Here is a 57,252-nt window from a genome sequence, read left to right on the forward strand (position 1 = left end):
TTGCGCGCATAGCTGTACTCCGCCGTGCCCTCCTCCAGCACCGCCAGCTGATCGAAGAACAACCGCGACAACTCACGGGCATCCTTCGGCGCCACACGGGAGGGATCGCACACCTCCGGCAGCTCCGCCGTCTCCCTGTCCGCCGCGACCGTGCTCGCGAGCTTCATCATGCTTCCCTCCCATGGTTGAACCGGCCGGCCCCGCCGGCCGCCGAAACGACCGACGACCAGCCGACTACCCCCTCGTCCCGCATACATGCCCATGCTCTGAGCGAAGCTGCAGGGTGCGAGGGGGGCGGGAGCGGCGGGTCTCGTCCTCACTCCGCCCGGTGCGGTTTGTGGCGGGCCACTCGCAGGCGGGCCTCGGTGGGCAGGTCGGGGAGGCCGGTGGAGCGGTTGGCGGTGTGCAGCGGGCCTTCGCAGAGGGCACCCAGTGTGTCGCCGGGCGCGGCCTGAGGGGCGAGGGTGAGCATGACGTGGGTGCGGAAGCGGGCGGGCCGGCCGGTGAGACGTACGGCCGCACGCTCGACCCCGGGCAGGGCACCGGCTTCGGTCGCGATCGCGTCGCTGAGCGCGCGGTCGCGCAGTTCGACGCCTTCCTGCGGGGGCGTACCGCCGACGGGCAGCGCTCCGGGGCGGCGACGGCGCGGCTGGGCGAGCAGCCACCACAGGGCGAGCAGGGCGACGAGGGCGAGGGCGGCGATGACCGCGGGCCACCACCACCAGCCCTGGCTGCTCCAGCGGGCCCGGTCGGCGGCGCCGAGCAGGACGTCGCCCGGGGTGGTCAGGGGCCAGCCGGGGGGTGGGACCAGACCGTGTCGCCGGTAGAGGTCGAGCCCGGCGAAGAGGATCAGCAGTCCGCCGCCGAGCAGGACCAGCCCGGTGAGGGCCAGCAGAGTGCGGTTCAGTACGGTTCGCGACGTCATGGTGCGGGCTTCCGGTGCTGCGGGTGTGCGGTCAGTCGGTGCGTTGCCGCACCCGTACGGCGACGCGGGGAGGGTGCGCGAGGGCCAGCCGGTCGCGTTCCTCGTGGAGGGCGGCGGTGAGGTCCTCCTTCACCTCACGGGGATCGCGGAAGCGGACGTCCGCGCGGGCTCTGACGCGGTGGCGGCGCACCCGGACGCGCGCCGCACCGACTCCGGGGACCCGCAGGGCGGCGTCGCGCAGCAGGTCGGCGGCGCCGTCGCGGTCCAGGGAGGCCCGCAGTCCGGCGGCGGGTGAGCGCAGGGGCAGCCAGTGGCGTAGGCCGGGCGTGAGGGCCAGGACGATCAGCCAGACGCCGAAGACGACGGCGAGGGCGGCTCCCGTGAGCATCCAGACGTCGTCCACGGAGCGGGTGGCCAATTCGTCGGCCAGGTGCCGCCGCCAGGCCGCCGCTGGGCGTCCCGCCCGTACGGCGATGACGTCCACGAGCGCCGCGACCGCCGCCACGAGGACGACCGAGGCGACCACCGCGGCCGGGATGCGCCGCTGCGACCACGGCCGGTGGGTCCGGTGCCCTCCGCGGCACCCACCGGTCTCGTCGTCCGGGCCGACTGCGTCGCTGCCGTACGCACCGGGCGTGCCGTCGCCGCCGTACGCACCGGGCGTGCCGTCGCTGTCGTGCGCGTCGGCCACACCGTCCGGGGCGCGTGCGTCGCTGTCGTGCGCGTCGGCCACACCGTCCGGGGCGCGTGCGTCGCTGTCGTGCACGTCGGCCACACCGTCCGGGACGGGTGCGTCGCTGTCGTAGGCATCCGTCGTGCCGTCGGAGACGGGTGCGTCACGTCCGGGGGATCCTGGCTCCTTCGCCAGCGGCACTGTGGCGCGGCGGACGGACGGGGCGGAGCCGCCGGGCGCACCGGGGTCGGAGGTGCCATCGGCAAAACCGGAGTCGGAGCCACCGCCGGAAAACCCGGAGTCGAAGCCGCCGCCAGGAGGACCAGGCTGGGCGCCGCCGCCGGAAAACCCGGAGTCGGAGCCACCGCCGGAAAACCCGGAGTCGGAGCCACCGCCGGAAAACCCGGAGTCGAAGCCGCCGCCAGGAGGACCAGGATCGGCGCCGCCGCCGGAAAACCCGGAGTCGGAGCCACCGCCGGAAAACCCGGAGTCGAAGCCGCCGCCAGCAGGACCAGGCTCGGGACCGGGGTCGGGAGGGCCGGAGGCACGGGTCATCGCGGCCCTCCTCTCCGCACGGTGTCGAGGGCGGCCCGGGCCGCGCGGCCGCTCACCGGACCCGCCCCCGGCCCGCGGCGGCGGTCACCAGCCGCCGGACGGTCAGGGTCACCTCTCCCACCCGCAGGCCGGTCAGCTGAGCCACCCGTTCGGCGACGTCCTGCTGAATCCGCTCGCAGACACGGGGGATGTCGGTCGGGTAGGGCAGGTCCATGGTCAGATGCACACGCACCGCTCCGGTACGGACGGCGGCGGAGGCGCTCGGTGCCATCGGCGCGCTCCGGCCGGGCGGTACGGCCGCGCGCCGGGACTGGGCCGTGCGTGCGGCCTGGGCGGCGATCCGGGCGACGACCCGGTCCGGGATGACGGTGGCTCCCCGCTCGGCCGGGGGTGGCAGCCCGGCCACCGGAGGCGGTGGGCCCGACCCCGCGCCGGGGGAAGCGGGCCGGGTCTTCACCGCTGCCTCCGCATCCGGAGGTCGAGGTCGCCGTGCACGACGAGGCCGACGATCAGCCCCGCGGCACCGAGGACCAGAACCAGCAGGAAGGCCCAGAATCCGCCGAAGTAACCGGCGAAGCCCAGGGCCATGCCGGCCGCGAGGCCCGTCGTCGCTGTGTTCATCATGCACTCACCCGTCTCGCGAACACATGTGTCGGTTCGCGCGATCACCCACGTCCTTCACGTGGCGCGCCGGTGGATCACCTCACGCGGCCCTCGCCCGGTTCTTCCTCTTCCTCCTCGTCGGGAAGGTGGACGTCGCCGACGGCGACGTTGACCTCGACGACCTCGAGTCCCGTCATCCGCTCCACGGCGCCGATCACGTTGGTGCGTACGCTGCCGGCGACCTCGACGATGGACACGCCGTACTCGACGACGACGTCCAGGTCCACGGCGGCCTGCCGCTCACCGACCTCGACCTTCACTCCCCGCGTGACGGCTCCGCCCGCGCCGGGGACGCGTCCCCGCATGGCCCCCAGGGCACGGGCCATGCCCGCTCCCAGGCTGTAGATGCCCGGTACCTCTCGGGCGGCCATGCCCGCGATCTTGGCCACGACCCCGTCCGCGATCGTGGTCCTCCCCCGGGTCTCGGCCGGAGTCCCGGCCCCGGTACGGCCCTTCAGCGCGCTCACGCCCGTCTCGGACCTGCTGCCCCCGCCGACGCTGGTGATGTTCTCCGTCATGGCGCTCACCTCGCTCGATCGGCCGGACGCCGGTGCGGCGCCCGTCACAAGGTTGGACATGTCGGGCAGGGCATTCCTCACGCGCACCTCGTGTGACATGCATCACAGTCGACCTCTCGGGTACGCGGACGGTCCGAGCTCTGCGCGGGAGCACCATGACCGAACGCACGGCTTCCCCCACGCTGGGACGCGACCTGCTGGAACGCCACCTGCCGGACGGCCTGCTGTCCGTACGGGCGGCCGAGGGCGACGAGGACTCCTTCGCCGTTCTCGTCCGGCGGCACGGGCCGCCCCTGCTGGCCCTGGCCCGCTGCATGCTGGGCAACCCCCAGGACGCCGAGGAGGCAGTGCAGGACGCCTTCGTCAGCGCCTGGCGGCGCCTGCCGGAATACCGCCACAGCGCGGAATTCCGTACCTGGATGTACCGCATCACCGTCAACCGCTGTATGACCATGCGTCACCGGCCGCCGCCACCCCTCCCCCTGGACGCCGTCGCCGAACCCGCGGCGGTGAACGCCTGGAGCCAGCCCGCCCGGACCGCCGAGCAGGACGCGGCCACCGCCGCCCTCTACCGGGCGCTCGCCGAGCTGGACGCCGGGCAGCGGATCTGCTGGGTCCTGCGCGAGGTGCAGGGCCTGTCCTACCGGGAGATCGCCCACGTGACGCGGACCAGCGAGCAGACGGTGCGCGGCAGACTGTTCAGGGCACGCCGATTCCTGCAGGAGGCGATGGGCCCATGGCGCTAGACGACCCCCACGCACGGCCTTCCGAGCCACCCGGAACCGACGGGCCCCGCGGCGGACGGGTCGCGGACGACGTGTTCCCGTTCGCGGGTGACGAGGTGCTGCCCTGCGGCCGGCTGCTCAGCCGCGTCTGGGAGCAGGCGGGCGACGCGGCGCCGGACGGGGACCCGCACACCGTCTCCTGCCCCCACTGCCGCGAGGCCCTGGCGGGGCTGTCCACGGTGAACGCGGCCACCCGGGCGCTGCGCGCCGAGGGCGCTCCCGGCCTCCAGGCACTCGCCGACCGTGTCATGGACGTCGTCAGGGCGGAGGTGCGGCTCGGGCGGCTGCTGCCCCTGGCCGACCCGGACCGGGCCCTGCGGATCGCCGAGAGCGCCGCGGCGAAGGTGCTGCGGCGGGCGGCGGACTCGGTCCCCGGTGCCAGGGCCGCGAACTGCCGGCTCGTACCGGAAGGAGCGGGCAGCGACGTGCGGGTGACCATGACCCTGGCCGCCGCTCTCGACCGCCCGCTGCCCGACCGGGTCCGGCAGGTGCGCCAGTCGGTCCTGGACTCGGCCGGACAGGAGCTGGGTCTGGCCGTGACGGTCGTCGACATCACCGTGGTCGACGTCCTGGAACCGGAGCCGCCCGCCGCCTACGGCCTCCCGACCGGCGGTGGTGCGTGATGACCACCGCCCAGGCCACCCCCGCCTACGGCCTCCCGACCGACGATGGTGCGCGATGACCACCGCCCAGGCCACCCCCGCCTACGGCCTCCCGACCGACGATGGTGCGCGATGACCACCGCCCACCCGGCCACCCTCGCGGCCGTCGCGGCCGACGCGGCCCTCGCGGTTCCCGGTGTGGCCGGCCTGCAGCCCCGCCTCGCCCGACGCCTCGCGGAGGCCGCCGCACCCGGCCGGACGGGGACCGCCTCCCACCGCGCACCGCCCGAGGCAGGCGTCCGCGCCGACCGGGCGCCGGACGGTTCGGGATGGCACATCGAGGTGCGCTGCGTCCTCAGCGACGGCCGGCGGGCGCTCGACGTCGCCCGCAGCGTCCACGACCGGGTGGCGTCCGCCGCCGTCTCCCACCTGGCCGCCCTCGGTGACGCACAGCGGGTCACCGTCGAGGTCACCGTGACCCGTATCGACGCCGGGCATCCGGATCAGGCCGAGGTCTCCGGTTGAGGCTCCTCGTCCCCTGGGTGAGCGGTCGCTCGTCGATGTCCCCGCGGGCCGCCCGCCCAGATGCACGACCATGCCCACAGCGGAAGGATCGGGTGGGAGGGGGGCTCGCTCCGCGATCCGCGCGCGTCTCATGCTGACCGATGCTCGGCACTTGTCCGAGCTGGGGGCAACGCCCGCTCCAGCGTCTACGGGGCATCGCCATGTTCAACAAGCACATCCCGAACCGCCCGGCCTCCGCCACCGGGCCGGCCGGGTACTCCACCGCCACACCCACCGCCGCCGACGTGGGCCTGCTGCTCATCCGGCTGACCTTCGGGCTGCTGATGGCCGCACACGGGGCCCAGAAGGTCTTCGGGCTCTTCGGGGGCCCGGGCCTGACGGCGACCGGCAAAGGGTTCGCGGCACTGGGCTATCGCCCGGGGAAGCTCTTCGCCGTGATCGGCGGCCTGTCCGAGTTGCTCGGGGGCCTCGGCCTGGCCCTCGGGCTGCTGACACCGCTCGCGGCCGCCGCACTGATCGGCGTCATGATCAACGCGATGGTGACCGTCACCGGCGCCCATGGCCTGTGGGACACGGACGGGGGCGTGGAGTACAGCGTCTGCATCACCGTCGTCGCGCTGGCCGTCGCCGCCATCGGTCCCGGCCGGCTGGCGGTCGACCGCCTGTTCCCCTGGGGCGAGGGCGGCTGGAAGGAGGCCGCCTTCGCCCTCGGCCTGGGCGGCATCGGCGCCGCGATCACGCTCAGTCTCTAGGTGTACTCGGCCAAGAGGTTGGTGACTCGCGTCGGTAGTTGCCGGCGGCGGGACGGCCGGCTCCGCGGCGGCGGGAGCCGGCGGATCCGGGATGCCCCCGGGCCCCCGGCTCCCGTCCGGGTCGCGTAAGCCCGTCACCGCTTCGCCACGAAGTCCATGAGCGCGATGTTGAGCTCCAGGACGTTCACCCGGGGCTCGCCGATGAAGCCGAGGGTGCGGCCCTCGGTGTGGTCCCTGACCAGCTTCTCCACCTGGGCGGTGGGCAGTCCGTTCCTCGCGGCGACACGGTGCACCTGGAGTCCGGCGTAGGCCGGGGAGATTGCCGGGTCCAGACCGGAGCCGGAGGAGGTCACCGCGTCCGCCGGAACGTCCGACGGCTTGACGCGGTAGCCGGGCACGGAGTTGTCCTTCACGACCGCGGCCTTGGCGTCCTCCACCTGCTTGAGCAGCACCTTGCTGTCGGCGGACAGGTTGGTGGCGCCGGACAGGACCAGCTTGTACCGCGTGTTGACGCTGTTGCCGCCGAGCCCGTCGGCCGGGCGGCCCTGGAACCACCTCAGGTCCGCGTCCGGGGTCTCCTGGCCCTTCTTCAGCGGCAGGTTGTACGACTGCCCGATCAGGGAGGAGCCGACGACCCTGCCGTCCGCCTTGATCTCGGAGCCGTTCGCCTTGTCGCCGAACAGCCCCTGGGCGATGCCGGTGACGACCAGCGGGTAGATGACGCCGGTCACCAGGGTCAGCACGAGCAGGGCCCGCAGACCCGCCCCGAGCAACCGGGCGGTGTTGGTTACGGAGTTGTTCATGATGATCAGCACGCCTTCGGGGGATTACAGCCCGGGGATGAGTGAGAGGAGCAGGTCGATGATCTTGATGCCGACGAACGGGGCGATCAGGCCGCCGACGCCGTAGATCCCGAGGTTGCGGCGGAGCATCCGGTCGGCGCTCATCGGGCGGTACCGCACGCCCTTCAGGGAGAGCGGCACCAGCGCGACGATGATCAGCGCGTTGAAGACGACCGCCGACAGGATCGCGGAGTTCGGCGAGGACAGCTGCATGATGTTGAGCCTGTCCAGGCCCGGGTAGACCGCCGCGAACAGCGCCGGGATGATCGCGAAGTACTTGGCCACGTCGTTGGCGATGGAGAACGTCGTCAAGGCGCCCCGGGTGATGAGGAGTTGCTTGCCGATCTCGACGATCTCGATGAGCTTGGTCGGGTTGGAGTCGAGGTCGACCATGTTGCCGGCCTCCTTGGCGGCCGACGTGCCGGTGTTCATGGCCACGCCGACGTCCGCCTGCGCCAGCGCCGGGGCGTCGTTGGTGCCGTCACCGGTCATCGCGACCAGCTTGCCGCCCGCCTGCTCCCGTTTGATGAGGGCCATCTTGTCCTCCGGGGTGGCCTCCGCGAGGAAGTCGTCGACGCCCGCCTCCTCGGCGATGGCCCTGGCGGTCAGCGGGTTGTCGCCGGTGATCATGACCGTCCTGATGCCCATGCGGCGCAGTTCCCCGAACCGCTCCCGCATGCCGTCCTTGACGACGTCCTTCAGGTGGATGACGCCCAGGACGCGGGCGCCCCGCTCGTCGTGGACGGCGACCAGCAGCGGGGTGCCGCCGGCCTCGGAGATGCGGCTTGCGAGGGCGTCGGCGTCCGGGGCCGCGGTGCCGCCCTGCTCGGTCACCCAGGTGACGACCGAGGCCGTGGCGCCCTTGCGGACCTTGCGGCCGTCGACGTCGACACCGGACATGCGGGTCTGGGCGGTGAAGGCGATCCACTCGGCGCCGGTCAGTTCGCCCTGGTGGCGTTCGCGCAGCCCGTACCTCTCCTTCGCCAGGACGACGATCGAGCGGCCCTCGGGGGTCTCGTCGGCCAGCGAGGAGAGCTGGGCGGCGTCGGCGAGCTCGGCCTCGGTGGCGCCCTTCACCGTGAGGAACTCGGCGGCCTGACGGTTGCCGAGGGTGATGGTTCCGGTCTTGTCCAGCAGCAGGGTGGAGACGTCACCGGCGGCCTCGACCGCGCGCCCGGACATGGCCAGCACGTTGCGCTGGACGAGGCGGTCCATGCCCGCGATGCCGATCGCGGACAGCAGGGCGCCGATGGTGGTCGGGATCAGGCAGACCAGCAGGGCGACCAGCACGACCATGGTCAGGTGGGTGCCCGCGTAGTCCGCGAACGGCGGCAGGGTGGCCACCGCCAGCAGGAAGACGACGGTCAGCGAGGCGAGCAGGATGTTCAGCGCGATCTCGTTGGGCGTCTTCTGCCGGGCCGCGCCCTCGACCAGGCCGATCATGCGGTCGATGAAGGTCTCGCCGGGCTTCGTCGTGATCTTGATGACGATCCGGTCGGACAGGACCTTGGTGCCACCCGTGACGGCACTGCGGTCGCCGCCGGGCTCCCGGATGACCGGGGCGGACTCGCCGGTGATGGCCGACTCGTCGACCGAGGCGACGCCGTCGACGACGTCACCGTCGCCGGGGATGACGTCACCGGCCTCGCAGACCACCAGGTCACCGATCTTCAGCTCGGTACCCGGGACGCGCTCTTCCTCGGGGCCGACGAGCCGGCGGGCGACGGTGTCGGTCTTGGCCTTGCGCAGCGTGTCCGCCTGCGCCTTGCCGCGGCCCTCGGCGACCGCCTCCGCCAGGTTGGCGAAGACCACGGTCAGCCACAGCCAGACGCTGATCGTCCAGCCGAACCAGTCGCCCGGGTCCTTCAGGGAGAACACCGTGGTCAGCACGGAGCCGATCCACACCACGAACATCACGGGCGACTTGACCATCACCCGCGGGTCGAGCTTGCGGAAGGCGTCCGGCAGTGACTTGACCAGTGCCTTGGGGTCGAAGAGGCCCGCTCCGACACGGCCCTCGGCGCTCTTGTGCCCGGTGGGCGCGTCCTGATGGGGCGCAAGGGTGGGAGTGGACATGGAGTCCTCGTGCCTCTGGGTGTCGGTGGTCATGACGCCAGCCCCTCGGCCAGCGGGCCCAGCGCCAGGGCCGGGAAGTACGTCAGACCGGTGATGATCAGGATCGCGCCCACCAGCAGACCGGTGAACAGCGGCTTCTCGGTGCGCAGGGTGCCCGCGGTGACCGGCACCGGGTTCTGCCCGGCGAGCGAGCCGGCCAGCGCCAGCACGAACACCATCGGCAGGAAGCGGCCGAGCAGCATCGCGAGCCCGGTCGTGGTGTTGAACCAGTCGGTGTTCGCGTTCAGGCCGGCGAAGGCCGAGCCGTTGTTGTTCGACGCGGAGGTGAAGGCGTACAGGACCTCGGAGAAGCCGTGCGCGCCGGAGTTCAGCATCGAGTGCGGCGGGGTCGGCAGCGCCGTCGAGACCGCGGTGAAGACCAGCACCAGCGCCGGGGTGATCAGGAGGTAGCAGGCGGCGAGCTTCATCTCGCGGCCGCCGATCTTCTTGCCCAGGTACTCCGGCGTACGGCCGACCATCAGACCGGCGATGAACACCGCGATCACGGCCATGATCAGAATGCCGTACAGGCCCGAGCCGGTGCCTCCGGGCGCGATCTCGCCCAGCATCATGCCCAGCATGGTGATGCCGCCGCCGAGACCGGTGAAGGAGGAGTGGAAGGAGTCCACGGCGCCGGTCGAGGTGAGCGTGGTCGACACCGCGAAGATCGACGAGGCGCCGATCCCGAAGCGGGTCTCCTTGCCCTCCATCGCACCGCCCGCGGCCTGGAGCGCCGCGCCGTGGTGGGCGAACTCGGTCCACATCATCAGCGCGACGAAGCCCACCCAGATCGTGAACATCGTGGCGAGGATCGCGTAACCCTGCCTCACCGAGCCGACCATCACGCCGAAGGTGCGGGTCAGCGAGAAGGGGATCACCAGGATCAGGAAGATCTCGAAGAGGTTGGTGAAGGGCGTCGGGTTCTCGAAGGGGTGGGCGCTGTTGGCGTTGAAGTAGCCGCCGCCGTTGGTACCGATCTCCTTGATGGCCTCCTGCGAGGCCACCGCGCCGCCGTTCCACTGCTGCGAGCCGCCCATGAACTGGCCGACCTCGTGGATGCCGGAGAAGTTCTGGATCGCCCCGCACGCCACCAGCACGACGGCGGCGATCGCGGCGCCCGGCAGCAGGACGCGCAGCGTGCCGCGCACCAGGTCGGACCAGAAGTTGCCCAGTTCACCGGTGCGCGAGCGGGCGAAGCCGCGCACCAGGGCGACGGCGACGGCCATGCCGACGGCGGCGGAGACGAAGTTCTGCACGGCGAGGCCGGCGGTCTGCACGACGTGCCCCATGGTCTGCTCGCCGTAGTACGACTGCCAGTTGGTGTTGGTCACGAAGGACACGGCCGTGTTGAACGACTGCGCCGGGTTGACCGAGGCGAAGCCCATCGAGCCGGGCAGCACGCCCTGGAGCCGCTGGAGCAGGTAGAGGAAGAGGACGCCGGCCGCCGAGAAGGCGAGGACGCCGCGCAGATAGGCGGGCCAGGTCATCTCGGTGTCGGGGTCGGCACCGATGGCCTTGTAGATCCACTTCTCGGCCCGCAGATGCTTCCTCGAGGAGTAGACCCCGGCCATGTAGTTGCCGACGGGGGTGTAGACGAGCGCCAGCGCGCCTGTGAGGGCGAGCAGTTGGAGGATGCCGGCGAGGACGGGACTCATGTCACCGCCTGCGGAGGCAGCTGATGTCACGGTCAGAACCTCTCCGGGAAGATCAGGGCGAGGACGAGATAGCCCAGCAGGGCGACGGCCACGACCAGGCCGACGATGTTCTCGGCGGTCACAGCTTCGTCACCCCCTTGGCGACAAGGGCCACCAGCGCGAAAGCCGCGAGCACGGTGACGACGAAGGCCAGATCGGCCATCGTGAACTCCTGGAGTGAGGTTTCGATCGGAGCGGACGATTAGAGGAAACCGCCTGTCCGGCCGGATGTGGTCGCTCGTTGACGTCTCTCTTACGGCGGCCGCTACGGCTTTGACGGGATTCTTACGGCCTGGACCGGGTAATGACGTGCAGCGCGCGATGACGGCCGGCGACAGGCCTCACGGCAGCCGGAAGCGCGGCCGGCGGATCACCGCGTCCGTCTCGCGTCGTACGTGTGCGACGAGGGCTCCCCGCTGGTCTGCCGCGGCCCCCGCTCCGGGGCCCGGACCCACCGCATGAGCTTCTCTTCGTAAGGGGATGCGTTTTCACGTAGCGTGCCGCGACAGCCCCCTGCGGGGCCGGAGTTGTCACGAATATCGCTTCCGCGTCCGCCGGGGTCCGTGCCCTACGTAATGGCTGGTCATCCGACTTCCCTCGATGGCCTATGAGGGGGTAAAGGATCCCTTCGGCGACTGTCGGCCGCACGGGGATGAGGCTACTTTCCTTCTCGTCCCGTCATGCACAATCACCACTGTGTGTGTCATGTCCATGACTGCACTTGCCGCCGCTGTGCGCGTCACGGGCCTGCCGATCCAGTGCGAGTTCCCCACGTCCCGATGGAGGCAGTACCCCATGCGCCAGTCACGCCCGAGCGGGCGGAGACGGAGTCTGCGAAGACTCCTCGCCGTCGCCCTTCCCTCGCTCGCCCTCACCGTCGCAGGCCTCGCCGCGGCACCGGCGGCGGGCGCCCACGCCGCCACCCCCGCCCCCCACACGTCCAAGGTCGCCCAGAACACCAGGGCGCTGACCGCCCCCGAGCGGCAGACCTTCCACCCCACCGGCAAAGCCGGCCAGCAGGTCCCCACGACCCGGCTGTGCGCCACCGCGAAGCCGGGCCACGCCTCGTGCTTCGCCCAGCGCCGCACCGACATCGAGCAGCGCCTCGCCTCGGCGCTCGCCGCCGCGGCCCCCTCCGGTCTCTCCCCGGCCAACCTGCACAGCGCCTACAACCTGCCGACCACGGGCGGCAGCGGCCTGACCGTCGCCGTGGTCGACGCCTACAACGACCCCAACGCCGAAGCGGACCTGGGCACTTACCGTTCGCAGTTCGGCCTGTCCGCCTGCACCAAGGCCAACGGCTGCTTCAAGCAGGTCAGCCAGACCGGTTCCACCACCTCGCTGCCGACCAACGACAGCGGCTGGGCCGGTGAAGAGGCGCTCGACATCGACATGGTCAGCGCGGTCTGCCCGAACTGCAACATCGTCCTGGTCGAGGCCAACTCCGCGAACGACACCGACCTCGGCATCGCCGAGAACGAGGCCGTCACGCTCGGCGCCAAGGTCGTCTCCAACAGCTGGGGCGGCTCCGAGGCGTCCAACCAGACGACCCTCGACACCCAGTACTTCAAGCACCCCGGCGTCGCGATAACCGTCTCCTCCGGTGACTCCGCCTACGGCGCCGAGTACCCGGCGACCTCCCAGTACGTGACCGCCGTCGGTGGCACCGCGCTCACCACCGCGGCCAACTCCCGCGGCTGGAGCGAGTCGGTGTGGCACACCAACTCCACCGAGGGCACCGGCTCCGGCTGCTCCGCCTACGACCCGAAGCCGAGCTGGCAGACCGACACCGGCTGCGCCAAGCGCATGGAGGCCGACGTCTCCGCCGTCGCCGACCCGGCCACCGGCGTCGCGGTCTACGACACCTACGGCGGCTCCGGCTGGGCGGTCTACGGCGGCACCAGCGCCGCCGCCCCGATCGTCGCCGGCGTCTACGCGCTCGCGGGCACCCCGGGCTCGGCCGACTACCCGGCGAAGTACCCCTACTCCCACACCGGCAACCTGTACGACGTGACCAGCGGCAGCAACGGCAGCTGCAGCCCGTCGTACTTCTGCACCGCCGGCAGCGGCTACGACGGCCCCACCGGCTGGGGCACCCCGAACGGCACCGCCGCCTTCACCGCCGGCAGCTCCAGCGGCAACACGGTGACCGTCACCAACCCCGGCAGCCAGTCCACCACCACCGGCGGTGCCGTCAGCCTGCAGATCCACGCCACCGACAGCGCCGGCGCGGCCCTGACCTACAGCGCCACCGGCCTGCCCACCGGCCTGTCCGTCAACAGCTCCACCGGCCTGATCACCGGCACCGCCACCACCGCCGGCACCTACCAGGTCACCGTCACCGCGAAGGACTCCACCGGTGCCACCGGCGCCACCTCCTTCACCTGGACCGTCGGCTCCGGCGGTGGCGGCTGCTCCTCCTCCCAGCTGCTGGCCAACCCGGGCTTCGAGTCCGGCAGCACCGGCTGGACCGCCACCAGCGGCGTCATCAACACCGACACCGGTGAGGCCGCCCACAGCGGCTCCTACAAGGCCTGGCTGAACGGCTACGGCACCAGCCACACCGACACCCTGTCCCAGTCGGTGACGATCCCGGCCGGCTGCAAGGCGACGGTCACCTTCTACCTGCACATCGACACCGCCGAGACCGGCAGCACCGCCTACGACAAGCTGACCGTGACCGCCGGCTCCCAGACCCTGGCGACGTACTCGAACGCCAACGCCGCCTCCGGCTACGCGCAGAAGAGCTTCGACCTGTCCTCCCTCGCGGGCCAGACGGTCACCCTGAAGTTCAACGGCGTGGAGGACTCCTCCCTGCAGACCAGCTTCGTGGTGGACGACACCGCCCTGACGACCAGCTGACCCGCAGGCCCTGACCACCTCCCCACCTGACCGAGCGATCCCGCACGCGGAAGCCGTCCGCGTGCGGGATCCGTACGTCGGGCCTCCCCTCAAGTACCGGGGCGGGACGGGGAGCCGCTGGGGGTCTCCCCTCCGGTACCGGGGGCGGGACGGGGAGCCGCTGGGGACCTCCCCTCCGGTACCGGGGGTGGGACGGGGAGCCGTTGGGTGAGGTGACGTTCCGGGCGACGGCGCTGGTCAGGTCCTTGATCCGTGCCCGGTGAACAGGGGTGCCCGGGCCGAGTCCCCGACCTGGCCCCACGGCCAGGTGTCAGGCCGGCGAGGCGACTCGGGCTCTGCGACGAAGCGGGCGAGATCCTCGGCCGCACCGCCGGACAAGCCGGCGACCATCCCTCCGGCAGTGCCGTGGTCACCGCCCGCAGGCGCGCGGGTCCCGTTGGCCGTGGCAAGCGGCGCGGCGCTGTCAGTGGTGGGTGGCAGCATCGGACGTATGACGGACACCACGGCATTCGACTGGCGGTCGTTCCTGCTCAGGTGGAGCGGGGAGTGGGCCGATTCCCTGCCCGACGACGAGACGCGGGACGAGGACGACGAGGCCGCGCGGCGGGCACGGTGGCTGGGGTTCCCGCCCGCGCCCGAGGAGCGGATCGCGGCCATGGAGGAGCGCCTCGGCCGGCCCATGCCCCCGTCGTACCGGAAGTTCCTCGAGGTCAGCGACGGGTGGCGGCATGCGGGCGGGTTCGTGTGGCTGCTGGCTGGGACCGCGGACGCGCGCTGGCACGAGGACGAGTCGGGACTCGCGGAACTCTTCGAGGAGTACCTGGACGAGGACGCCGGGCCCGAGGAGCGGATAGAGGTGGACATCTGGCGGCGCGGGCTGCAGCTCGACGTGGAGTCCGACGTCACCCACGTGCTCATGGATCCCGAGGACGTGGACGAGGACGGCGAGTGGGCCGTCTACACGTGGGCGAGCTGGCGCGCCGCGCCACCCGAACGGCACGCGAACTTCCTCGCGTTCATGCAGGAGATGTACCGCGAGTTCCACACCCTGGAGGCACAACCCGGTGACGGGAAGCCGGAGTTCGCCAACGACACGACACGCGAGCTGGACGCCCTGGTGGAGGAGGCCCGGCTGGACGCGCTGCGCGGTGACTGGGAGCGGGCCGGGAAGGCACTGGACGAGGCCAAGGCGTACGGCAGACCGCGGGCCGCCGGGCTCGGCGACCAGATACGGCGCCTGCTCGGAGAGACCTACATGGTGAACTTCGACGGCCTGGTGACAGACCCGCGGTACGCGCCCGATCTGCTGCCACCACTGGTCGCCGAACACGCGGAGCACTCGTATCGGGGCGACTCCACGCTGACGTTCCATCTGAAAGGCGCCGACGACGACCTGGTGTCACTGGCCTACGCGACGCTGGACCGGGTGCGCGACGGCACGTACCGGTACACGGCGGCCGGCCCGTTCGGCGCAGCGGTCGAGCGGGCGCGCGAGCTGGCGCGGCGCGGAGACACCGACGGGGCATGGCGGGTACTGACACATGCGCTGCCCTTGTGGGAGCCGCTGGGACCGGACCACCTGGCGCCGCTGGGATGGGTGGCCGACCCGGTGCTGGGGCCGCTGCTGACCCCGGAGCGGGGCCGTGAGCTGCTTTCCACACCGCGGGGCGGGCAGCAGCGGGTGGAGAACGACAGCCGGTGAGGGATGCCGGGCCTCGTGCGAACGGGAGAGCGCGGCCAGGCACTGGCCGTACTCCCGCTCTGCCGTGCCGTGGATCGGCGAGTCCCGCGACGTGATCCTCCGTCGAGTACGGCCACCACTCGGGCCGGCTGTCCGGCCCGAGTGACAGATCCGGTCCGTGGGCGAGGTTGACCCTCGACCTTGTCGAGGGCCCAGAGTTCCGGCTGTGGAGAACGAGATGCGCAGCATCGGGGAGATGGCCCGGGACGGCGGACTGAGCGTGAGCGCGCTCCGGTTCTACGACCGTGCCGGTGTACTGGTCCCCGCCTGGGTGGACCCGGTCAGCGGCTACCGCTGGTACGAGCCCGGGCAGTCGGAGGAGGCCCGCTTGCTGGCCCGCCTGCGCCGGGCCGGCATGCCCCTGGCGGACATCCGGCTCGTCCTGGCCGGCTGGGCCGGCACGGACACGGACCTGGTGCGGGGGCTCCTGGCGGCCCACCTGCGCCGTCTGGAGCTGGGACTGTCCGAGGCCCGCGGCGAGTTCTCCACGATCCGAGCCCAACTCGACCACAGGGAGAACCCGATGACTTCGCTCCGCACCGCCACCGCCCGGCTGTCCGTCCCGGCTCCGCGGCTGGCCGCCGCGCTGGACGCGGTCCGTTTCGCCGCCGGTACCGACGCCGAGTTGCCGATGCTCGGCGGGATCCTGTTCGACATAGAGGGCGATGAGCTCAACGTCGTCACGACCGACCGCTACCGGCTGGCCGTCGCGCAGGCGCGCACGACCGGGCACGCCGGGCCTCGGACGCAGGTCGTCGTGCCTCTTCCGCTCGGTGACGCCATGCGGGCGCTGCTCACCGGCGACGAGTCCGTCCAGCTCGGGGTGGACGGCGACCGGGTCACTCTGGAGGCCGGGGATCGGCAGGCCGCCGGCCAGTGCCTCGGCCACGAGTTCCCGGACTACCGCCGCCTCGTCCGGCTGCCCGCCGGTCGCCGGATCCACGTCGACACGGCGGCCTTCAGGCAGGCGCTGGAAACCGGTCCCGTCCGCACGAGCGACACACGCGGACAGGACGGCGAGCCCTGTGACATCAGTGTCCTCAGGGGGACGGAGGACGGCACGGTGATCGTGTGCGACGACGGCGACGAGGACCCCGACAACGTGGCCGTCAACCGCCGGTTCCTGCTGCACGCGCTCACCGCCGGAGCCCGGGACGAACTCGTCCTGGAACTCGGCGCGCCCACCGCACCCCTCGCCGTCCGCCGGCCCGACGACGAGCGCGGCTTCTCACTCCTGATGCCGGTGCGCCTGGACAACTAGCGCCCGCTTGGACGCCGTTGACCCGAGTCGCCGACCGCCCGCCTCGGTCCGGCTCCGATGCCACGGGACCTCGTGCCGCACGAGTGCCCTCACGAACGGCTCGCCGCTGCGCCGGGCGTACGTCATCAATTCGCGGACCCCGCTCGGAACCGGGCCACCTCCTCCGATGAGTTTCGGTCACGGGAGTCGTCCTTCTTCCGAAACGACTCCGAGGAGCGATCCGAGTGGACCTGTACAGCGTCATGTGCGTGCGTGACCGGGCCAAGGCACTGGAGTGGTTCGAGGTGTTCTTCGGGCGCCCGGCAGACGAGATCATCGGCGAGGAGTACCTGTGGCGGGTCGGTGAGAACGCGTGGGTCGTCGTTGACGATCGAGACGTGCGCGCTGAGCGAGTAGGCGGAGCCATGATCACGCTCGGCGTGCACGACCTCGACGACATCCTGGCCCGACTCGCCGCACACGGGATCGACCACGAACCGGTCGAGACTTACAGCAACGGCGTGCGCCACGTCGTCGTGCTGGATCCCGACGGGAACAGCCTCTCGCTCGCCGAGGCACCCACCCAGTGAGCCTCTTTCAACCTGCGCGGTGCTGGATCACGCAGCATCCGACCTGGTCGAGTTGAGGTTGGCGGCCTGAGCCGTGGGCGCGGGAACTCGGGGCCGACCTGTTACATCTCGCCCACTGGGGGGTTGGCGGGCTGCGGCAGGGCCTGTTCACGGGTGGTGAGGATCTCCGCCCAGACCGTCTTGGTGTACGCGTCGCGGGTCGTGCATCCCCAGCGGTCCGCGTACGCCTGCACAAGGAGAAGCCCGCGGCCCGCGGTCTCATCGGCGCACTGTTGCGCAAGCGGCGTCGGCAGGCGCTCCGGGCGGGTGTCCGTCACCTCGATGCGGAAGCCGTGGGGCAGGAGGCCCAGTGCGAGCCGGAAGTCCCGGCCCGGGAGGCTGCCGTGCCGCACCGCGTTGGACGCCAGCTCGGCCGCGACGAGGGCGACGGTACGGGCACGGTCCGAGTCCTGCGGGAGGCCGGTCCACTCGGAGAACTGCTGGACGGTGAGCCGGCGGGCGAGACGGGCACCGCGCCTGGTGCTGCTGAAGCGCAGGGTCAGTCGGGGGGCGGGCGTGTGGGGCCGCTCCGCTTCGCCGGTCGTTCGGTGATGGGTCACGTCGTCAGCCTGGTGCGGGGAATGCCGTGCTGACCAGGTACGACGGCCGTACGTCGGCTTCGCCGTACGGCGCGGGCGGCCGGCGGTGGCCTGGGTGGTACGGGCCCTGTACGGGCGTTGTACGGGTCCCTCGGCGTGTCCCGGCTTCCACACGCCGCGTTGGACATGGACCGGTGGCGAGCGCGGCCGTGGGCGGGGTGTGGAGCGGGACGGAAGGGCGTGAAGCGGTGAAGACGGTACGGGACGCACGGGACACACCGACCGGGCGCACGGCGAAGGCGAAGGAGGAGGGCGCCGAACTGCCCGGCGTGTGGTCGGCGTACGGCGTGCTGCTCCGGCATCTGCGCAAGCGGGCCGGGTTGAACCAGCAGCAGCTCGGCGAGGCCATCGGCTACTCGCTGGAGCAGGTGGCGTCGGTCGAGCAGGGACGACGGCCGGCGAAGGCGGTGTTCACGGCGGCCGCGGAGCGGGTGCTGGAGGCGGGCGGGGTTCTGGCCGTGCTCCAGGACGAGGTGGACCGGGCCAAGTTGCCTCGGTTCTTCCGCGACTTCGCGCTGATCGAGGCGGACGTGGTGAGCCGGTTCTCCTACGATCCGCTGCTGGTCCCGGGGTTGTTGCAGACGGAGGGGTATGCGCGAGCCGTGTTTGCCGGGCACTGTCCGCCGCTGAGTGAGGAGATCATCGACCGCCATACGGAGGCGCGGCTGAGTCGGCAGAAATTGCTGGCACGGGTGCCGATGGCGGAGCTGTCGTTCATCGTCGGCGAGGAGGCGTTGCGGGATCCGGTGGGTGACCCCGAGGTCATGCGCGGGCAGTGGCAACGGCTACTCGAGGTAGGCGCGTTGCGTAACGTGCAGATCCAGGTCATGCCTGCCGCGTCCGGGTTCCACTCCGGCCTGGACGGACCGTTCGTCGTGCTGGAGACCATGGATCATCAGCACCTCGGATACATCGAGTCCCAGGAAGTCGGGTGCGTCGTCCGTGATCCCGCACAGATGAGCGCCTTCGGATTGCGGTATGGCAAGCTGCGATCACAGGCTCTGAACGGCGTGGAGTCTGCGCAGCTCATCGAACGGCTGGTGGGAGAGACATGAGCGTGGAGCAGGTATCCGAGAACGTGGACGGGCTGCGCTGGTTCAAGAGCAGCTACAGCGGATCCGGGGGCGGCGACTGCGTGGAGGTGGCTTCCGGCCCGGACGCCGTGTTCGTACGGGACTCCAAAGTGGCGGATGATGGGCCGGTGTTGCGCATCACCAGGGGCGAGTGGGCGGCGTTCGTGGCGCACGGGGTGAAGTAGAGTCGAGCGGACCTTCCCGGCGAACCGACGGGGTCGCTCAGTCGTCCGGGGCGCCGAGACCGGTGAGGGCGCCCACCGGGTCCAGGTCGGGGGTGCCACGCGGCCACCAGTCGTCCTTCTCCGGCTCGGACTCATAGGCGTACCACAGGCCGTCGCGGCCGAGGCGGAGCTGGGTGTGGCCGCGGGGGTGGGTGAGACGGTTGCGCCAGGGACGGAACGCCGGGAGGTCGGCGGCGAGCAGCAGCGGGCGGGCCCGGTCGAAGCGGCCGGCGGGCGGATCCCATGGCTCCTCCAGGACGGACAGCCCCTCCGGACCGCCCTGCCGCCAGGCCGCGACGGCGCGCGCCAGGTCGGCCGGGGTACGTCCGACGGCCGTCGCGAGCGTGGAGTAGAGCGTCCGCGTGGCCGCGGTCAGGCCGGAACCGGGACGGGCCGCGGCGAGCCGCACCGCGTCCTGCCAGAGCGTCAGGTCGCCGACCGGGTCGCGGCCGGTGGTGAGCAGCGCGTGCGCGCGGGCGGCGGCGTCGGTCGCCAGCTGGTCCAGCGCGAAGGGGTCGGGGCCGCCGGGCGCCGCCGGGTACACCGGCGGCTGCCCGGGGTGCGCGGGCACCGGCAACGGTGAGGGTAGCGGCGGGAGTTGGCGGGGGGCGAGGGCGTCGGTCGCGCGTACACCGGGCAAGGACCGCGGCTGCCGTTCCTGTGCGGCGCGGGCCGCGCGGGCGGCACTGCGGCGGGAGAGCGCGTCGAGCAGTTCCCTCTCGCCCCGGCCGCGCAGCAGGAGCAGTACGAACGGGTCGGCGTCGAGCAGGCGTGCCGTCTGGTAGCAGAGGGCGGCCGCGTGCTTGCAGGGGTGGCCGGAGTCCGGGCAGCTGCAGCGGGGGGCGAGGTCGCCGGGGCCGGGCAGCAGGGGGACGCCGCAGTCGGCGAGGGACTGGGGCAGCTCCTTGTCGAGCAGGGCGGCGATGTCGCCCGGCCGGTCGGCGGCCGTGTCCAGGAACCGCGCCCAGTCGTCGTCCGCCAGCGTGCGTACCCGCATCTGTACGCGGTACGGACGTGGCCGGCTCCCGCGCACGTACGCCAGCACCAGTCCCGGGGTCACGGTGATCGCGTCGACATGCCCCTGGTCCGCGTAACCGCGTCCGCGCGCCAGCCGCTTCGGATCCAGCGCACCCTCCTCCAACGCCTCGACCCATGCGTTTCCCCACCAGGTCCCGGCGAACGCCCCGCCGTCCCCGGCGACCTGGCGAGGCGCGAACGCCGCGAACGTACGGCGGAGTTCGGAGTCGCGGTGAGGGGCCGCCATGGTCGTCGGCATGCGCGGGGGTGCGGGGGTGGAGTGTGCGGGAGTCGTGGGCTCAGGGTCGGCGTGCACGGGGATCTTGGGTGCAGGGTTGGTGGGTGCAGGGTTGGTGGCTGCGGGGGTGGTGGGTGCGGGGGTCGTGGGGGCGGACGTGATGGGCGCGGGGGCTGGGTGCGCGAGGGTGGAGGGGGCGGAGTCGGTGGACACGGGGGCGGTGGGCACGGAGGGCGCGGACGCCGGAGACGACGACTCGGGCACCGGAGCCGGAGATGCGGGCGCATGAGCCGGTGAGTCGGGTGCGGGAGTCGGAGATACCGACCGCGAAGCCGGAGACCCGGAGTCCGGAGCCGGAGAACCCGAACGCGAGGCCGGAGAACCGGAGTCCGCAGCCGGAGAACCCGAACGCGAGGCCGGAGAACCGAAGTCCGCAGCCGACGAAGCGGAGTCCGGAGCGGGAGCCCCGGACCGGGGAGTCGAAGACGCGGAAGGCGGAGTCGGAGACCCCGACCGCGATGCCCGGGATCCGGAGTCCGAAGCCGGAGACCCGGAGGTCGAAGCCGGAGACCCGGAGGTCGGAACGGGAGGCTCGCAGGCCGCAGTTGAAGGACCGGAGACCGAAGCCGGCGTCTCGGAGGCCGGAGTCGGAGACCCGGTGCGCGACGGCGGGCGTGTCGTGGGCGATGGATGCGGGGCGGTAGGTGTGTGCGGGTCGGTGGGCGTGCCGGCGCCGGCGCTCGGCTCCTCGCTCGCGTCAGGCGTGTCGGCCCAGTCGGGCATGCGGAAGGCGTTCGCCAAGTAGTGCCGCATCTCCTGGGCGGCCTTGGCCCGGACCGGGCGGGCCTCCTGCCGAGCGGACGGGGGGTGCGGCGCGCCGGCTGCGGACCGCGCGGCAGCGCGCTGCTCGCTCCGGGGCTCTGCCTTCTCGGCACGCAGCGCCGCCTCCCTCCGGGCCGCGCGGAGCGCCTCCCGCGCGACGTCACCGGGGCGGCGACCACCCGTTGCCCCGCTTCCGGCCTCCGGTGCGGAAGGCGAAGCTGCCTGCTCCGGGGCGCGGTCGGGTGTCGAGACACCGGCACCGGACTCCGGTGGCGCAACCACCCCCGCACCAGCCGCCGTTGCCGAGGCGCCGGCGTCTGCGTCGGCGTCGGCCGTTGGTGTCGCAGCTCCCGCATGGGTGGCCGCTGTCGAAGCGCCGGAATCGCCCGTCGGCACCGAAACAACGGGCGCCGTCCGGTCCGCACCTTGGTCCGCCGCGTCCCGTGCAATCACATCAGCACCCGGCACCACCCGCTCCGCACCCGGCACGACCCGCTCCGAATCCGGCGCCGTCCCGTCCGCACCCGGCACCACCCGCTCCGCACCCGCGCCCGGGATCACCCGTCCCGAAGCCGGCCTCGGCCGATCCGCGCCCGGTGTCGCCCGGTCCGCGGCCTCGCGTTCGGTTTCTGTTCGTCTGCGGGCCGCTCGCAGGGCCTGGCGGGCGGCGTCGGCGGGGCGGGGGCGGTCCGGGTCCGTCATGGCGTCCTCCGCAGGGAGACCAGGTCGGACAGTTCGCGGTCGGTCAGCTCGGTGAGTGCCGCCTCGCCGGAGCCGAGGACGGCGTCGGCCAGCGCCCGCTTGGCGGTGAGCATCTCGGCGATGCGGTCCTCGACCGTGCCCTCGGTGACCAGGCGGTGGACCTGGACCGGCTGGGTCTGGCCGATGCGATAGGCGCGGTCGGTGGCCTGTTCCTCGACGGCCGGGTTCCACCAGCGGTCGAAGTGGACCACGTGGCCCGCGCGGGTGAGGTTCAGACCGGTGCCGGCCGCCTTCAGGGACAGCACCAGGACGGGAGTCTCGCCGCTCTGGAAGCGGTCGACCATGCGCTCGCGCTCCGCAACCGGGGTGCCGCCGTGCAGGAGGTCGACGGGAATCGCACGGGCGGACAGGTGCGCGGTGATGAGCCGGGCCATGCCGACGTACTGCGTGAAGACGAGCGCCGAACCGTCCTCGGCGAGCAGGGTGTCCAGCAGTTCGTCCAGGAGGGCCAGTTTGCCGGAACGGGTGGCCGCCCGGTCGGTGTGCGCGTCCTCCTTCAGGTACAGCGCCGGGTGGTCGCAGATCTGCTTGAGCGCGCCGAGGAGCTTCAGCACCAGGCCACGGCGCCCGATGCCCTCCGCGGTCTCGATGGCCAGCATCGACTCGCGCACCACCGCCTCGTACAGCGCGGCCTGCTCGCGGGTGAGCGGTACCGGGTGGTCCGTCTCGGTCTTGGGCGGCAGCTCGGGGACGATGCCCGGGTCGGACTTCTTGCGGCGCAGGAGGAACGGCCGCACCAGACGGGCCAGGCGCTCCACCGCCTCCTGGTCCTCGCCGTTCTCCACCGCGCGGGCGTGCCGGGCCCGGAAGGACTTCAGGGGGCCGAGGAGTCCGGGGGTGGTCCAGTCGAGCAGGGCCCACAGTTCGGAGAGGTTGTTCTCCACGGGGGTGCCGGTCAGGGCCACGCGCGCGGGGGCCGGGATGGTGCGCAGCGCCTTGGCGGTGGCCGAGTAGGGGTTCTTGACGTGCTGGGCCTCGTCGGCGACGACCATGCCCCAGGGCTGCTCGGCGAGGTGGGCGGCGGTCGAGCGCATGGTGCCGTAGGTGGTCAGGACGAAGCCGCCGTCGAGGCCGTCCAGGGTGCGGCTCTGGCCGTGGAAGCGGCGGACGGGGACCCCGGGCGCGAACCGGGAGATCTCCCGCTGCCAGTTGCCGAGGAGGGAGGCCGGGCAGACGACGAGGGTCGGTTCGGTGCGGGCCCGCTTCAGGTGCAGGGCGATGAGCGTGACCGTCTTGCCGAGGCCCATGTCGTCGGCCAGGCAGCCGCCGAGGCCGAGGGAGGTCATCAGGTCGAGCCAGGCGAGGCCCCGCAGCTGGTAGTCGCGGAGTGTGGCGTCGAGTCCGGGGGGCGGGTCGGCGGGGTGCAGGCCGGCCGTGAGGCGGGCGCGGAGGGTCGCCAGGGCGCCGACGGGGACGGCCTCGACGGTCTCGCCGTCGACCTCGGCCTCGCCGGTGAGCGCCGCGGACAGGGCGTCGACCGGGTCGAGCAGACCGAGTTCGCGCTTGCGGGCCTTGCGGACGAGTGCGGGGTCGACGAGGACCCAGCGGTCCCGTAGCCGTACGACCGGGCGGTGGGCCTCGGCGAGCGCGTCCATCTCGGCCTCGCTGAGCGGTTCCCCGCCGAGCGCCAGCTGCCAGCGGAACTGGAGGAGGTCCTCGCTCTCGAAGAAGCCGGTGCCGTCGGTCGCCGAGCCGGGCGCGGTACGGATCACCGCCGCGGCCGTCAGGTCGCGGGCGAGGTCCCGGGGCCAGTGCACGCCGACTCCGGCGGCCGCGAGCCGGCCGGCCGCGGCGCCGAGCAGGTCGCCCACCTCCTCCTCGGACAGGGCCAGGACGTCGGGCACGTCCTGTTCGGCGAGCCGCTCCAGGGGCGGCCACACGCGGGCCGCCCGGCGGACGGCGAGGGCCGCGTCGACGCGCGCGCGGGGCCCGAACGCCACGTCGGCCTCCCCCGCCCACAGGGCCGCCGCGTCGGCCATCAGGGTGGGGTCGGCGAGGCTGTGCACCTGCACGACGGCCGCTCCCGCGGCCCGCGCGCCGTCGCTCGCGCCCGCGTCGAAGACGTCGTAGGCGGACAGGTCGAGGCGGAGCGAGATCCGCACGCCCGCGTCCATGCCGGCGGCGACCTCGGCCGCCCACTCGTGGGCCTGCGGCAGGGCCTGGGGCTCGCGGGCGGCGAAGGGCCGGCCGGAGGTGCAGGGGGCCGCGGGGGTGCGGGGCAGGGTGTCGGCGACCGCGTCCAGGAACGAGCGGACCAGGGCCTCCGGCTCGGGCAGCCGCAGCGGGCCGGGATCGGGCAGGGGCACGGCGTGGCCCTCGGGGGGCAGGGCGGCGGCGATCGCGCGCAGGTGGGCGATGTCGTCGGGTTCGAGCGGTCCGGCCCGCCAGGCGTCGTGGCCGCTCGGGGTCAGACCCGGCAGCAGGCGGCCGCGGGCGACCAGGCGCAGCGCGTGCAGGGCGGCGGCACCCCAGCAGGCCGTGGCGGGGTGAGCGGCCGGGTCGTGCCGGGCGCGGACCAGCAGGGGCAGGGCTGCGGCGAGCGGCAGGGTCAGCGCGGGCACCTGCCGGCGGCGCACGCCGGCACCGTGGCGTCGTACGACCGTCAGCTCGGCGGGGTCGCTCTCGGTGCCGCCCCCGAGGGGCGGGGGGCCGCCGTCGGGATCCCAGAAGGCGATGCGGCCCTCGCGCGGGAGGGGCGCCGGCAGGTAGACGGACGCGAGGCGCGCCGGAACGGCGTCGCCGGTCCACCCGGGGTCCTGCGTGCGCTGTGTCACCGCAGCCGCGCCGCCGCTCATACGTCCTGCCACCTCCCGCCCGTGCTGTCGGATCAGACGTCTTCGACTCTACGGGCGGGGTCTGACAACCGGCTCCCAGGCCCGGCCGGACCCTCCCGGGACCCGGGCTCGGACGAGGAAGACCGTCGGAGGGGGGCTTACGGCACCGCGGGAGACCCCCGACACCATCGCCGGCGCACACGGCACCGCGGGAGACGGCGAACACCATGGCCGGGGCGTACGGCACCGCGCCGGACGAGCAACGCCAGCGGGGTCCATGGCACGGGTGGGGGACGACCTACGCCCTCGGCGGGCCCCGTCGACCGGGGCCTACGGCACCGTGCGGGAGACGACGAACACCATGGGGCGGTTCAGGTCGGACAGGTTCACGACCACGTCCTGGGTGGGCGCCGGGTTCTTCTGGTGGTGGGTGAGGCCCAGCCACGGACCGGGGCCGGTGAATTTCCAGCCGCTGACCTTCCGGTCGCGGTCGCCGATGGCGATGTCGTCCTTCTTCAGCTCGTCCCGGCGTGCGCCCATGGTCTCGAGGAAGCTGTCCAGACCGGCCGCGTTGGTACGGAACTGCACGTACAGGCGGCTGGTCTTCCAGTTGTTCGTCTCGTAGTAGGCGACGTCCTCGGCGGGGTGCGGGACGCTCACCTGGTAGAGGCGGCGCTGCACCTTGGACGGCCAGCCCTGGGTGAGGCCGGTCGCGGAGTACTTCGCCTCCTTGTCCTTGCCGCTGTTGCGGCTCTGGTTCGCGGAGATCACCAGGTATCCGGCCGGGACGCCGATGAGCAGGCCGATGATCAGCAGGGTGAGCGCCCGGCGCCTGGCCTTGTGTCTCGGGTCCTCGGCGGGCCGCCGCGGCTCGTCCGGTGGACCGCCCTGGTGGGGCAGCGACGGTGTCATGCGCTGTCCTGGTCGCGGCGGCCCTGGGTGTACCGCTCGTAGCGCTCGTACCGCTCCACCCGGCGCCGCTTGGCCCGGCGGAAGCGGCGGGCGACCAGCCGGGCCAGGTCGGCGGCGCCGACCATGCCGGCCTCGGGACCGAGCTGGGCGCGGGTGATACGGGCCTCGGGGCGGTAGCCGCGGCCGGTGAGGTGACGCTTGAAGGCGTCGCGGGCGGGGCCGATGAGCAGGTCGTCGGCGGCGCTGACGCCGCCGCCGATGACGAAGCAGGAGGGGTCGAGGGCGGCGGCGAGGTTGGCGATGCCGACGCCGAGCCACTGGCCGATGTCCTGGAGCAGCTCCACGCACATGGCGTCGCCCTCGCGGGCCAGCTCGGTGATCAGCGGGCCGGTGATGTCGCCGATGTTGCCGTTGACGCGCTCGATGATCCCGTAGGCCACCGGGGAGTCGGCGGCGGCCAGCTCCCGGGCCTCGCGGACGAGGGCGTTGCCGGAGCTGTACTGCTCCCAGCAGCCGCGGTTGCCGCACGGGCAGCGGTGGCCCCCCGGCACGACCTGCATGTGGCCGAATTCTCCGGCCACACCGAACTTGCCGCGCTTGACCTGGCCGTCCTCCAGGATGGCGCCGCCGATGCCGGTACCGAGGGTGATCATGACGAGGTGGTCCTCGCCGCGGCCGGCGCCGAAGCGCCACTCCGCCCAGGCGGCGGTGTTGGCGTCGTTGTCCACCAGGACCGGCACGGACAGGCGGCTGGCGAGGCGGTCCCGGAGGGGTTCGTTGCGCCAGGACAGGTGGGGGGCGAACAGGACGCGGTTGCGGTCGGCGTCGACCCAGCCGGCCGCGCCGATGCCGACCGCGTGCACGTCGTGCCGGTCGGAGAGGTCCAGGACCAGTTCGGCGATGGTGTCCTCGACGACCTTGGGGCTCTTGGACTTGTCCGGGGTCTCCGTGCGGAGCTTCTCCAGGATGTTGCCGTCGGCGTCCACGACGCCCGCCATGACCTTGGTGCCGCCGATGTCGATGCCCACCGTCGGCACCCGGGGTGCGGTCAGATGGGATCGGCGTTCCCTTGTCCCGACCGTACGGAGCACAGGGGTCCGGCGGGAGCCGATGGGGGCGGTGAGGTCGCGGTAGGTGCTCATCGGCGTCGATTCTGCCTCACCGGGGATACGGGTGCCGTACAGGGCGGGAGAGGGGGCGGCGGCCGTCGCCGGACGCGGGTGCGCGGCGGCAGAGTGTGCAGCGCGCCCATGTGGCGGAGCCACATGTCGATACGGCCCGGCCCCCTGTCGCCCCGCTCCCCCGTCAACCCCGCGCGGCTTCGACCCCCTTGCGGCTTCGCGCTCCCCGCAGCCTCCGGCCCGCCCGCCGGAGTCCCTAGGCTCGCCCCAGTTCGTGGCGCAGCGCGTCCAGGTCGGAGCCGCCCGCCATCTGCCGGGTCAGTTCGTCGAGTGTGATCTCGTCCCGTGTGTGATGACCCACCATCGCGCCGCGGCGCAGCAGGACGAAGCGGTCGCCGACGAGGTACGCGTGATGCGGGTTGTGGGTGATCAAGACAACGCCCAAGCCCTCATCGCGTGCCGCGGCCACATATTTGAGCACCACACCGGACTGCTTCACACCCAGCGCCGCCGTCGGCTCGTCGAGGACCAGGACCTTGGCGCCGAAGTGCACCGCCCGGGCGATGGGCACGCACTGGCGTTCGCCCCCGGACAGGGTGCCGATGGGCTGGTCGACGTCCCGGAGGTCGATGCCCATGCGCAGCAGGGCCTCGCGGGTGGTGCGGCGCATGAGGTCGATGTCGAGGCGCTTGAAGGGGCCGACGCCCTTGCGGGGCTCGGAGCCGAGGAAGAAGTTCCGCCAGACCGGCATGAGGGGGACGACGGCGAGGTCCTGGTAGACCGTGGCGATGCCGCGGTCCAGGGCCTCGCGCGGGGAGGACAGGCGGGTCTCCGCGCCGTCCAGGCACAGGGCGCCGCCGTCGTGCCGGTGCAGACCGGCGATGATCTTGATCAGCGTCGACTTGCCCGCGCCGTTGTCGCCGAGGACGCAGGTGATCTCCCCGGCGTGGACCTCCAGAGAGACGCCCTCCAGGGCGCGGACGTTGCCGTAGTACTTGCTGACGTCGGCCAGCTGCACCAGCGCCGTACGCTCCGGCGTCTCCGGCGTCATGGTCGGCTCCGGCGTCTTGGTCGGCTCCGGCACCTCTCGCGCCCCCCTCGGCTCCGTCGGCTCCGTCATCTTCGTCGCCTCCGTCGGCTTCGTCATGTCGTGGCCTCCGCGCGCTTGCGGACCCAGGCGTTGAGCAGGGTCGCGAGGAGCAGCATCGCTCCGAGGAAGAACTTGAACCAGTCCGGGTTCCACTCGGCGAAGACGATGCCCTTGCTGGTCATGCCGAACAGGAGCGCGCCGACCGCCGAACCGATCGCGCTGCCGTAACCGCCGGTGATCAGACAGCCGCCGATGACGGCCGCGATGATGTAGATCAGCTCGTTGCCGACGCCCTCGCCGGACTGGACGGCGTCGAAGGAGAAGAGCAGGTGCTGGCCGGAGATCCAGGCACCGAGGGCAACGCCCATATAGAGGCCGATCTTGGTCCTGGCCACCGGGACGCCGACCGCGCGGGCGGCGTCCTCGTTGCCGCCGACGGCGAAGATCCAGTTGCCGACCCGGGTGCGCAGCAGGACCCAGGAGGCGAGGGCGACCAGGCCCAGCCACCACAGGATGGTGACCTTGAAGTCGACGCCGCCGACGGTGAGGGTCGAGGCGAAGGCGTCGCGGGCGCTGGTGAAGCCCTCCATGTCGGCGATCGTCTTGGTGGAGACGGTGCCGTCGATCAGCTTGGTGAGTCCGAGGTTCATGCCGGTCAGCATCAGGAAGGTGCCGAGGGTGACGATGAAGCTCGGCAGCCCGGTGCGGGTGAGCATGAAGCCGTTGAAGGCGCCGATCGCCAAGGTGACCAGCAGGGACACTCCCACGCCGACCCAGGTGTTCGCCGTCATCTGGTAGCTGAACATCGAGGAGACCAGCGCCGAGGAGGTCACCAGGACACCGGCCGAGAGGTCGAACTCGCCGCCGATCATCAGCAGGGCCACGGGTACGGCCATGATGCCGATGGTCGAGGAGGCGTACAACACCGTGCTCAGGCTGGAGGCACGCAGGAAGCCCTCGGCGGCGACGGCGAAGAAGGCGAAGACCGCGAGCGCGCCGACGACGGAGCCCAGCTCCGGGCGTGAGAGCAGCTTCCGCAGCGGCGAGGTCTGCAGAATCCTTTCATCAGCCATCGCGCTCATCGGGTGCCCCGCTCGGTGTACTCCGCCAGCGTGGACGCCTGGTCCTTGGTGATGATCTGCGGGCCGGTCAGCACCGGCTTGCCGCCACCGAGGACGTCGCCGTTGTACCTGTACAGCCACAGCAGGTCGACCGCCTGGTAGCCCTGCAGATACGGCTGCTGGTCCACGGCGAAGCCGAGGGTGCCGTCCTTCAGCTCGGCGGCCACCTTGGCGTTGAGGTCGAAGGTGTCGATCTCGGCCTTGGCACCCGCGTCCGTCCTCGCCTTCACGGCGGTGTCGGCGTAGGGGGCGCCGAGCGTGACGACGGCGTCGAAGGAGGTGTCGGCCTGCAGCTTGGCCTCGATCGCGGACTGCACGTCGGGCATGTCGGTGCCGTTGACGTAGAGCTTGCGCAGGGTGCCGTGGAAGGTCTTGGCGACGCCGTCGCAGCGCTGCTCGTGGCCGACGTTGCCCTGTTCGTGCAGGACGCACAGGGCCTTCTTCCTGCCCCGCTTGTTCAGCTCCTCGCCCACGGCCTCACCGGCGACGGTCTCGTCCTGGCCGATGTGGGTGAGCGCGCCGAAGGCCTTGGACTCGGCCGAGCCGGAGTTGACCGTGACCACCGGGATGCCGGCCTTCTCCGCGCGGGCCAGCGCGGCCTTCATGGCGTCCGGCTTGGCGAGGGTGACGATGATGCCGTCGACCTTCTTGTCCACGGCCGCGTCCACCAGCTGCGCCTGCTGCTGGGCCTGGTCGTCGTGCGAGTACAGGAACTTGATGTTGTCCTTGCGGGCGGCCTGCCGGGCACCGCTCTGCACGATGTCCCAGAAGGTGTCGCCGTCTCCCGAGTGGGTGATCATCGCGAAGGTCCAGCGGGGGGTGTCCACCGCCGCCCTGCCCTGGGCCGCGGCGGCCTTGCGGGCGTCCTCGGCCCGCTTGCCGCCGGTGCTGCTGCAGCCCGCCAGGGACACGGAGAGTGCCCCCGCCAGCGCTATGCCTACCCAGGTCCGAAACCGTGCCACGAGGCCGTGCCCTTCTTGCTGTGCTTCTGCCTGCTCCGACGTGCGTAAGGGGCGGGCGACCTCACCGTCGGCACGTCCCGGCGGCGACCTCACCAGCCCCAAACACTTCAGTATCGAACACGGCAACGCACATGACACAGCCGGGGACCCGTCGCCGGTCATATTGTCCGGACATTGCGACGAACTGAGGGCCGGTCAGGGCCGTACGAGCAGCTGGAACTCGAAGGAGTAGCGGGTGGGACGGTAGGTGTGGTCGCCGAACTCGACCGCGCGGCCGGTGTCGTCGAAGGTGGTGCGCTGCATGGTGAGCAGCGGGGCACCCTCGGCCTCGGCGAGGCGCTCGGCCTCGGCGGCCGTGGCACCGCGGGCGCCGATGGACTGGCGGGCGCTGTGCAGGGTGATCCCGGCGGAGCGCATCAGCCGGTACAGGCCGGTGGCCTCCAGCTGGCCGGTGTCCAGGTCGAGCAGACCGGGCGGCAGGTGGTTGATCAGATAGGCCATGGGTTCGCCGTGCGCGAGCCGGAGCCGCTCCACCCGGTGCACGTCGCTGCCCTCGGCGACGGCGAGCGCGGCGGCCACCTCGGCGGAGGCCGGGACGACGGTGTTGACCAGCACCTTGGTGGTGGGGCGCTGGCCGGCCGCCTCCAGGTCGTCATAGAGACTGCTCAGCTCCAGGGGGCGCTTGACCTGGCTGTGCACGACCTGGGTGCCGACACCCCGGCGGCGGACCAGGAGCCCCTTGTCGACGAGCGACTGGATCGCCTGGCGGACGGTCGGCCGGGACAGCCCGAGCCGTGCGGCCAGCTCGATCTCGTTGCCCAGCAGGCTGCCCGGAGTGAGACGGCCGTGCTCGATGGCGGCCTCCAGCTGCTGGGAGAGCTGGAAGTACAACGGCACCGGGGAGCTACGGTCCACATGGAGATCGAGCGACACGGTCGGGTCCACATCAAGTTTCGGCACGGGCTCGAGCGTAGCCCCGTGATCGGTTGACGGGAAGTCGTGTAGTCCGATTGTCCGGACATACGGATTGACAGCTCCTGGGGTGGGCCCTCACTTTGTTTCCATGCGCATCGGCGTCATCGGTACGGGCCGCATCGGCACCCTCCACGCGAGCACGCTCAGCCGTCACCGCGAGGTCGGCTCCCTGATCCTGACGGACGTGGATCCGGCCCGGGCCCAGGAGCTGGCGCATCGGCTGGGCGAGACGGCGGCACCCGGGGTGGACGAGGTCTTCAGGTGGGGCGTGGACGCGGTGGTGATCACGGCGGCGACGGCGGCCCACGCCGAGCTGATCGGCCGGGCCGCACGCTCGGGGCTGCCGGTCTTCTGCGAGAAGCCGATCGCCCTTGACCTGCCGGGCACGCTACAGGCGCTCGCCGAGGTCGAGAGCGCCGGGACCGTGCTGCAGATGGGGTTCCAGCGGCGGTTCGACGCGGGCTACGCCGGCGCCCGGGAGGCGGTGCGCGCCGGGCGGCTCGGGCGCCTGCACACCGTGCGGGCCATGACCTGCGACCAGTCCCCTCCCCCGGCGGAGTGGCTGCCGCTGTCGGGCGGGCTGTTCCGGGACACGCTGATCCACGACTTCGACGTGCTGCGCTGGGTGACGGGCCGCGAGGTGCTCGACGTGTACGCCACCGGCTCCGACCGCGGTCCCGCGATGTTCCGCGAGGCCGGTGACGTCGACACGGGCGCGGCGCTGCTCACGCTGGACGACGGGGTCCTGGCCGCTGCGTCGGCGACCCGGCTGAACGGTGCGGGCTACGACGTCCGCATGGAACTGGCCGGCGAGCGGGACACGGTCGTGGTGGGACTGGACGACCGTACGCCGGTCGCCTCGACCGAGCCGAGCGGGCCGCCGCCCGCGGACAAGCCGTGGCCGGGGTTCGTGGAGCGGTTCGGGCCCGCCTACGAGGCGGAACTGGCCGCCTTCGTGGAGGTGGTGCGCGGCGAGCGGCCCAACCCGTGCGACGGCCACGAGGCGTTGCAGGCGCTGCGGATCGCCGAGGCCTGCGAGGTCTCCCGCCGGGAGCGGCGCCCGGTCACGCTGACGGAGATCGCGGACCGGACCCGGCCGGCGTAGCGCACGGCCAACTGTCCTGGGGCAAGGCCGAGTGTCCTGGGGCCCGGGGGCCGGCCGTCGTGGAGCCGAGTCCCGGCCGTCGTGGAGCCGAGGCCCGGCCGTCGTAGGGCCAGGCCCGACCCGTCGTGGGGCAAGGCCCGGCCGTTGTAGGGCCACGCCCGGCCGTCGTAGGGCAGAGCGCGGCATCGCCGTCGAGCCCGGGACCACCGCCGAGCCCGGCACCACCGCCGAGCCCGGCACCACCATCGAGCGCGGCACCACCGCCGAGCCCCGGACCACCATCGAGCGCGGCACCACCGCCGAGCCCCGGACCGCCGTCAAGTCCCGCACCGTCGTCAAGTCCGCCGCCGTGCCACAGGTGCCGTGCCCAGGTGCCGTGCGTGTGTCGGGGGTGGGACGCGGCGGTCGTCAGGTCACCAGCGCACCGGGAGGCTTCTGACGCCGCGCATGAGCAGGCCCGGCAGCCACTCCCCCGGCTCGCCGTCGAGGGCGAGGCCGGGAGCGCGCTCCAGCAGCGTGCCGATCGCGATACGGCCCTCCAGGCGGGCCAGGGGTGCTCCCAGGCAGTAGTGGATACCGTGGCCGAAGGCGAGGTGCCCGCGGCCGTCACGGCGGATGTCGAAGCGGTCCGGTTCGGCGTAGCGGGCGCCGTCACGCTGGGCGGCGCTGAGACCGACCAGCACGTCCTCGCCCTGCCCGATCGGGGTGCCGGCGATCTCCAGGTCCTCCGCGGCGTACCGGTACGTGGCGTTCTCCACCGGGCCCTCGTAGCGCAGCATCTCCTCGATGGCGCCGTCCATGAGGCTCATGTCGGCGCGGAGCGCGGCCAGTTGGCCGGGATGGGTGAGGAGGGCGAGGACGCCGTTGCCGATGAGGTTGACGGTGGTCTCATGGCCGGCGATGAGCAGCAGGTAGGCCATCCCACGCAGTTCCCGCGCGGAGAGCCGGTCGCCGTCCTCGGCGGTGGTGCGGATCAGGTCGCTGAGCAGGTCGTCGGTCGGCCCCGCGGACCGCTTGTCCTCGATCAGCCCGGTGAGGTATTCGGCGAGGCGGACGATCGCGGCCTGCCCGGAGTCGGGGTCGGTCGGCGCGACCACCTCGGTGGAGATCTTGCGGAACTCGGTGCGGTCCATCTCGGGGACGCCGAGCAGCTCGCAGATGACCGTGATGGGCAGCGGATAGGCGAGGGAGTCGATGAGGTCGGCGCGGCCGTGCGGCAGCATCTCGTCGAGCAGTTCGTCGGTGATCCGCTGGATCCGGGGCCGCAGTCGCTCGACGCGGCGCATGGTGAAGGCGCGGGCCACGAGGCTGCGCAGGCGGGTGTGCTGCGGCTGGTCGGCGACCAGCAGATACTTGCCGATCAGCTGCTCGTCCAGGGGCACGGCACCGATCTTGGCGCCGTCCTTGGCCAGCCGGTGGTCGGCCAGGGCGGCCCGTGCCTCCTCGTACCCCACGACCAGCCAGGTCTCCCAGACACCGCCCGGCATGGCGAACCGGACCCGGTGGACGGGACCCTGCTCACGCAGCCGCGCGTACACCGGGTGCGGGTCCCGGCGGAGCGCTTCGCCGGACTCCGTCAGGTCGATCACTCGTTGCATGTCCTCCCCTTACGGACTCCCCCGAGGTCCCCGGACAGCGGCCGGTACCTGGACAACGCGCACGCCGTCCGGCTAGTGCCCGTCGTCCCCGTCTTTCTCGAGCAGCCCCGCGTCGTAGGCCAGCAGGGCGATCTGGACGCGGTTGCCGAGGCCGAGCTTGGCGAGGATGCGGGAGACGTGGGTCTTCACGGTGGCCACGCTCATGAAGAGTTCGCCGGCGATCTGGGCGTTGGCCAGACCGCGGCCGACGGCGACGGCGACCTCGCGCTCGCGGTCGTTGAGCGCGGAGAGCCGTTCACGCGCGTGTGCGTGCCGGGCGTCGGCCGCGGTGCCGGCGGCGTGCCGCATCAACTGCCGGGTGACGGCGGGCGACAGGACCGGGTCGCCGGCCGCGACCCGGCGCACGGCGGCCACGATCTCGGCGGGCGGAGTGTCCTTGAGGACGAAGCCGGCGGCGCCCGCACGCAGGGCGTGCAGCACCTGCTCGTCGGCGTGGAAGGTGGTGAGCACCACGATCTGCGGCGCGTCGGGCCGTGCGCGCAGCCGCTCGGTGGCCGTGATCCCGTCGACCGACGGCATCCGGATGTCCATCAGGACGACGTCCGGCCGGGTGCGCGGCACGAGCGCCTCGGCCTCGGCGCCGTCGGCGGCCTCCCCGACGATCTCGATGCCCTCGGCGCCGCCCATCATCAGGGCGAGTCCGGCCCGGACGAGGGGGTCGTCGTCGACGAGGAGGAGTCTGATCGGCGTCGCAGTCATGGGGTTACGTAATCACGGGGGCGGGGACGGCGGAGGGGCGGTCGCCACAGGCCGCCGGTCAGGGTTGTGGGCCCGGCGGGAGTGGCGAAGTGCCGGAGGGCGAAGGTGCGGGGTGGAGGACGGCCGGGAGTCTCCGGTCCGGGTTCGGGGCCCGGCCGGTGCGGTTCAGGTCGTCGCCCACGGGAGCCAGGCCCGTACCTCGAAGCCTCCGTCGGCCCTGGCGCCGTGTTCGAGGCGTCCGCCCGTCAGGGTGGCGCGTTCGGTCAGACCGATCAGGCCCTGGCCGGAGCCGGGCACCGGCGGCACGTGGGACGGCGGGGCCGGGTTGCCGACGGTGACGGTCAGGCCGTCGCCCGCGGTGCCGGTGACGCGCATCGTGACCTCCGTGCCGGGGGCGTGCTTGCGGGCGTTGGTCAGGGCTTCCTGGGCGATGCGGTAGGCGGTGCGGCCTACGGAGGCGGGGACGGCGGCCGGGTCGGTGACCCGGTGGTCGAGGGTGATCCTCATGCCCGCGTCGCGGCACTCGGCGACGAGGGCCTCCACCGCGGCGAGGGTGGGCTGCGGCCGGCCGCCCGCGGCGTCGTCGGCCTCACCGGCCCGCAGTACGCCGATGATCTCCCGCAGATCCTGCAGGGCCTCGTGGGCACTCTCCCGGATGACCCCGGCGGCCCGCGCTATCTCCTCGCGGGGCGCGTCGGGCCGGAACTCCAGGGCGCCCGCGTGCACGCTGAGCAGGGTGAGCCGGTGGGCGAGGACGTCGTGCATCTCGCGGGCGATGGCCTCGCGGGCCAGGCGCTGGGCCTGCTCGGCACGCAGCAGTGCCTCGGTCTCCGCCCGCTGGGCCCGGTCCCGCAGGCTCAGCATCAGCATCCGCTTGGAGCGGACGAACATGCCCCAGCCGATGATCGAGACGGTGAGCAGTGCGGCGAACGCGACGACGGCGGCGTAGGGCAGGTCGGGGTCGGGCCGCAGCCAGTAGAAGAGCGGGAGCAGCGCGAGGTCGATGCCCCCGATCCAGGCGACATGGCGGAAGGGCCGGTGCACGGCGAGCGTGAAGACGGCGACCATCGCGGCGCCGCCCGAGGTGTTGGACAGCAGCCCGACCGGGACCATCGCGACGGCGAGCCCGACCGGCCACCTGCGCCGCAGCCAGATCGCCGCGCAGGAGAGGACGCCGAGCGTCTGGTCGAGGACGGCGACGAAATGCGGCAGGCCGGATTCCTTGTCGAGGGAGGCCGCGGCCGCCAGTCCGAGGCCGAGGGCCAGCAGGAAGCAGAAGAAGTCGACGACCCAGTCGCGGGCGGTGCGCCGCGGCCGCCGGCCGGAGGCACGGGCGTCCGGGTCCAGCTCGTGGACCAGTGCGGAGGGGAACAGCCAACGGCGGCCCGCGAACCCTTGCGTCACCATCGGCGGCTCGTCATCGCTCACGGTCGACGAATCTACGCAGAACCCGGGCCCGCGGGCACCTCGCGTCCGGGACCACCGACCAAAGTCGCAGCACTGTGGACTTTCGGTGGCCCGGCACCCCGCCGGGGGCGGCCTCACGGCGGCACGGACTCGCCCCGCGGCCGATGCGTGGGGGGAAGCCGCGGGGCGAGGGTCGTGCCGTGACACACGTACGGGAACTTCTCGGCTTGCCCGCCCCGGCGCGGGGCGGGCTGGGCCTGGTGCACGGTGTACGCACCGGCACGTGGACCGTGCGGCGGCGCGGGTTCCCCGACGGCTACGAGGTCCGCGCGAGCGTCGGGCTCGTGGTGCCCGCTTTCGCGCTGTTCGCCGCCGGGAGAGCCGGGGGCCCGGCCGCGTGCGGGCCGGGCCCTCGGCCGAGTGCACCGTTCCCTCGGGACCCGGTCCGCTCAGCAGCCGAAGTCGATCAGGTCGAACGTGGCGTAGTGGTCGGAGGTGTAGTAGTCCTCCTGGGTCTCCTCGCCGGTGATGACGCGCCGCGCACCGCGGGTGGAGGAGCCGGGGGTCTTCACCGTGTACTCGTGGTAGTAGCCGTTGGACTGCTGGGGCAGGACGCCTTCCCGGTTCTGGAAGACCACCCCGTCCTGCGGGTACGGGAAGGGGCCGCCCCGGTCGATGAGGTTCAGGGTGTCGTGGGCCTGCGTGGGCAGGGCGCGGTAGCAGATGCTGCCGACCGAGGCGGTCGTGGCGTCCGCCGTGGCGGCGGAGACGGCGCCGCCCACGAGGAGGGCGGAGAGCAGGGCGCCGGCGGCGCCGATGCGGGTGATCCGTGGGGGGAATCTCATGACCTCATGATGACGCGCGTAGACGTTGGCATGTCAACGACAAGGTTGAAGAGTTTCCCATCAAGTCCACGGAATTTTCACGGAGTTAACCCGAGGGCCGGGTGGAGCCGCCGCCCCGGGTGGGCAGGACGCAGACGCCGGCGGCTCGCACGGGGGCGATCACCGTACCGGCGGCGACGGTCTTCGGGCGGAGTCGTCACGGAGGGCGGGATCGGGCTCGCCGGGCCCCGCGCACCCTCCGTGCTCGGGGCTGCCCGCGACCCCGACTCCTCGGCTCAGCCGGTGTGGGTGGAGAACAGTCCGCCGGTCGGCCCCTGCTTGTCCCCTCCCTGGGCCTTCTTCAGGGCGTTGGCCAGGCTCTCGATGGTGAGGGACTGCAGGATCACCCGGCCGTTGCCCTCCAGGGTGGCCAGGGACAGGCCCTCGCCACCGAAGACGGCGTTCATGATGCCCTGGCGGTTGAGGCCGCCGACGCGCTGGACGCCGTACCGGACGCCCTCCTCGAAGGCGACGACACACCCCGTGTCGACCTCGATGCGGCCGCCGAAGTCCGCCGGGTTGAGGTCGATGAAGTTGCCCGCGCCGGCGATGATCACCGTGCCGTGCCCGGTGAACTTCTCCAGGACGAAGCCCTCGCCGCCGCTCATGCCGGTGCGGCCGCCGGTGAAGGCGATGCCGAAGTCGACGGTGGACTCGGCGGCCACGAAGGCGTCCTTCTCCGCGAACCACGCGCGCGTGCCGTCGAGCTCCAGTGCGCGCATCTCACCGGGGAGCACGCCGGCGAAGCCGACCGTGCCCTCGGCGCCCTGGGCGGTGAAGTACTGGAAGGCCAGGGACTCGCCGGCGAGCATGCGCTGGCCCGCCTGCATGGCGGTGCCCATGGCCTGGCGCAGCAGGCCGCCCATGCCGCCGCCCGAGCCGTTCTGCTGCTGCCCGCCGCCGTTCGACGGACCGGACAGCCGCGTCTCCATGGTCACGTTCGTGGTCTTGAACAGGAACTTCCCGGCCTCGCAGTACACGGTCTGGCCGGGGTGCAGGTTGACGACCGCCATCTGCATGGCGTTGCCGACGATCTCTTGCTGAAGGGTCACGTCGGGAGAAACGCGCGGGATGGAGGGAAGAGTTCCGGGGGCGCGGAACCGGGCCGTGCGGACGACGCGAGGAGCGCCCCGGTGCTGTCCGGGCCGGGGCGCTCCACGCGCGCGTGGGGGCGCCGGGTCAGCCGCCCAGCTCCTGGTGGCGGGCGGCGAGCCGGGTCGCGCCCTCCTCGGTGAGGGAGCCGAACAGGCGCAGGCGGGAGATGCCGCCGTCGGGGAAGATGTCGACCCGCGCGTGGGTGCCGACGGCCGGCTGCGGCAGTACGAACCGGTGGTTGGTGTCGGGCTGGAGGCGGGTGCGCGGCAGGATCTCGGTCCAGTCGCCGCTCTCCCCGTCCTTGACGGAGACCGAGGCCCAGCCGGCGCTGTTGCCCTTCAGATAGGCCGTGTCGATCTCGACGGCGCGGATCCGGGACTGGGACACCAGCTGGTAGCGGATCCAGTCGTTGCCCTGGTCGCGGCGGCGGCGGGTCTCCCAGCCGTCGTCCATCTTGCGGGAGCGGCCCGGCTGGATGGTGTTGGTGGCCGGGGAGTAGAAGCGGTTCGAGGCGTCCTCGACCTGGCCGCCGTTCTCCAGGGCGACCACGTCGAAGGTGCCGAGGACGCCCAGCCACTTCGGGTCGGGCACGACCTCGCCGTGGACGCGCAGGCGGGCGATGCCGCCGTCGGGGTGCTGGTTGAGGCGCAGGTGGGTGAAGCGCTGTTCGACGGTGACCTCGAAGCCGTTGGCCGCGTGGCCGCCGACCGGGGTGCGCGGGACGAGGGTCGTCCACTTCACGTCGTCCGAGAGCAGTTCCTCCGGGGAGGGCGAACCAGGTACGGAGGCGGCCTCGACCGAGACCGCCTGCGGGTAGTTGCCGCGGAAGTGGGCCGTGTCGACGACGATCCCGCGGATCACGCCGGGCGCGCCGAGCCGGACCAGCGCCCAGTCGTGGTCGTCGGCGGTCGGCCAGGGGTGCCCGGCCGAGGTGCCACGCCTGCGGCGGGTCTCCCAGCCGTCCATGACCTTGCCCTTGTGCCCGAAGTGCTCGGGGTCGAACTCGGCGGGCCCGGCGACCAGCAGGTTCTCCCGCTGGGCGAAGAACTCGTCGTTGGCGGCGATGACACCGGCGCCGAGCTGCCGGTCGGCGAGATCGGCGTACTGGGTGAACGGGAAGTCGGCGGTGCGGTAGTCCGCGTACGGGTCGCCGCCTCCGTAGGGGTTCGCGTCGCCGGTGAAGCTGGGTGTCGCCGTCACGGTGATCAGGGGGTCCTTTCGGGGCTCGGCGGGGTGCGGGTGCGGGGGGGGGTGGCTCACTGGGGGCGGCTGAGCAGCGTGCCCCTCGGCTCGGTGAACCGGCCGTCGGCGACGATCCGCTCGCCGCGCAGCCAGGTGGACTTCACGACGCCGTGCAGGGTCTTCCCGGCGTACGCGGTGACCCTGTTGCGGTGCTGGAGGTGGGCCGGGTCGACGGTGAACGTCTCGTCGGGGGCGAGGACGGCGAAGTCGGCGTCGCGGCCGGCCTCGATGGCGCCCTTCTGCCCGAGGCCCACCAGGGCGGCGGTCCGCGCGGACATCCAGCGGACGACGTCCTCGAGCCCGTACCCGCGCCTGCGGGCCTCCGTCCATACGGCCGGCAGGCTCAGCTGGAGGCCCGATATGCCGCCCCACGCGGTGGCGAAGTCGTCGGTCTTCAGGTCGGCGGTGGAGGGCGAGTGGTCGGTGACGACGCAGTCGACGGTGCCGTCGGCGAGGGCCTCCCAGAGCAGGTCCTGGTTGGCGGCCTCGCGGATGGGCGGGCAGCACTTGAACTCGCTGGCGCCGTCCGGGACCTCCTCGGCCGTCAGGGTGAGGTAGTGCGGGCAGGTCTCCACGGTGACGCGCACGCCCTCGGCGCGCGCGGCGCGGATCAGCGGCAGCGCGTCGCTGGAGGACAGGTGGAGCACGTGCACGCGCGCGTTCAGCCGGCGGGCCTGCGCGATGAGGCCGGCGATCGCCGTGTCCTCGGCGTCGCGCGGGCGGGAGGCGAGGAAGTCGGCGTACCGGGGGCCGCCGTGCTGCGGGGCGGCGGCCAGGTGGTGCGGGTCCTCGGCGTGCACGATCAGCAGCCCGCCGAATCCGGCCGTCTCCGCCAGGGACCGCGCGAGCCGGTCCTGGTCGAGGTGCGGGAACTCGTCCACGCCGGACGGGGACAGGAAGGCCTTGAAGCCGAACACCCCGGCGTCGTGCAGCGGGCGCAGGTCCTTGACGTTGTCGGGCAGGGCGCCGCCCCAGAAGCCGACGTCGATGTGCGCCTTGTCCCGGGCCACGTCCTGCTTGATCCGCAGGTTCTCCACCGTGGTCGTCGGCGGCAGGGAGTTGAGCGGCATGTCGATGAGCGTGGTGATGCCGCCGGCCGCCGCGGAGCGGGTGGCGGTCCAGAAGCCCTCCCACTCGGTGCGGCCCGGGTCGTTGACGTGCACGTGGGTGTCGACCAGGCCGGGCAGTACGACGTGGTCGCCGACGTCCTCCAGCCGCGCCGTGGCCGGGACCTCGGCGTCGTACGGCAGCACGGCCGTGATCTTTCCGGCGGACACGGTGACCGTGGCGGCCCGCGTCCCTTCCGGAGTGATGACGCGCGTCGAGCGCAGCACCAGTTCAGCGTCGGACACCCGAACCCCTTTCTGTACCGCCGTTTTACGCCCGGAAAACGGGATGCACATCACGTAACGGAATTCAACGTTCTGTTGAAGGAGTGTTCACTCCCGCTCCATCGCCGTCAAGAGGCGCCCTCCCCGGCGGTGCTTCGAGCCCCGCGCTCTGGACGTTTCCACAAAGCGGAATTACAATTCCAGCAAGCAGAACGTAGCTATGTACCAGCGGGGAGTCAACCGACTGCCGGGTAGGCTGCTGCTCTTCCTGCCAGCCCCGAAAGGAACGTGCCGTGCCGACGTCCAAGGCCAGCACCACCGACTCCGCCAAGTCCTCCAACGGGGGCGGGGTCCAGTCCCTCGAGCGCGCCTTCGATCTGCTCGAGCGGATGGCGGACGCGGGCGGCGAGGTCGGCCTGAGCGAGCTGTCCGCGACCAGCGGGCTGCCGTTGCCCACCATTCACCGGCTGATGCGCACCCTGGTGGCCTGCGGGTACGTACGCCAGCAGCCGAACCGTCGGTACGCGCTCGGACCGCGGCTGATCCGGCTCGGCGAGTCCGCGTCCCGGCTGCTCGGCACCTGGGCGCGGCCGTACCTCGCCCGGCTCGTCGAGGAGACCGGCGAGACGGCGAACATGGCGCTGCTGGACGGCGACGAGATCGTGTACGTGGCGCAGGTGCCGTCCAAGCACTCGATGCGGATGTTCACGGAGGTGGGGCGCCGGGTGCTGCCGCACTCCACCGGTGTGGGCAAGGCGCTGCTGGCGAGTGTGCCGGACGAGGAGGTCCGGGCGCTGCTGAGCCGCACCGGCATGCCTGCGGCCACGGACAAGACCATCACCACGCCCGAGGGCTTCCTGGCGGCGCTGGCGGACGTGCGGCGTGCCGGATACGCGATCGACGACAACGAGCAGGAGATCGGGGTGCGGTGCCTGGCGGTGTCCGTACCGGAGTCTCCGACGGCGGCGGCGATCTCGATCTCTGGGCCGGCGGGCCGTGTGACGGAGGCGGCGACCGAGAAGATCGTGCCGATGCTGCAGCAGGTCGCCCGGGAACTGTCCCAGGCGCTGGCGAGTTCGGGCGCGTGAGCGGTCCTGTGGCCGCGTGAGGGGTGCGGCGCGGCTCGGTCGGCAAGTGCGGGCCGGTGGGTGTTCTGCGCAGTTCCCCGCGCCCCTGGGTTGCCGCAACCGGCCGCCTGACACCGTTCCGGCGGTCGAGGGGCACCGTGGTGCGGCTCGTCGGGTGAGTGCGGGTCGGTGGGTGTTTTTGCGCAGTTCCCCGCGCCCCTGGGTTGGGCTGGTTTAGCCCATGACACCGTTCCGGCGGTCGGGGGCGCCGCGGTGCGACCCGTCGGCTGAGTGCGGGTCGGTGGGTGTTTTTGCGCAGTTCCCGGCGCCCCTGGGTTGCCGCAACCGGCCCCCTGACACCGTTCCGGCGGTCGGGGGGCGCCGTGGTGCGGCTCGTCGGGTGAGTGCGGGTCGGTGGGTGTTTTTGCGCAGTTCCCCGCGCCCCTGGGGGTGTTCCGGCCCTCTGGAGTGTCAGCTCTGCCGAGGTGGTTGGCCGAAGAGGTCCACCGCCTCGCGGACGCCGGTCAGGCCCCTCGCCAGGGCGCTCATCGAGCCGATCGCGCCCGCGATCAGTAACAGGGACCTGCGCAGGCGCGGGATCTCCGGGGCGCCGCCGGTGGCCATCGCGGCCAGGGCCGCCAGTTCGTCCTCGGCTATGGCCCGGTCGGGGAAATCCGCCGGAAGCGCGGCGAGCTCGCGCCGCAGCCGGGACACCGCGATCCGCAGTTCCGCCACCCTCGGATCCTCGTCGCTGCCGGTCACCGGCCTCTGCCCCAAGCTCCGCAACACAGCCCTCCCCCAGCCACGCCGTCGTGCGCCGGTCAGTAAACGCCACCCCGCGCCGGACCGCCACAGCGCGGACCGAAATTCAGCCCAAGGGAGTCGGCACCGAAAATCCGGACGCTTGTGCCGTCGTCGGGTATGCAGGACCCATGACCGACAACCAGGACCATCAGGGGGATGTCGCCGGGCTGCTGCTCGCCGCCGGCGGCGGCAGACGACTCGGCGGACGCCCCAAGGCGCTGCTGGAGCACCGGGGGCGGCCGCTGGTCGAACACGCCGTCGGGGTGCTGCGCGCGGCCGGCTGCGGCCGGATCCACGTCGTCCTGGGCGCCAGGTCGCAGGAGGTGCGCGAGCGCGCCGAACTGGACGGCTGCGTACTCGTGGACAACCCGCGGTGGGCCGAGGGCATGGGATCGTCCCTGCGTGCCGGGCTCGCCTCGCTCGCCGGCACGGGCGTGCGCGCGGCCCTGGTGAGTCTCGTCGACCAGCCCGGCATCGGGCCCGCCGCGGTGGCCCGGGTACTCGGTGCCTACAAGGGCGAGAACTCGCTGGTGTCCGCCGCCTACGACGGCACGCGCGGGCATCCGGTGCTCTTCGGCGCGGCCCACTGGCCGGGCATCGCGGCGACCGCCACCGGGGACCGCGGGGCACGCGCCTACCTGGCGGAACACGCGGCGGCGATCCGGCTCGTGGAGTGCGCGGACGTCGCCGAGCCGTACGACATCGACACCGAGGCCGACCTGAGCCACCTTGAGTGAACGGGGTGGCACTCGGCGCCACCTTGCCTCGAACCGGAGAATCTCGACATCAACAAACCATTGAGATTCCACAATGAGGAAACTACTATCCACTGTTCAGAAGCGCCTGACCGCACAGCCGGCGCTGTTCCGCCCTGTTCGTGCCACTTGGCACCCGGTGCCACCGCTGAAGGAAGTGACAGCTCATGTCCGCACCAGCGCCGTCCCCGCTGGCCATCGTCGACGCCGAGCCCCTGCCCCGGCAGGAAGAGGTCCTCACGGACGCCGCGCTCACCTTCGTGGCGGAGCTGCACCGGCGGTTCACCCCGCGCCGTGACGAACTCCTCGCCCGCCGGGCCGACCGCCGCGCCGAGATCGCCCGCACCTCCACGCTCGACTTCCTTCCCGAGACGGCCGCCATCCGCGCGGACGACTCCTGGAAGGTCGCCCCGGCCCCGGCCGCGCTGAACGACCGGCGCGTCGAGATCACCGGCCCCACCGACCGCAAGATGACCATCAACGCCCTCAACTCGGGCGCGAAGGTCTGGCTCGCCGACTTCGAGGACGCCTCGGCGCCCACCTGGGAGAACGTGATCCTCGGCCAGGCCAACCTGACCGACGCCTACACCCGGAACATCGACTTCACCGACGAGCGCACCGGCAAGTCCTACGCCCTGCGCCCGGCGGAGGAGCTGGCGACCGTCGTCATGCGGCCGCGCGGCTGGCATCTGGACGAACGCCACCTCGTCGACGCCGACGGCCGCCCGGTGCCGGGCGCCCTCGTCGACTTCGGCCTGTACTTCTTCCACAACGCCCAGCGGCTGCTCGACCTCGGCAAGGGCCCGTACTTCTACCTGCCGAAGACCGAGTCGCACCTCGAGGCACGCCTGTGGAACGAGGTGTTCGTCTTCGCGCAGGACTACGTCGGCATCCCGCAGGGCACCGTCCGCGCCACCGTGCTGATCGAGACGATCACGGCCGCGTACGAGATGGAGGAGATCCTCTACGAGCTGCGCGACCACGCCGCGGGCCTGAACGCCGGCCGCTGGGACTACCTGTTCTCCATCGTGAAGAACTTCCGCGACGGCGGGGCGAAGTTCGTCCTCCCGGACCGCAACGCGGTCACCATGACCGCCCCGTTCATGCGGGCGTACACCGAACTCCTCGTCCGCACCTGCCACAAGCGCGGCGCGCACGCGATCGGCGGCATGGCGGCCTTCATCCCGTCCCGCAAGGACGCCGAGGTCAACAAGGTCGCCTTCGAGAAGGTCCGCGCCGACAAGGACCGTGAGGCGAACGACGGTTTCGACGGCTCCTGGGTCGCCCATCCCGACCTGGTGCCCATCGCCATGGAGTCCTTCGACAGGGTCCTCGGCGACAAGCCCCACCAGAAGGACCGGCTGCGCGAGGACGTGCGCGTCGAGGCCGCCGACCTGATCGCGATCGACTCACTGGACGCCCGGCCGACGTACGACGGTCTGGTCAACGCCGTCCAGGTCGGCATGCGTTACATCGAGGCCTGGCTGCGCGGGCTCGGCGCGGTCGCCATCTTCAACCTGATGGAGGACGCGGCCACCGCGGAGATCTCCCGCTCCCAGATCTGGCAGTGGATCAACGCGGGCGTCGAGTTCGAGAACGGCGAGAAGGCGACACCGGAGCTGGCCCGCAAGGTCGCCGCCGAGGAACTGGACGCCATCCGCGAGGAGATCGGCGAGCAGGCCTTCGCCGCCGGGCGCTGGCAGGAGGCGCACGACCTGCTGCTGCGGGTGTCCCTCGACGAGGACTACGCCGACTTCCTCACCCTGCCGGCGTACGAGCAGCTGGGCCGCTGACCCTCACGGCGTTCCGGGTCTTCCGGCCACCCTCCGGAGGGGACCTCACGCGCGTCCGGGGCCTCAGGAGCCCTCCGCGCGTTCCGAGTGGCCCAGGGGTTTCCCCGGGGCCACTCGGTCGCGTACGAGGCGCTTGACCGCCGTCGGCTCCGGGAAGCCCTGCTCACGGCGGTCCCAGACCACCTCGTCGTTCACCCGGACGACGAAGACTCCGCCGGTGCCGGGCTTGAGCGCCAGCTCGGTCAGCTCCCTCTCGAAGGTGGTCAGCAGCTCCTGCGCCAGCCAGGCCGCGCGGGGCAGCCAGCGGCACTGTGTGCAGTACTCGATCTGGACCCGTTGTGCTTCCACTGCTTCCCTCATCCCAGGTGCACCGACCAATCCTGTTCCGCCGCCGGCTTTCCGTGCAGGTCGGGGACCGCCTTCAGCCAGTCCGGGCGGCCCGCTTGTGTCCTCGCCGCGCGGGCGGCCTCCTCGGCCGCCAGCTCCTCGCGGCCCGGGAAGTCGGTGGGCAGCCACTCGGGTGAGAGCCGGACGCGGGCCAGCAGGTGGGCCACATAGGCGTCCCGGACGTCGTCGGGGGTGGCGAAGGCGGCGTCCTCGGCCAGCCAGGCGTCCGGCACCCCCGCGAGGATCCCGCGCAGCAGCTCCTCCGTCACCCGGGGGGCCAGTTCGGTGTCGGCCGCCCGGACGTCGGGGCCGTACTGGCCGAGGGCGTGATGCCGGAAGTCGTACCTCTTGCCGGGGGTCGTGGTGTCCCAGCGGTGGTGGAAGACGAGGGCCGCGCCGTGGTCGATGAGCCACAGCCGCGGCGGTACGGTGCCGAGGGTGGGCCAGACCATCAGGTTGGAGCTGTGGACCGTACGGTCCACGTTGACGGTGAGCGCGTCCAGCCAGACGATCCGCCCCGCCTCCAGCGGGTCCACCGGGAAGACCTTCGCGATGTCCGGGGTGAGGTCCCGGGCGCCCGGCAGATAGTCCATCCCGAGGTTCAGCCCCGCGCTCGCGGTGTGCAGGTCCCGCACCTCCTGGTGCGGCTCCTCGGCGGCGACGACCGGGTCGAAGTGGACGAGGACCAGTTCGGGGAAACGCAGACCGAGCGCGCGGGCCAGTTCACCGACGATCACCTCGGCGACCAGCGCCTTGTGTCCCTGCGCCGAACCGGTGAACTTCACGACGTAGGTGCCCAGGTCGTCGGCCTCGACGACACCGGGCACGGAGCCGCCGGACCGCAGCGGCTCGACGTACCGGGTGGCGGTGACCTCTCTCAACATGTTCGAAGGCCTCCGTCCTCATCACCCTTGCATTCCACGGCCACCCCCAAGGGGTCGGCATCCGGGAAACGTCCACGATCCGCCCTGGGGAGAATCCGGGGAGTTCCGACTGGCACACTCGTCATCCCTGTCTCCCCACCAGTGCGTCGATGGCGGTGCGGCCCTTGCTTCCGGCGTCCGTCATGAAGTGAGCATAGTAACCAAGCGTGACGGCTGGGGAGGACGTGGAACGTTCCGGCCGGGGTGTGGAGCCCGCTGGCGAGGTGGTGGGCGAGGGCGGCCGGGGTGAGCCAGGCGGCGTTCGCGGTTACCGGTGTTCCTGCGGCTGCTATCGGCAAGCCTGCCCGAAACCCAGGTGAGCGTGCGAACGGGGCCAGCGAGTCGCTGGCCGGTCAGGTCACCACCGGGCAGCTCGGCCTGGCCCTGCTGTTTCGGCGGCAGACCCCGGCGACGGTCGCCGCGGAGGAGGAACTCGGTCGTATCCGGATGGCGTGGTTCGGGCAGCCCGTCCACGGCACGGAGGCTGGACTGCCGTTGGTGTCATCCACTGAACCCTGCATCCTGCGTGGCCAAATTGTGGACGCCCTCGACGCATCCGGGATCCCTTGGCGCATCTCGTACGAGGGAGCTGAATTCCTCGGGCTGCGGGCAGCGGTCAAGGCCGGGCTCGGGCCGGCCTGCCTGGAGTGCCCGAGTCACCGCGCCGGCGTCGCCACGGACTTCGGAGCCGACGTCCGGTCCGGCCGACGGAGCGGGACGATCCCGGCGTGCCGGACGTCAGTTGACACCCGGTTGAGGTTCCGTTCCCTGAGCGTTCAACCAGTGACTCCTGTCAGTGTCGTGTGTGCTTCCTAGGGTCCATGGGGCTTTCCGAAAGAAGGGGCTCATGGACTCACAGTTGGCGATCCGGGCTCGCGGCATCACCAAGTGCTTCGGCGACGTCGTCGCGCTCGACGGCGCCGACCTGGATGTGGCACAGGGACGGATCCACGGCCTGGTCGGTCCGAACGGCGCCGGCAAGACGACGCTGCTCGGCCTGCTTCTCGGCCTGACCGTGGCCGACAGCGGACGTCTGGAGGTCTTCGGCACGCCGGTGGGCAGGGCGTTCGAAGCGCCCGGCGGTGTCGCCGGGTTCGTGGACGGGCCAGGGCTGTACCCCTCGCTCACCGCGCGGCAGAACCTCGCCGCGCTGGCGGCTCTGCGGGGCGACGACACCCGGTCGGCCGGGATCGACGACGCACTCGAACAGGTGGGGCTCACCGACGTCGCCGACGACCGCACCCGCGGCTTCTCCCTGGGCATGCGCCAACGGCTCGGCCTCGCCGCGGCCCTGCTCGGCAAGCCGCGGCTGCTCGTCCTGGACGAACCCTGCAACGGCCTGGACCCGGCCGGGAAGAAGCACGTCCACGGCGTCCTCACCCGGCTCGCGCGGCAGGGAACGAGCGTCGTGCTCTCCAGCCACCGCATGGACGACCTGGAGGCCCTGTGTTCCGAGGTCACCATCCTCGCGACGGGGCGGATCGTCTTCTCCGGGCCGCTGGGCAGGCTGGCCGCCGAGAACCGTGAACTCGACTACCGGCTGCTGACGTCCGACCCGGAACGCGCTCGCCGGATGGCCGCCGACGCGCCGGGAATCCGTCTGGCCGACGACACCACCGGAGGCCGGGGCGGGGAGGTCCTCGTGGTGCGCGCGCCGGTCGCCGCCCTGGACGACCTGGTGGTGCGGCTCGTCCACGAGGGCGTCTCCCTGCGCGAACTCGCCCCCGTGGTCTCTCCGTTGGAGGCGGCGTTCCTGGCCCTGACCGAGCAGCGGAAGACCGACACCCGGCAGCGGAAGACCGACGCCCAGCAGCAGGAGACCCGTCGATGAGCGCAACCGCAAGCCTCACGCCGACCGCCGTACCGCGGGGAGAAGCACACACCCCCGCATCACGCCGTGTCACAGTTGCCCGGAGTTACCGCTTCGAGGTCGTCAAGCTCCTCGCCCAGTGGCGGATCCGTCTCCTGCTCCTCGCCTGCTGGATCGCGCCGGCGCTGTTCGTGGCCGGGGTGAGCGCGCAGAGCACGCTGCCCACGGACACCCTCTTCGGCCGCTGGATGCACGCCACCGGGTGGGCGGGGCCGCTGGTCACGCTGGGTTTCGCCGGCACCTGGGCGCTTCCGCTGCTCACCTCCGTCGTCGCCGGCGACGTGTTCGCCGCGGAGGACCGGTTCGGCACCTGGCGCCACCTCCTCGTCGCCGTCCGCTCGCCCCGGCGGATCTTCGCGGCGAAGGCACTGGCCGGTCTCACCGTCATCCTGCTGCTCGTGGCCGGACTGGCCGTCTCCAGCACGGTCGGCGGGCTGCTGGCCGTCGGCAACCGGCCACTGGTCGGCCTCGACGGCCATCTGCTCGCGCCAGGGGACGCCGCCGGCACGGTCCTGCTGGCCTGGGCCTGTGTGCTCGCCCCGACCCTGGCCCTCGCCGGAATCGGGCTCCTCGGGTCGGTCGTGCTCGGCCGCTCCCCGATGGGTCTGCTGCTGCCCGCGATCGTCGCACTGGCGATGCAGCTCGCCCAGATGCTGCCGCTCCCGGTCGCCGTACGCCTCGCCCTGCCCGGCGACGCCTTCCTCACCTGGAACGGCCTGTTCACCGGCCCGGCGCAGCTCGCTCCGCTCCTCATCGGCATCGTTGTCGGTCTCCTGTGGGCCGTGACGGCGACGGCGCTGGCCTGTGTCCTCTTCCTGCGGCGGGACTTCACCAACCCCACGGACGACGGCTCCGCACGCCACGCGGTCGGCACGGCCGCCCTGCCGCTCGCGGGGCTGCTCGGCGTGACGGTCGCGGTCGTGGCGGCGACGACCACGGCCACCGGCTCCGGGATCGAGCAGGCCAAGGTGCAGAACTCACTCGCCACGGAGTTCGCCCACCTGTACCGCACACAGACCGACCAGCTCCACCGGCCCGCCGTCACCGAAGGGCAGTTGAAGACGGCGGCGGCGTGCACCAAGGCCGGTGTCCAGGACGGCGCCCACGGCGCCGGCAACGACTGGCGGTGCGTCGTCTCCTGGCATCTGCCGGGCGCCGCGGCCACCGGGTCGGCCGTCTACCAGCTCGACATCACGGCGGACGGGCGGTTCGTCGCCGACGGCGACGGGCCGAAGGAAGTCAACGGCTACTTCCTGGTGCGGACCTCGACCGGAGACGCACCGAACCCGCTGTGGCAGTTCGACGGCAACGTCGACCTGCTCTCCGCCTCCCCGGGCTCCCCGACCCCCTGATCTCTTCTCTCCGGCCACCCCCCGAAGTCCCCGCATTCCCGAAGGGAACGACGTCATGCAGATAGCACGCCGCCGCAGGCAGGCCGAGAAGAAGTACTACGACCTGCTGGGCAGACGTGTCAGCCGCCGGGCCACGCTGGTCACGGCATGCATCACCACGGCCGCCCTGGCCACCGGCACCGCCGTCGCCGAGACCCGCCAGTTCGGTACCGACCAGGTCGGCCAGGTCACCCACAGGGGCCAGGCCGTCTCCGCCGACCAGTACCTCGCTCCCTTCGGCGACCGCCTCGTCATCGACGACGGCAAGATCATGTCGTCGACGGTCAGCCCGGACGGCGGCCACCTCGCCGCCGCGGTCACCGACGGCGACGCCGCGCTGGTCGTCGTGGACCTCGCGACCGGGCGGATCAAGCAGCGTGTCGGCACCAACGCCGCCGACGACCTGCGCATCGGCAGCGGCTCCGTCGGCCAGGAAGGTCCGACGTACTCACCCGACGGCAAGCAGCTGTGGCTGGGCCAGGCCGACGGCTACACCAGGTTCACCGTGAACGCGGACGGCACGCTCGCCGACCCCGTGACCGTCAGGATCCCGGCCGACGGCAGCAAGCACGCCCTGGTCGCCGCGGCGGTGTTCTCCGCCGACGGCTCCACCGTGTACGCGGCGGTCAACGGCCAGAACCGGGTGGTGGCGATCGACGCGGCGACCGGGGCGGTCACCCGGAGCTGGGCGGTCGGCAACGCCCCGCGCGGCATGGCCCGGGTCGGCGACAAGCTCTACGTCAGCAACGAGGGCGGCCGGCCCGCGAAGGCCGGGGACTCCACACTCAACTCCTACGGCACGCAGGTGCCGGCCGACCCGGAGACCGGCGCCACCACCACCGGCACGGTCAGCGTCATCGACCTGGCCGACGCGTCAGCCGCGGTCGGCACGATCGACGTCGGCCTGCACCCGACCGCCGTGTACGCCCGGCGCGGCGCGGTGTTCGTCACCAACACCGCCGACGACAACGTGTCGGTCATCAACACCGCCAACGACCACGTCGTGCAGACCATCTCCACCCAGCCGTGGCCGGAGGCCTCGGTCGGCTACGAGCCCGACGCCGTGACCCTCACCGGTGACGGGCACCTGCTGGTGACGCTCGGCCGGGCCGACGCCGTCGCCGTCTACCGCTACAAGTCCCCGCAGGAGCCGGTCAGTTACCTCGGCCTCCTCCCGACGGACTACTTCCCCGCCGAGATCACCACCGTGGGCAAGAAGGTCGTCGTCTCCCACACCCGAGGCATCGACGCCCGCCGCCCCGACAGCGCCGGCCACGCCACCCACGACACGACCTCCAGCCTGACGCAGTTCACCCTGCCCAGCGACCGCGTCATCCGCGCCCAGACCGCCAAGGTCTTCCGGCAGAACGGCTGGAGCGCCGGCTCCGTCGCGTCGGCCAGGGGCCACCGCAACGCCGAGCCGCAGCCGGTCCCGGCGCGGATCGGCGACCCTTCGACGATCAAGCACGTCTTCCTGATCGTCAAGGAGAACCGCACCTACGACCAGGTCCTCGGCGACGTACCCGAGGGCGACGGCGACCCGTCGCTGACGCAGTTCGGCGCGAACGTCACGCCGAACCAGCACGCCCTGGCCCGGCAGTTCGGGCTGTACGACAACACCTACGACATCGGCACCAACTCCGCCGAGGGCCACAACTGGCTCATGCAGGCCGACAACCCCGAGTACACCGAGTCCTCGGCCGGCGAGTACGCGCGCAGCTACGACACCGAGGACGACGCCCTCGGCCACCAGAAGACCGGCTTCCTGTGGACGGGCGCACAGGCGGCCGGCAAGAGCGTGCGGGACTTCGGCGAGTTCCAGCAGTTCCTGACCAAGCCGTCGGGCGCCAGCTGGCAGAACCTGTACTGCGACGCCAAGAACATGAACGCGACCGGCCAGGCCACCGCCTACCCCCTGAAGTCCTCCTCACCGATCCCGTCGCTCAACAGCGTGTCGGTGCCCGGGTTCCCGAAGTTCGACACCAGCGTCCCGGACCTCTACCGGTACGAGATCTGGAATCAGGACTTCGAGAAGAACGGCCCGGCGAACCTGAACATGTTCTGGCTCTCCAGCGACCACACCGGTGGGCCGGCCGGCCCGGCCGCCCAGGTCGCCGACAACGACCTGGCCACCGGCAAGATCATCGACAGGATCTCGCACAGCAGGTACTGGAAGGACTCGGCGATCTTCGTCGTCGAGGACGACTCCCAGGCCGGCCTGGACCATGTCGACGGGCACCGCGCGCCGGTCCAGATCATCAGCCCCTGGTCCCAGCACGGCACCGTCGACAGCCGCTACTACTCGCAGATCACGATGATCCGCACCGTCGAGCAGATCCTCGGGATCCACCCGATGAACCAGAAGGACAGCGCGGCCACTCCCATGCGGGGCGCGTTCACCCGGCACCCCGACTACACGCCGTTCACCGCGCTGCCCAACCGCACCTCGCTGACCGACGGCCTGAAGACCCCGCCGCCCTGCGGCGTGGACACCCCCGCCGCCCAGGACCCCAAGGCGGCGGCCGTACCGTCGGCGAAGGTACCGGCGGACAAGAAGTCCCTGGCCGCCGCGTGGGACGCCTGGAAGTCCAGGCAGCACCTGACCGGCTCCCACGCCATCCCCGACTACGCCAACCCGGCCCAGATGAACCACCTCACCTGGTACCAGACCCACAACTGGGCTCGTCCGTACCCCGGTGAGAAGAAGATCTACGCACCGAACGACGTACCCGGCGCCTACCTCCCGTCGCCGGAGTCCGACGGCTGACCGGTCGAGGCCCGACGGCCGACCGGTCGAGGCCCGACGGCCGACCGGTCGAGGCCCGACGGCCGACCGGTCGAGGCCCGGTGGCCGACCGGTCCGGGTCCGGTGGCCGACCCGGTCCGGGTCCGGTGGCCGACCCGGTCACCGGATTCCCAGGGCTGACCGACCACCATGGGCTGACGGCTGACGGCTCCCGGACCGGGAAGGACCCCTCCCAGGCCGACCGCCTGGCAGGGGTCCTTTCCCGTGCCGGTCCACCCGTCCGGTCCGGAACCCGCGCCCGGGCGCACCGCACGCCGCCGGAACGCGATCACCGGGTGGGCGCCTCGCGGGCCGGCCGAAGCAGCCGCCCCGAGTTCACAGGCCGACGACGACCAGCGCGATGTCGTCGCGGGCGCCATGGCTGACACCCAGGCGCTCCAGCAGGGTGTCGGCCAGACGCTCGGGGCTGAGCCCCAGGCACTGGGACAGCGTGCCGGTCAGGCGGTGCAGGCCGGTCTCGATGTCCTCGCCCCGGCGCTCGATGAGGCCGTCGGTGTAGAGGACGAGGATGTCGCCCGGGTGGTAGGCCACGCCGGCCTGGGGCCGTGGGACGTGGGTCGGCCGGGCGCCGAGGGGCGGATCGGTGGCCTGGTCCAGCAGCCGGCAGCTGCCGTCGTGGTGCATCAGAACGGGTGGCGGATGCCCCGCGCTGGAGTAGACGATCAACCGCGACCGGGTGTCGACGAGGATCGTGACGGCGGTGGCTGCCAGCGCGCCGTCCACGGAGCGGGCGTACAGGCCCAGCACTTCCAGGGCCTGGGCGGGGCCGGCGACGGCCCGGGTGGCCGCTGACAGTGCGCTGCGCAGCATCCCCATGACGGTGGCGGCCTCCAGGCCGTGACCGACCACGTCACCCACGGCGACGGAGTACCGGCCGTCGGTCAGGTCCACGGCGTCATACCAGTCACCGCACACGTTCAGCGACCCGACGGCCGGCAGGTAGCGGACCGCGACATCGGTGTGCCGGGCCAGGTCCGGGGAGTGCAGCATGGCCTCCTGCAGCGTGATCGCCACCTGCCGTCCCCGCGCGTGTGCCCGCCGCAGTTCGTCGTTGACGCGCTCCAGCTCCTTGGCCCGGGCGTACAGCTCGGCCTCCATGCTGTCCTCCTCGGGGCTGTGGGGCACGGCGGGCTCCTGCCGCAGCCGACGGGCGTGGACGAAGGCGGTCACGTCCTCGACCCGGTGGATGATCTACGCCACCCGTCCGTCCGGCCCGAGAACAGGGGTGTTGACCGGGGACCACCAGCGTTCCTCGAAGGCACCCGGCTGTCCGGCGATGGGGATGTCGTACCGCTCAAGGGCCAGGGTGTCCGGTTCCCTCGTGGCCGACACCCGCTTCAGGGAGGCGGACAGGTTCTCCACCGCGTCCGCCTCCGGTGCGGCGGGATTGTCGGGAAAGGCGTCGAAGAGGTACTGCCCCAGCAGGTCCTGTCGCGTCCGGCCGGTCGCCTGGCAGTACGCCGCATTCACGCCGACGATCACAAACCCGGGATCGAGGACCAGATACGGACTGGGAGTCGCCGCGAACAGCGCGGCGTAGTCGACTTCGCCCTCGGCCGGCTGCCCGTCGGGGGGACTGGCACCCACGTCTCCAATGTACGAGGTCACCGCCGCCACCGCGCCCCCGGAGGAACGGGCCGCACAGGTTCAGCGCCCGGTCATCGGCGCCTGGGTGTACGGCCCCCTGACGACCGGCTCCGCGCACGGGCGGGGCTGTTCCGCCCGGACCGTCTCGGGGGCAAGGTCCTGCGGCGTCCACCGGACAGGTCCCCCGTTGCGGATTCGCCGTCGCTCTCAGCGGATCTCCGCCCGCCGCGGGACGGTCGTGTCCGTTCAGGCGGTGGTCAGCGGGCACTGGCCGCGGTCCGCCTGCATCGGCCCGGCGGCGCTTGGCCGCGACTCGCACTCGGACATGGCGAAGCGGAGGCCCGGTGATGTGGCCGGGTGCGCGGAGCGGTCACGGTTGCGCGGGGGTGGCCAGCGGGTTCGGCAGGGGCAGGTAGCGGGCGTCGGCGCCGTGCGCGCCCGTCCAGCGCAGCAGCAGGTTGGTCTTGCCGGGCAGTGTGGGTGAGGCCAGCAGAGCGGGGATCTCGGGCAGGTCGTGCCGGGCGAGTTCGTGGCGGACGGCGGGCCACGGGTCGAAGCCGGGGTGGTGTTCGGCCAGGGCGGCGGCGATCTCGCCGAGGTGGTTGACGACCAGGCAGTACACCAGCCGCTCCCAGCCGGCGGCGCGCGAGACGTCCGGCAGCAGTTTGGCGCCCTCCGCGTCCCGGAACAGCGCCTGCACCGGCGTACCGGCCGCGTCCACGGCGACGAGGGTGTTCTGCAGATGTGCCTCCAGGACGACTCCGTGCTCGCCGAAGGCGGCCAGGGCCGGCGGGACGACCTGCCCCAGGTAGGCCTCCCACCAGGCGCCCGGGTCGGCCGCGGCGGCCAGCGGACTGCCGTCGAAGTCCTCGGTGAGGGCCGCCGCGAGCAGCGGGGTGGCGCCCGGCAGCAGATGGCCGCGCAAACCGTCCCGGACGAGGACGGCCAGCTCCTCGAAGGCGAAGCCGGCGGTGCGGTAGCCGCGGTCGCTCAGCCAGGCCGCGGGCGGGCCCAGCGCGGCGAAGGCGCGTGTGGCGGCCCCGTCGGTGCGGCGCAGTCTTTCCAGGTCGTGCCGCCACAGGCGCCGGATGTCGTTGGTGATGCGCACGTCCAGGCTGAACTTCAGGAAGAGATCGTGCCGGGGCTCGTACACCGTGCGCACCGCTGCCGTCGGCCAGGTGTCGAAGGCGGTCGTGCCCAGCCGGACCAGGCGGCCGTCGGCGAACGCCGGTGCGAGATCGCGGGCGACGAGGGCCAGCTGCCAGGGGTGGGCCGGGAGCAGCCGGTAGCCGGGCGGAGCGGCGCCGAGGGCGTCCAGGGCGCGGGTGTCGCCCTCCTCGGCGACCTGGTCCTCGCGCACCCCGAGCAGCACCAGCGGGAAGCGGGCATGGGCCTCGGGGGCGTACGGCAGCCAGGTCGCGGCCGGACCGCCGCCGCGCGCCTTGGGGGCCGGGTGGTGGGGGTGACCGGTGAGCAGGCACTGCTCGGAGCGCAGGTAGGGGTCCTCCGGCGCCGTCGTCCGCTCGCGTGCGGTGAGCAGGGCGGCGACGGCCTCGCGGCTGTCGACCATCTCGGCGGGGAGGTCGCCGCCCGGCAGCCCGGTGTGCCGGCGCAGTTCGTCGGCGACCAGTTTGACCAGTTCGGTGTGGCCGAGCGGGTCCCAGGTCCCGGCCCGGTGCACCTCGGGCCCGGCGGGGCGCCGTCCGGCGCGCACACGCAGCAGCCGCCCGCTGGGCAGCCGGTACACACGCCGGTCCCCGGCGTCCGGGAGTGGTTCGGCCACCTCGCGCAGCAGGCAGTTGAGCAGGGGCGCGGTCGCGTACGCGTCGGCGCGCGGGCCGACGGCGGGGGTGGGGGGTGTGAGGTCCACGCGATCCATTCGTTCTTCGTCCAGGGGCCGAACGCTTCGTCCAGGGGGCGAGCGCTTGTCCAGAGGCCGGGCGCGGCGTCCCGTGACGGGGGGCCGCGTCCGAGCCCGGGCACCGCGTCCGAGTCCGGGCGCCGCCGCGTCCGTGGCCCACACTGCCCGACGTACGGTGCGCACGCCGCTCGGCCCGCGCACCGCTCGTTCCGCACACCGCTCGTTCCGCACACCGCTCGTTCCGCACACCGCCCGTTTGGTCCGCCGCTCGTTTGGTCCGCCGCCCGTTTCCTCCGCCCGGTGTACTAGGTCGTCACCGCTGTCTTACATCCTCCAACATCGCCCGTTTCGAGCGTCGTGCGAGTGCCGGTAGCGATCAGTATGTCCGTCGTCCGTGACAATCGTCCTCCGTGCCCTGTGTACCCGAGGAGCCGATCGTGCGCCGACCCCCCACCGCCGAGGCCGAGGTCGCCGAGGAGCTGGCCGCCGTCCGGCCCGCCCTGCTGCCTCGGTACACGGCCGAGCTGCCGGGTGCTCGCGCCGCCGTTCTGACCCGGCTGTGGCGGGCGCTCGTGCACGAGCCGCTGCCCTGGATCGGGGAGCGGGTGTCCGGGGTGCACGAGCTGACCCTGCGGCTCGCCGACGGGCGGACGCTGCACGGGCCGCACGCGGACCCGTACGCCACGAGCGCCTACGTCACCGGTGTCCGCCTGGGCCGGGAGCGCTACGACGATCCGGCGCGCCTGATGACGGCGCTCGCGGTGCCGCACGGACCGGCGTTCGCGGCCGAACTGGCCGACAGCACGTCCTCGTTGGCGCTGTCACGGGCCGGTGCGGATCACTCGAAGGAGTGGCCGGAACGGGACTGGGAGTGGGAGCAGCGGGTGGTCGACGGGCATCCGTTCCACCCGAACTGCCGGGCGCGGCCCGGGTTCTCGGTGGCGGAGCAGCTGGCGTACGGACCCGAGCACCGGCCGGTGGTGGAGCTGGGGACGCTGCCGGTGCCGGCCGCCGAGTGCCTGGTGGCCGGCGACTGGCCGGCGGAGCTGCGGGACGGTGACCGGTTGCTGGTGCCGGTGCATCCCTGGCAGGCGGCGCACGTCCTGAAGCGGCCGGGCGTCCCGTGGCGTGCCGCTCATCCGCTGATGTCCCTGCGGACCCTGGCGCTGCCCGGCGCCACGCACGTGAAGACCGCGCTGAGCGCCCGGCTCACCTCGTCGGTGCGGGACATCTCCGCGTACTCGGTGCGGGCCGCCACGCCCCTGTCCTCGCTCGCCGAGGACCTGGCGGCGCGTACCGGCGGTCTGCTGCACATCACCCGCACGCTGGGTGCGGTGACGGCGAACTCCCCCGATCTGGCGGCGCTGTTGCGGGAGTCGCCCGAGGTGTACGCGGCACCGGACGAACGCGTCCTCCCGGTGGCGGCGCTGGCCACCACGGCCCTGCCCGACTCCCCCGCCTGGCTGGCCGCGTTCGCCCGGCTGGCCCTCACGGTGGGCCTGCAGCTGCTCGACCTCGGCGTGGCGCTGGAGGCACACGGCCAGAACCTGCTGGTCGTGCTGTCCGCCGACGGCTCGCCCCGGCGCCTGGTCTACCGGGATGTGGCCGACATCCGGATCAGCCCCGCCCGGCTGGCCCGGCACGGCATCACCCCGCCCGCGCTCACGGGCCGTCTGGTCACCGACGACGAAACGGCGCTGCGCCGCAAGCTGTTCGGCTCGCTGGTGGCGGGAGCGCTGGCGGGTACGGCCGGCTCGGGACCGGCACTGGCCGAAG

At 72.4% G+C, this 57,252-nt stretch carries 46 protein-coding genes and 4 pseudogenes (1 of these 50 only partly in view); 19 read left to right on the forward strand and 31 right to left on the reverse strand.

Features of this window, described 5'->3' with window-relative positions; all coding sequences use genetic code 11:
• From ABVB68_RS23460 to ABVB68_RS23485, 6 genes and pseudogenes are all read right to left on the reverse strand, one after another.
• Positions 1-167, reverse strand: a pseudogene (locus ABVB68_RS23460) (RNA polymerase sigma factor SigF); the annotation flags it as partial.
• 149 nt (positions 168-316) lie between these two features.
• Positions 317-925, reverse strand: a complete 609-nt coding sequence (locus tag ABVB68_RS23465) for an alkaline shock response membrane anchor protein AmaP (RefSeq protein WP_353603079.1) — start codon at positions 923-925, stop codon at positions 317-319.
• A gap of 31 nt (positions 926-956) precedes the next feature.
• Positions 957-1,691 (reverse strand): DUF6286 domain-containing protein, encoded by a 735-nt coding sequence (locus ABVB68_RS23470; RefSeq protein WP_353603080.1) that lies wholly within the window; start codon positions 1,689-1,691, stop codon positions 957-959.
• 514 nt (positions 1,692-2,205) lie between these two features.
• Positions 2,206-2,610 (reverse strand): Asp23/Gls24 family envelope stress response protein, encoded by a 405-nt coding sequence (locus ABVB68_RS23475; protein WP_353603081.1) that lies wholly within the window; start codon positions 2,608-2,610, stop codon positions 2,206-2,208.
• Positions 2,607-2,777 carry a hypothetical protein gene (locus ABVB68_RS23480; protein ID WP_353603174.1) on the reverse strand — a complete coding sequence of 57 codons (171 nt, stop codon included), beginning with the start codon at positions 2,775-2,777 and terminating at the stop codon, positions 2,607-2,609. The genes ABVB68_RS23475 and ABVB68_RS23480 overlap by 4 nt, the downstream gene beginning before the upstream one ends.
• A 74-nt stretch (positions 2,778-2,851) precedes the next feature.
• On the reverse strand, positions 2,852-3,334 hold the full coding sequence (locus tag ABVB68_RS23485; RefSeq protein WP_353603082.1) for an Asp23/Gls24 family envelope stress response protein: 483 nt from the start codon (positions 3,332-3,334) through the stop codon (positions 2,852-2,854).
• A gap of 155 nt (positions 3,335-3,489) precedes the next feature.
• On the opposite strand from ABVB68_RS23485, the gene ABVB68_RS23490 reads away from it, so the two are divergent.
• From ABVB68_RS23490 to ABVB68_RS23505, 4 genes are all read left to right on the forward strand, one after another.
• On the forward strand, positions 3,490-4,080 hold the full coding sequence (locus ABVB68_RS23490) for an RNA polymerase sigma factor (RefSeq protein ID WP_353603083.1): 591 nt from the start codon (positions 3,490-3,492) through the stop codon (positions 4,078-4,080).
• The gene (locus ABVB68_RS23495; RefSeq protein ID WP_353603084.1) at positions 4,071-4,742 is read left to right on the forward strand and encodes a hypothetical protein; all 672 of its coding nucleotides are present in this window, start codon (positions 4,071-4,073) and stop codon (positions 4,740-4,742) included. Before ABVB68_RS23490 ends, ABVB68_RS23495 begins: the two co-directional genes overlap by 10 nt.
• Before the next feature lie 111 nt (positions 4,743-4,853).
• Complete coding sequence (locus ABVB68_RS23500; RefSeq protein WP_353603085.1) at positions 4,854-5,246, forward strand: hypothetical protein; 393 nt, start codon at positions 4,854-4,856, stop codon at positions 5,244-5,246.
• A 200-nt stretch (positions 5,247-5,446) separates the two neighbouring features.
• A complete protein-coding gene (locus tag ABVB68_RS23505; protein ID WP_353603086.1) occupies positions 5,447-5,998 on the forward strand; it encodes a DoxX family protein in 552 nt (183 codons plus the stop codon).
• A gap of 134 nt (positions 5,999-6,132) precedes the next feature.
• Here the strand turns inward: ABVB68_RS23505 and ABVB68_RS23510 are convergent, their stop codons facing one another.
• The 4 genes from ABVB68_RS23510 to kdpF are packed head-to-tail and all read right to left on the reverse strand — an operon-like array spanning position 6,133 to position 10,732.
• Entirely contained in the window at positions 6,133-6,801 is a 669-nt protein-coding gene (locus ABVB68_RS23510) for a potassium-transporting ATPase subunit C (RefSeq protein ID WP_353603087.1), read from the reverse strand.
• A 24-nt stretch (positions 6,802-6,825) separates the two neighbouring features.
• A complete protein-coding gene (kdpB, locus tag ABVB68_RS23515; protein WP_353603088.1) occupies positions 6,826-8,949 on the reverse strand; it encodes a potassium-transporting ATPase subunit KdpB in 2,124 nt (707 codons plus the stop codon).
• Entirely contained in the window at positions 8,946-10,610 is a 1,665-nt protein-coding gene (kdpA, locus tag ABVB68_RS23520) for a potassium-transporting ATPase subunit KdpA (RefSeq protein WP_353603089.1), read from the reverse strand. Before kdpA ends, kdpB begins: the two co-directional genes overlap by 4 nt.
• A 32-nt stretch (positions 10,611-10,642) precedes the next feature.
• Entirely contained in the window at positions 10,643-10,732 is a 90-nt protein-coding gene (gene kdpF / locus ABVB68_RS23525; RefSeq protein ID WP_016434100.1) for a K(+)-transporting ATPase subunit F, read from the reverse strand.
• Between the two features lie 712 nt (positions 10,733-11,444).
• On the opposite strand from kdpF, the gene ABVB68_RS23530 reads away from it, so the two are divergent.
• The 4 genes and pseudogenes from ABVB68_RS23530 to ABVB68_RS23545 all read left to right on the forward strand — a co-directional run bounded on the left by ABVB68_RS23530 (position 11,445) and on the right by ABVB68_RS23545 (position 17,082).
• Entirely contained in the window at positions 11,445-13,511 is a 2,067-nt protein-coding gene (locus ABVB68_RS23530) for a putative Ig domain-containing protein (protein WP_353603090.1), read from the forward strand.
• Between the two features lie 490 nt (positions 13,512-14,001).
• Positions 14,002-15,186 (forward strand): annotated as a pseudogene (locus tag ABVB68_RS23535) (SMI1/KNR4 family protein); the annotation flags it as partial.
• 244 nt (positions 15,187-15,430) lie between these two features.
• On the forward strand, positions 15,431-16,513 hold the full coding sequence (locus ABVB68_RS23540) for a DNA polymerase III subunit beta family protein (RefSeq protein WP_353603091.1): 1,083 nt from the start codon (positions 15,431-15,433) through the stop codon (positions 16,511-16,513).
• A gap of 224 nt (positions 16,514-16,737) precedes the next feature.
• Positions 16,738-17,082 carry a VOC family protein gene (locus ABVB68_RS23545; protein WP_353603092.1) on the forward strand — a complete coding sequence of 115 codons (345 nt, stop codon included), beginning with the start codon at positions 16,738-16,740 and terminating at the stop codon, positions 17,080-17,082.
• Positions 17,083-17,183: 101 nt separating this feature from the next.
• Here ABVB68_RS23545 and ABVB68_RS23550 read toward each other — a convergent pair whose 3' ends face one another.
• Positions 17,184-17,681, reverse strand: a complete 498-nt coding sequence (locus ABVB68_RS23550; protein ID WP_353603093.1) for an ATP-binding protein — start codon at positions 17,679-17,681, stop codon at positions 17,184-17,186.
• A gap of 227 nt (positions 17,682-17,908) precedes the next feature.
• On the opposite strand from ABVB68_RS23550, the gene ABVB68_RS23555 reads away from it, so the two are divergent.
• Together ABVB68_RS23555 and ABVB68_RS23560 are read left to right on the forward strand one after the other, a co-directional pair.
• The gene (locus tag ABVB68_RS23555; RefSeq protein ID WP_503006219.1) at positions 17,909-18,775 is read left to right on the forward strand and encodes a helix-turn-helix domain-containing protein; all 867 of its coding nucleotides are present in this window, start codon (positions 17,909-17,911) and stop codon (positions 18,773-18,775) included.
• A complete protein-coding gene (locus ABVB68_RS23560) occupies positions 18,772-18,978 on the forward strand; it encodes a DUF397 domain-containing protein (RefSeq protein ID WP_353603094.1) in 207 nt (68 codons plus the stop codon). Before ABVB68_RS23555 ends, ABVB68_RS23560 begins: the two co-directional genes overlap by 4 nt.
• A gap of 37 nt (positions 18,979-19,015) precedes the next feature.
• On the opposite strand, the pseudogene ABVB68_RS36990 reads toward ABVB68_RS23560, so the two are convergent.
• From ABVB68_RS36990 to ABVB68_RS23600, 8 genes and pseudogenes are all read right to left on the reverse strand, one after another.
• Positions 19,016-20,308 (reverse strand): annotated as a pseudogene (locus tag ABVB68_RS36990) (SWIM zinc finger family protein); the annotation flags it as partial.
• Positions 20,309-21,792: 1,484 nt separating this feature from the next.
• Entirely contained in the window at positions 21,793-24,651 is a 2,859-nt protein-coding gene (locus ABVB68_RS23570) for an SCO1167/SCO6262 family helicase (protein ID WP_353603095.1), read from the reverse strand.
• Positions 24,652-24,960: 309 nt separating this feature from the next.
• Complete coding sequence (locus tag ABVB68_RS23575; RefSeq protein WP_353603096.1) at positions 24,961-25,542, reverse strand: sugar kinase; 582 nt, start codon at positions 25,540-25,542, stop codon at positions 24,961-24,963.
• Positions 25,539-26,684, reverse strand: a complete 1,146-nt coding sequence (locus ABVB68_RS23580; protein WP_353603097.1) for an ROK family glucokinase — start codon at positions 26,682-26,684, stop codon at positions 25,539-25,541. Before ABVB68_RS23580 ends, ABVB68_RS23575 begins: the two co-directional genes overlap by 4 nt.
• Positions 26,685-26,919: 235 nt before the next feature.
• A complete protein-coding gene (locus ABVB68_RS23585) occupies positions 26,920-27,714 on the reverse strand; it encodes an ATP-binding cassette domain-containing protein (protein WP_353603169.1) in 795 nt (264 codons plus the stop codon).
• Between the two features lie 92 nt (positions 27,715-27,806).
• Positions 27,807-28,835 (reverse strand): ABC transporter permease, encoded by a 1,029-nt coding sequence (locus tag ABVB68_RS23590; RefSeq protein WP_353603098.1) that lies wholly within the window; start codon positions 28,833-28,835, stop codon positions 27,807-27,809.
• A complete protein-coding gene (locus ABVB68_RS23595; protein ID WP_353603099.1) occupies positions 28,832-29,836 on the reverse strand; it encodes a sugar ABC transporter substrate-binding protein in 1,005 nt (334 codons plus the stop codon). The genes ABVB68_RS23590 and ABVB68_RS23595 overlap by 4 nt, the downstream gene beginning before the upstream one ends.
• A 195-nt stretch (positions 29,837-30,031) precedes the next feature.
• Positions 30,032-30,769: a GntR family transcriptional regulator gene (locus ABVB68_RS23600; protein ID WP_353603170.1), complete on the reverse strand. Its 738-nt coding sequence runs from the start codon at positions 30,767-30,769 to the stop codon at positions 30,032-30,034.
• 130 nt (positions 30,770-30,899) lie between these two features.
• On the opposite strand from ABVB68_RS23600, the gene ABVB68_RS23605 reads away from it, so the two are divergent.
• Positions 30,900-31,916, forward strand: coding sequence for a Gfo/Idh/MocA family protein (locus ABVB68_RS23605; protein ID WP_353603100.1), 1,017 nt, complete (start codon positions 30,900-30,902; stop codon positions 31,914-31,916).
• A 413-nt stretch (positions 31,917-32,329) separates the two neighbouring features.
• Here the strand turns inward: ABVB68_RS23605 and ABVB68_RS23610 are convergent, their stop codons facing one another.
• From ABVB68_RS23610 to allB, 7 genes are all read right to left on the reverse strand, one after another.
• Complete coding sequence (locus ABVB68_RS23610; RefSeq protein ID WP_353603101.1) at positions 32,330-33,514, reverse strand: cytochrome P450 family protein; 1,185 nt, start codon at positions 33,512-33,514, stop codon at positions 32,330-32,332.
• A 72-nt stretch (positions 33,515-33,586) separates the two neighbouring features.
• Complete coding sequence (locus tag ABVB68_RS23615) at positions 33,587-34,273, reverse strand: response regulator (protein WP_353603102.1); 687 nt, start codon at positions 34,271-34,273, stop codon at positions 33,587-33,589.
• A gap of 165 nt (positions 34,274-34,438) precedes the next feature.
• On the reverse strand, positions 34,439-35,680 hold the full coding sequence (locus ABVB68_RS23620; protein ID WP_353603171.1) for a sensor histidine kinase: 1,242 nt from the start codon (positions 35,678-35,680) through the stop codon (positions 34,439-34,441).
• 449 nt (positions 35,681-36,129) lie between these two features.
• Positions 36,130-36,525 (reverse strand): ribonuclease domain-containing protein, encoded by a 396-nt coding sequence (locus ABVB68_RS23625; protein WP_353603103.1) that lies wholly within the window; start codon positions 36,523-36,525, stop codon positions 36,130-36,132.
• Between the two features lie 275 nt (positions 36,526-36,800).
• Complete coding sequence (locus ABVB68_RS23630; RefSeq protein ID WP_353603104.1) at positions 36,801-37,616, reverse strand: AIM24 family protein; 816 nt, start codon at positions 37,614-37,616, stop codon at positions 36,801-36,803.
• A gap of 127 nt (positions 37,617-37,743) precedes the next feature.
• Positions 37,744-38,859, reverse strand: coding sequence for an allantoicase (gene alc / locus ABVB68_RS23635; protein WP_353603105.1), 1,116 nt, complete (start codon positions 38,857-38,859; stop codon positions 37,744-37,746).
• A 56-nt stretch (positions 38,860-38,915) separates the two neighbouring features.
• Positions 38,916-40,253, reverse strand: a complete 1,338-nt coding sequence (allB, locus tag ABVB68_RS23640; RefSeq protein ID WP_353603106.1) for an allantoinase AllB — start codon at positions 40,251-40,253, stop codon at positions 38,916-38,918.
• 272 nt (positions 40,254-40,525) lie between these two features.
• Here allB and ABVB68_RS23645 point away from each other — a divergent pair, with 272 nt between their 5' ends.
• Positions 40,526-41,320 carry an IclR family transcriptional regulator gene (locus ABVB68_RS23645; RefSeq protein WP_353603107.1) on the forward strand — a complete coding sequence of 265 codons (795 nt, stop codon included), beginning with the start codon at positions 40,526-40,528 and terminating at the stop codon, positions 41,318-41,320.
• 450 nt (positions 41,321-41,770) lie between these two features.
• Here the strand turns inward: ABVB68_RS23645 and ABVB68_RS23650 are convergent, their stop codons facing one another.
• A complete protein-coding gene (locus ABVB68_RS23650; protein WP_353603108.1) occupies positions 41,771-42,088 on the reverse strand; it encodes a DUF5955 family protein in 318 nt (105 codons plus the stop codon).
• Positions 42,089-42,231: 143 nt separating this feature from the next.
• Between ABVB68_RS23650 and ABVB68_RS23655 the strand changes: the two genes are divergently transcribed.
• Positions 42,232-42,840, forward strand: a complete 609-nt coding sequence (locus tag ABVB68_RS23655) for a nucleotidyltransferase family protein (protein WP_353603109.1) — start codon at positions 42,232-42,234, stop codon at positions 42,838-42,840.
• Between the two features lie 185 nt (positions 42,841-43,025).
• Positions 43,026-44,651 carry a malate synthase A gene (gene aceB, locus ABVB68_RS23660; RefSeq protein ID WP_353603110.1) on the forward strand — a complete coding sequence of 542 codons (1,626 nt, stop codon included), beginning with the start codon at positions 43,026-43,028 and terminating at the stop codon, positions 44,649-44,651.
• 63 nt (positions 44,652-44,714) lie between these two features.
• Here aceB and ABVB68_RS23665 read toward each other — a convergent pair whose 3' ends face one another.
• Both ABVB68_RS23665 and ABVB68_RS23670 read right to left on the reverse strand, forming a co-directional pair.
• Complete coding sequence (locus tag ABVB68_RS23665) at positions 44,715-45,011, reverse strand: Rdx family protein (protein ID WP_353603111.1); 297 nt, start codon at positions 45,009-45,011, stop codon at positions 44,715-44,717.
• On the reverse strand, positions 45,008-45,922 hold the full coding sequence (locus ABVB68_RS23670; RefSeq protein WP_353603112.1) for a HipA family kinase: 915 nt from the start codon (positions 45,920-45,922) through the stop codon (positions 45,008-45,010). The genes ABVB68_RS23665 and ABVB68_RS23670 overlap by 4 nt, the downstream gene beginning before the upstream one ends.
• A 285-nt stretch (positions 45,923-46,207) precedes the next feature.
• Here ABVB68_RS23670 and ABVB68_RS23675 point away from each other — a divergent pair, with 285 nt between their 5' ends.
• The 4 genes from ABVB68_RS23675 to ABVB68_RS23690 are packed head-to-tail and all read left to right on the forward strand — an operon-like array spanning position 46,208 to position 51,989.
• Complete coding sequence (locus ABVB68_RS23675; RefSeq protein WP_353603113.1) at positions 46,208-46,777, forward strand: LysR substrate-binding domain-containing protein; 570 nt, start codon at positions 46,208-46,210, stop codon at positions 46,775-46,777.
• A gap of 31 nt (positions 46,778-46,808) precedes the next feature.
• Positions 46,809-47,792 (forward strand): ABC transporter ATP-binding protein, encoded by a 984-nt coding sequence (locus tag ABVB68_RS23680; RefSeq protein ID WP_353603114.1) that lies wholly within the window; start codon positions 46,809-46,811, stop codon positions 47,790-47,792.
• Entirely contained in the window at positions 47,789-49,183 is a 1,395-nt protein-coding gene (locus ABVB68_RS23685) for an ABC transporter permease (protein WP_353603115.1), read from the forward strand. The genes ABVB68_RS23680 and ABVB68_RS23685 overlap by 4 nt, the downstream gene beginning before the upstream one ends.
• A 55-nt stretch (positions 49,184-49,238) precedes the next feature.
• Positions 49,239-51,989 (forward strand): bifunctional YncE/alkaline phosphatase family protein, encoded by a 2,751-nt coding sequence (locus tag ABVB68_RS23690; RefSeq protein WP_353603116.1) that lies wholly within the window; start codon positions 49,239-49,241, stop codon positions 51,987-51,989.
• Positions 51,990-52,343: 354 nt separating this feature from the next.
• Here ABVB68_RS23690 and ABVB68_RS23695 read toward each other — a convergent pair.
• Positions 52,344-53,615: pseudogene (locus ABVB68_RS23695) on the reverse strand (SpoIIE family protein phosphatase).
• Positions 53,616-53,985: 370 nt separating this feature from the next.
• On the reverse strand, positions 53,986-55,494 hold the full coding sequence (locus tag ABVB68_RS23700) for an IucA/IucC family protein (RefSeq protein ID WP_353603117.1): 1,509 nt from the start codon (positions 55,492-55,494) through the stop codon (positions 53,986-53,988).
• A 419-nt stretch (positions 55,495-55,913) separates the two neighbouring features.
• Here ABVB68_RS23700 and ABVB68_RS23705 point away from each other — a divergent pair, with 419 nt between their 5' ends.
• A protein-coding gene (locus ABVB68_RS23705) for an IucA/IucC family protein (RefSeq protein WP_353603118.1) crosses the window boundary here: on the forward strand, positions 55,914-57,252 show its 5' portion. The gene runs 173 nt beyond the window's last position; 1,339 of the gene's 1,512 nt are visible here — the first part of the coding sequence; its start codon is at positions 55,914-55,916; the stop codon falls past the right edge of the window.

This window comes from Streptomyces sp. NPDC096012, from assembly GCF_040426375.1.
Classification (GTDB): domain Bacteria; phylum Actinomycetota; class Actinomycetes; order Streptomycetales; family Streptomycetaceae; genus Streptomyces.

Excerpts from the sequence above, each read along its gene's own strand:
- ABVB68_RS23465 (WP_353603079.1), bottom strand. The coding sequence starts at position 925 with ATGACGTCGCGAACCGTACTGAACCGCACTCTGCTGGCCCTCACCGGG.
- ABVB68_RS23480 (WP_353603174.1), bottom strand. The coding sequence starts at position 2,777 with ATGATGAACACAGCGACGACGGGCCTCGCGGCCGGCATGGCCCTGGGC.
- ABVB68_RS23485 (WP_353603082.1), bottom strand. The coding sequence starts at position 3,334 with ATGACGGAGAACATCACCAGCGTCGGCGGGGGCAGCAGGTCCGAGACG.
- ABVB68_RS23490 (WP_353603083.1), top strand. The coding sequence starts at position 3,490 with ATGACCGAACGCACGGCTTCCCCCACGCTGGGACGCGACCTGCTGGAA.
- ABVB68_RS23495 (WP_353603084.1), top strand. The coding sequence starts at position 4,071 with ATGGCGCTAGACGACCCCCACGCACGGCCTTCCGAGCCACCCGGAACC.
- ABVB68_RS23500 (WP_353603085.1), top strand. The coding sequence starts at position 4,854 with ATGACCACCGCCCACCCGGCCACCCTCGCGGCCGTCGCGGCCGACGCG.
- ABVB68_RS23505 (WP_353603086.1), top strand. The coding sequence starts at position 5,447 with ATGTTCAACAAGCACATCCCGAACCGCCCGGCCTCCGCCACCGGGCCG.
- ABVB68_RS23510 (WP_353603087.1), bottom strand. The coding sequence starts at position 6,801 with ATGAACAACTCCGTAACCAACACCGCCCGGTTGCTCGGGGCGGGTCTG.
- kdpB (WP_353603088.1), bottom strand. The coding sequence starts at position 8,949 with ATGACCACCGACACCCAGAGGCACGAGGACTCCATGTCCACTCCCACC.
- kdpA (WP_353603089.1), bottom strand. The coding sequence starts at position 10,610 with ATGAGTCCCGTCCTCGCCGGCATCCTCCAACTGCTCGCCCTCACAGGC.
- ABVB68_RS23530 (WP_353603090.1), top strand. The coding sequence starts at position 11,445 with ATGCGCCAGTCACGCCCGAGCGGGCGGAGACGGAGTCTGCGAAGACTC.
- ABVB68_RS23540 (WP_353603091.1), top strand. The coding sequence starts at position 15,431 with ATGCGCAGCATCGGGGAGATGGCCCGGGACGGCGGACTGAGCGTGAGC.
- ABVB68_RS23560 (WP_353603094.1), top strand. The coding sequence starts at position 18,772 with ATGAGCGTGGAGCAGGTATCCGAGAACGTGGACGGGCTGCGCTGGTTC.
- ABVB68_RS23570 (WP_353603095.1), bottom strand. The coding sequence starts at position 24,651 with ATGAGCGGCGGCGCGGCTGCGGTGACACAGCGCACGCAGGACCCCGGG.
- ABVB68_RS23575 (WP_353603096.1), bottom strand. The coding sequence starts at position 25,542 with ATGACACCGTCGCTGCCCCACCAGGGCGGTCCACCGGACGAGCCGCGG.
- ABVB68_RS23580 (WP_353603097.1), bottom strand. The coding sequence starts at position 26,684 with ATGAGCACCTACCGCGACCTCACCGCCCCCATCGGCTCCCGCCGGACC.
- ABVB68_RS23585 (WP_353603169.1), bottom strand. The coding sequence starts at position 27,714 with ATGACGCCGGAGACGCCGGAGCGTACGGCGCTGGTGCAGCTGGCCGAC.
- ABVB68_RS23590 (WP_353603098.1), bottom strand. The coding sequence starts at position 28,835 with ATGAGCGCGATGGCTGATGAAAGGATTCTGCAGACCTCGCCGCTGCGG.
- ABVB68_RS23605 (WP_353603100.1), top strand. The coding sequence starts at position 30,900 with ATGCGCATCGGCGTCATCGGTACGGGCCGCATCGGCACCCTCCACGCG.
- ABVB68_RS23610 (WP_353603101.1), bottom strand. The coding sequence starts at position 33,514 with ATGCAACGAGTGATCGACCTGACGGAGTCCGGCGAAGCGCTCCGCCGG.
- ABVB68_RS23615 (WP_353603102.1), bottom strand. The coding sequence starts at position 34,273 with ATGACTGCGACGCCGATCAGACTCCTCCTCGTCGACGACGACCCCCTC.
- ABVB68_RS23620 (WP_353603171.1), bottom strand. The coding sequence starts at position 35,680 with ATGGTGACGCAAGGGTTCGCGGGCCGCCGTTGGCTGTTCCCCTCCGCA.
- ABVB68_RS23625 (WP_353603103.1), bottom strand. The coding sequence starts at position 36,525 with ATGAGATTCCCCCCACGGATCACCCGCATCGGCGCCGCCGGCGCCCTG.
- ABVB68_RS23655 (WP_353603109.1), top strand. The coding sequence starts at position 42,232 with ATGACCGACAACCAGGACCATCAGGGGGATGTCGCCGGGCTGCTGCTC.
- aceB (WP_353603110.1), top strand. The coding sequence starts at position 43,026 with ATGTCCGCACCAGCGCCGTCCCCGCTGGCCATCGTCGACGCCGAGCCC.
- ABVB68_RS23665 (WP_353603111.1), bottom strand. The coding sequence starts at position 45,011 with ATGAGGGAAGCAGTGGAAGCACAACGGGTCCAGATCGAGTACTGCACA.
- ABVB68_RS23670 (WP_353603112.1), bottom strand. The coding sequence starts at position 45,922 with ATGTTGAGAGAGGTCACCGCCACCCGGTACGTCGAGCCGCTGCGGTCC.
- ABVB68_RS23680 (WP_353603114.1), top strand. The coding sequence starts at position 46,809 with ATGGACTCACAGTTGGCGATCCGGGCTCGCGGCATCACCAAGTGCTTC.
- ABVB68_RS23685 (WP_353603115.1), top strand. The coding sequence starts at position 47,789 with ATGAGCGCAACCGCAAGCCTCACGCCGACCGCCGTACCGCGGGGAGAA.
- ABVB68_RS23690 (WP_353603116.1), top strand. The coding sequence starts at position 49,239 with ATGCAGATAGCACGCCGCCGCAGGCAGGCCGAGAAGAAGTACTACGAC.
- ABVB68_RS23700 (WP_353603117.1), bottom strand. The coding sequence starts at position 55,494 with ATGGATCGCGTGGACCTCACACCCCCCACCCCCGCCGTCGGCCCGCGC.